This window comes from Mesorhizobium sp. CA4 (genome assembly GCF_020165075.1).
Taxonomy (GTDB): Bacteria; Pseudomonadota; Alphaproteobacteria; order Rhizobiales; family Rhizobiaceae; genus Mesorhizobium.
Map to the genome: position 1 here is coordinate 1 of NZ_JAIUHK010000024.1, position 55,037 is coordinate 55,037.

The 55,037-nt window shown below is 63.2% G+C and carries 61 protein-coding genes, 1 tRNA gene and 2 pseudogenes (1 of these 64 running past the window's edge); 29 read left to right on the plus strand and 35 right to left on the minus strand.

Translation table 11 applies throughout. The features are described from left to right. Positions 1–178 precede the first annotated feature (178 nt). A complete protein-coding gene (locus LB528_RS19420; RefSeq protein WP_224715964.1) occupies positions 179–730 on the plus strand; it encodes an ankyrin repeat domain-containing protein in 552 nt (183 codons plus the stop codon). A 28-nt stretch (positions 731–758) separates the two neighbouring features. Here LB528_RS19420 and LB528_RS19425 read toward each other — a convergent pair whose 3' ends face one another. Both LB528_RS19425 and LB528_RS19430 read right to left on the minus strand, forming a co-directional pair. Then, positions 759–1,286: a gamma carbonic anhydrase family protein gene (locus LB528_RS19425; RefSeq protein WP_224715965.1), complete on the minus strand. Its 528-nt coding sequence runs from the start codon at positions 1,284–1,286 to the stop codon at positions 759–761. 19 nt (positions 1,287–1,305) lie between these two features. Continuing rightward, positions 1,306–1,701 carry a DUF6949 family protein gene (locus LB528_RS19430; protein ID WP_411962215.1) on the minus strand — a complete coding sequence of 132 codons (396 nt, stop codon included), beginning with the start codon at positions 1,699–1,701 and terminating at the stop codon, positions 1,306–1,308. A 59-nt stretch (positions 1,702–1,760) separates the two neighbouring features. Between LB528_RS19430 and LB528_RS19435 the strand changes: the two genes are divergently transcribed. The 3 genes from LB528_RS19435 to LB528_RS19445 all read left to right on the plus strand — a co-directional run bounded on the left by LB528_RS19435 (position 1,761) and on the right by LB528_RS19445 (position 4,642). After that, positions 1,761–2,489, plus strand: coding sequence for a hypothetical protein (locus tag LB528_RS19435; RefSeq protein ID WP_224715966.1), 729 nt, complete (start codon positions 1,761–1,763; stop codon positions 2,487–2,489). A 146-nt stretch (positions 2,490–2,635) separates the two neighbouring features. Further along, on the plus strand, positions 2,636–3,883 hold the full coding sequence (locus LB528_RS19440) for a cytochrome P450 (protein ID WP_224715967.1): 1,248 nt from the start codon (positions 2,636–2,638) through the stop codon (positions 3,881–3,883). Positions 3,884–3,934: 51 nt separating this feature from the next. Then, a complete protein-coding gene (locus tag LB528_RS19445) occupies positions 3,935–4,642 on the plus strand; it encodes a transporter substrate-binding domain-containing protein (protein WP_224715968.1) in 708 nt (235 codons plus the stop codon). A gap of 13 nt (positions 4,643–4,655) precedes the next feature. Here the strand turns inward: LB528_RS19445 and LB528_RS19450 are convergent, their stop codons facing one another. From LB528_RS19450 to LB528_RS19470, 5 genes are all read right to left on the minus strand, one after another. Beyond that, positions 4,656–5,000 (minus strand): cupin domain-containing protein, encoded by a 345-nt coding sequence (locus LB528_RS19450; RefSeq protein ID WP_224715969.1) that lies wholly within the window; start codon positions 4,998–5,000, stop codon positions 4,656–4,658. Between the two features lies 1 nt (position 5,001). Then, positions 5,002–6,282: an O-acetylhomoserine aminocarboxypropyltransferase gene (locus tag LB528_RS19455; protein ID WP_224715970.1), complete on the minus strand. Its 1,281-nt coding sequence runs from the start codon at positions 6,280–6,282 to the stop codon at positions 5,002–5,004. 157 nt (positions 6,283–6,439) lie between these two features. Next, positions 6,440–6,961, minus strand: coding sequence for a CoA-binding protein (locus LB528_RS19460; RefSeq protein ID WP_224715971.1), 522 nt, complete (start codon positions 6,959–6,961; stop codon positions 6,440–6,442). Beyond that, on the minus strand, positions 6,958–7,626 hold the full coding sequence (locus LB528_RS19465) for a GNAT family N-acetyltransferase (RefSeq protein WP_224715972.1): 669 nt from the start codon (positions 7,624–7,626) through the stop codon (positions 6,958–6,960). Before LB528_RS19465 ends, LB528_RS19460 begins: the two co-directional genes overlap by 4 nt. 275 nt (positions 7,627–7,901) lie before the next feature. Beyond that, the gene (locus LB528_RS19470; RefSeq protein ID WP_224715973.1) at positions 7,902–8,723 is read right to left on the minus strand and encodes an enoyl-CoA hydratase; all 822 of its coding nucleotides are present in this window, start codon (positions 8,721–8,723) and stop codon (positions 7,902–7,904) included. Positions 8,724–8,874: 151 nt separating this feature from the next. Between LB528_RS19470 and LB528_RS19475 the strand changes: the two genes are divergently transcribed. The 4 genes from LB528_RS19475 (at position 8,875) to rpsI (ending at position 11,238) form a co-directional block, all read left to right on the plus strand. Next, complete coding sequence (locus tag LB528_RS19475; RefSeq protein ID WP_224715974.1) at positions 8,875–9,339, plus strand: PaaI family thioesterase; 465 nt, start codon at positions 8,875–8,877, stop codon at positions 9,337–9,339. Positions 9,340–9,363: 24 nt separating this feature from the next. Next, complete coding sequence (locus LB528_RS19480) at positions 9,364–10,032, plus strand: LysE family translocator (protein ID WP_224715975.1); 669 nt, start codon at positions 9,364–9,366, stop codon at positions 10,030–10,032. A gap of 271 nt (positions 10,033–10,303) precedes the next feature. Further along, positions 10,304–10,768, plus strand: a complete 465-nt coding sequence (gene rplM / locus LB528_RS19485) for a 50S ribosomal protein L13 (RefSeq protein ID WP_040983169.1) — start codon at positions 10,304–10,306, stop codon at positions 10,766–10,768. Then, the gene (rpsI, locus tag LB528_RS19490; RefSeq protein WP_040999876.1) at positions 10,768–11,238 is read left to right on the plus strand and encodes a 30S ribosomal protein S9; all 471 of its coding nucleotides are present in this window, start codon (positions 10,768–10,770) and stop codon (positions 11,236–11,238) included. The genes rplM and rpsI overlap by 1 nt, the downstream gene beginning before the upstream one ends. Positions 11,239–11,290: 52 nt before the next feature. Here the strand turns inward: rpsI and LB528_RS19495 are convergent, their stop codons facing one another. Then, a complete protein-coding gene (locus LB528_RS19495) occupies positions 11,291–12,199 on the minus strand; it encodes a LysR family transcriptional regulator (protein WP_224715976.1) in 909 nt (302 codons plus the stop codon). Between the two features lie 95 nt (positions 12,200–12,294). On the opposite strand from LB528_RS19495, the gene LB528_RS19500 reads away from it, so the two are divergent. Continuing rightward, positions 12,295–13,167, plus strand: coding sequence for an aldo/keto reductase family oxidoreductase (locus LB528_RS19500; protein WP_224715977.1), 873 nt, complete (start codon positions 12,295–12,297; stop codon positions 13,165–13,167). A gap of 202 nt (positions 13,168–13,369) precedes the next feature. On the opposite strand, the pseudogene LB528_RS19505 reads toward LB528_RS19500, so the two are convergent. Continuing rightward, a pseudogene (locus LB528_RS19505) lies at positions 13,370–14,427 on the minus strand (glycerophosphodiester phosphodiesterase family protein). An 83-nt stretch (positions 14,428–14,510) separates the two neighbouring features. Continuing rightward, on the minus strand, positions 14,511–15,725 hold the full coding sequence (locus LB528_RS19510) for an acyltransferase family protein (RefSeq protein WP_224509309.1): 1,215 nt from the start codon (positions 15,723–15,725) through the stop codon (positions 14,511–14,513). A 124-nt stretch (positions 15,726–15,849) separates the two neighbouring features. Between LB528_RS19510 and speB the strand changes: the two genes are divergently transcribed. After that, positions 15,850–16,857, plus strand: a complete 1,008-nt coding sequence (gene speB, locus LB528_RS19515) for an agmatinase (protein WP_224509307.1) — start codon at positions 15,850–15,852, stop codon at positions 16,855–16,857. A 23-nt stretch (positions 16,858–16,880) separates the two neighbouring features. Then, positions 16,881–17,813: an N-acetyl-gamma-glutamyl-phosphate reductase gene (gene argC / locus LB528_RS19520; protein ID WP_224509304.1), complete on the plus strand. Its 933-nt coding sequence runs from the start codon at positions 16,881–16,883 to the stop codon at positions 17,811–17,813. Positions 17,814–18,000: 187 nt separating this feature from the next. Here argC and LB528_RS19530 read toward each other — a convergent pair whose 3' ends face one another. After that, positions 18,001–19,092, minus strand: coding sequence for a COX15/CtaA family protein (locus LB528_RS19530; protein WP_224509302.1), 1,092 nt, complete (start codon positions 19,090–19,092; stop codon positions 18,001–18,003). A gap of 151 nt (positions 19,093–19,243) precedes the next feature. On the opposite strand from LB528_RS19530, the gene LB528_RS19535 reads away from it, so the two are divergent. Further along, a complete protein-coding gene (locus tag LB528_RS19535) occupies positions 19,244–19,459 on the plus strand; it encodes a DUF2842 domain-containing protein (protein ID WP_224509300.1) in 216 nt (71 codons plus the stop codon). Between the two features lie 53 nt (positions 19,460–19,512). On the opposite strand, the gene LB528_RS19540 is transcribed toward LB528_RS19535, so the two are convergent. Further along, positions 19,513–20,571: a polysaccharide deacetylase family protein gene (locus LB528_RS19540; protein ID WP_318012328.1), complete on the minus strand. Its 1,059-nt coding sequence runs from the start codon at positions 20,569–20,571 to the stop codon at positions 19,513–19,515. Between the two features lie 90 nt (positions 20,572–20,661). Between LB528_RS19540 and LB528_RS19545 the strand changes: the two genes are divergently transcribed. Continuing rightward, a complete protein-coding gene (locus LB528_RS19545; protein WP_224715979.1) occupies positions 20,662–21,891 on the plus strand; it encodes a GNAT family N-acetyltransferase in 1,230 nt (409 codons plus the stop codon). A 58-nt stretch (positions 21,892–21,949) separates the two neighbouring features. Here LB528_RS19545 and LB528_RS19550 read toward each other — a convergent pair whose 3' ends face one another. Then, positions 21,950–24,190 carry a GumC family protein gene (locus LB528_RS19550; RefSeq protein WP_224715980.1) on the minus strand — a complete coding sequence of 747 codons (2,241 nt, stop codon included), beginning with the start codon at positions 24,188–24,190 and terminating at the stop codon, positions 21,950–21,952. A gap of 299 nt (positions 24,191–24,489) precedes the next feature. Here LB528_RS19550 and LB528_RS19555 point away from each other — a divergent pair, with 299 nt between their 5' ends. Then, positions 24,490–24,714: a hypothetical protein gene (locus tag LB528_RS19555; RefSeq protein ID WP_224715981.1), complete on the plus strand. Its 225-nt coding sequence runs from the start codon at positions 24,490–24,492 to the stop codon at positions 24,712–24,714. On the opposite strand, the gene LB528_RS19560 is transcribed toward LB528_RS19555, so the two are convergent. Next, positions 24,663–25,937: an acyltransferase family protein gene (locus tag LB528_RS19560; protein ID WP_224715982.1), complete on the minus strand. Its 1,275-nt coding sequence runs from the start codon at positions 25,935–25,937 to the stop codon at positions 24,663–24,665. The genes LB528_RS19555 and LB528_RS19560 overlap by 52 nt on opposite strands. Before the next feature lie 203 nt (positions 25,938–26,140). Between LB528_RS19560 and LB528_RS19565 the strand changes: the two genes are divergently transcribed. The 6 genes from LB528_RS19565 (at position 26,141) to LB528_RS19590 (ending at position 31,272) form a co-directional block, all read left to right on the plus strand. Further along, a complete protein-coding gene (locus LB528_RS19565) occupies positions 26,141–26,401 on the plus strand; it encodes a hypothetical protein (RefSeq protein ID WP_224509287.1) in 261 nt (86 codons plus the stop codon). A gap of 65 nt (positions 26,402–26,466) precedes the next feature. Next, entirely contained in the window at positions 26,467–27,030 is a 564-nt protein-coding gene (locus tag LB528_RS19570; RefSeq protein WP_224715983.1) for a polysaccharide biosynthesis/export family protein, read from the plus strand. A 10-nt stretch (positions 27,031–27,040) separates the two neighbouring features. Continuing rightward, complete coding sequence (locus LB528_RS19575) at positions 27,041–28,171, plus strand: glycosyltransferase (RefSeq protein WP_224715984.1); 1,131 nt, start codon at positions 27,041–27,043, stop codon at positions 28,169–28,171. 97 nt (positions 28,172–28,268) lie between these two features. Then, positions 28,269–29,804, plus strand: coding sequence for an undecaprenyl-phosphate glucose phosphotransferase (locus LB528_RS19580; protein WP_224715985.1), 1,536 nt, complete (start codon positions 28,269–28,271; stop codon positions 29,802–29,804). A gap of 89 nt (positions 29,805–29,893) precedes the next feature. After that, positions 29,894–31,141 (plus strand): O-antigen ligase family protein, encoded by a 1,248-nt coding sequence (locus tag LB528_RS19585; protein WP_224716027.1) that lies wholly within the window; start codon positions 29,894–29,896, stop codon positions 31,139–31,141. 54 nt (positions 31,142–31,195) lie between these two features. Next, positions 31,196–31,272 (plus strand) — tRNA-Pro (locus LB528_RS19590). 64 nt (positions 31,273–31,336) lie between these two features. Here LB528_RS19590 and LB528_RS19595 read toward each other — a convergent pair. After that, the gene (locus tag LB528_RS19595) at positions 31,337–32,350 is read right to left on the minus strand and encodes a sugar-binding transcriptional regulator (protein WP_224715986.1); all 1,014 of its coding nucleotides are present in this window, start codon (positions 32,348–32,350) and stop codon (positions 31,337–31,339) included. 152 nt (positions 32,351–32,502) lie between these two features. Here LB528_RS19595 and LB528_RS19600 point away from each other — a divergent pair, with 152 nt between their 5' ends. Then, the gene (locus LB528_RS19600) at positions 32,503–33,288 is read left to right on the plus strand and encodes a hypothetical protein (protein ID WP_224715987.1); all 786 of its coding nucleotides are present in this window, start codon (positions 32,503–32,505) and stop codon (positions 33,286–33,288) included. 18 nt (positions 33,289–33,306) lie between these two features. On the opposite strand, the gene ptsP is transcribed toward LB528_RS19600, so the two are convergent. Genes ptsP through LB528_RS19625 form a run of 5 tightly spaced genes read right to left on the minus strand, consistent with a single transcriptional unit; the run spans position 33,307 to position 38,016 of the window. Then, positions 33,307–35,283 carry a phosphoenolpyruvate--protein phosphotransferase gene (ptsP, locus tag LB528_RS19605; protein ID WP_224715988.1) on the minus strand — a complete coding sequence of 659 codons (1,977 nt, stop codon included), beginning with the start codon at positions 35,281–35,283 and terminating at the stop codon, positions 33,307–33,309. 47 nt (positions 35,284–35,330) lie between these two features. Further along, positions 35,331–35,711: a PTS glucitol/sorbitol transporter subunit IIA gene (locus LB528_RS19610; protein ID WP_224715989.1), complete on the minus strand. Its 381-nt coding sequence runs from the start codon at positions 35,709–35,711 to the stop codon at positions 35,331–35,333. A gap of 26 nt (positions 35,712–35,737) precedes the next feature. Further along, positions 35,738–36,742 (minus strand): PTS glucitol/sorbitol transporter subunit IIB, encoded by a 1,005-nt coding sequence (locus LB528_RS19615; RefSeq protein ID WP_224715990.1) that lies wholly within the window; start codon positions 36,740–36,742, stop codon positions 35,738–35,740. 15 nt (positions 36,743–36,757) lie between these two features. Then, a complete protein-coding gene (locus LB528_RS19620) occupies positions 36,758–37,525 on the minus strand; it encodes a PTS glucitol/sorbitol transporter subunit IIC (protein WP_224582194.1) in 768 nt (255 codons plus the stop codon). A gap of 53 nt (positions 37,526–37,578) precedes the next feature. Next, complete coding sequence (locus LB528_RS19625) at positions 37,579–38,016, minus strand: transcriptional regulator GutM (RefSeq protein ID WP_224715991.1); 438 nt, start codon at positions 38,014–38,016, stop codon at positions 37,579–37,581. 189 nt (positions 38,017–38,205) lie between these two features. Between LB528_RS19625 and LB528_RS19630 the strand changes: the two genes are divergently transcribed. Both LB528_RS19630 and LB528_RS19635 read left to right on the plus strand, forming a co-directional pair. Then, positions 38,206–38,847 carry a hypothetical protein gene (locus LB528_RS19630; RefSeq protein WP_224715992.1) on the plus strand — a complete coding sequence of 214 codons (642 nt, stop codon included), beginning with the start codon at positions 38,206–38,208 and terminating at the stop codon, positions 38,845–38,847. Between the two features lie 90 nt (positions 38,848–38,937). After that, on the plus strand, positions 38,938–39,612 hold the full coding sequence (locus LB528_RS19635; protein WP_224715993.1) for an HAD family hydrolase: 675 nt from the start codon (positions 38,938–38,940) through the stop codon (positions 39,610–39,612). An 83-nt stretch (positions 39,613–39,695) separates the two neighbouring features. Here LB528_RS19635 and LB528_RS30600 read toward each other — a convergent pair whose 3' ends face one another. The 8 genes from LB528_RS30600 to LB528_RS30440 all read right to left on the minus strand — a co-directional run bounded on the left by LB528_RS30600 (position 39,696) and on the right by LB528_RS30440 (position 47,368). After that, positions 39,696–40,406, minus strand: coding sequence for a DUF930 domain-containing protein (locus LB528_RS30600; RefSeq protein WP_411962216.1), 711 nt, complete (start codon positions 40,404–40,406; stop codon positions 39,696–39,698). Between the two features lie 592 nt (positions 40,407–40,998). Beyond that, positions 40,999–42,363, minus strand: a complete 1,365-nt coding sequence (locus LB528_RS19645; protein WP_224715995.1) for a pyruvate dehydrogenase complex dihydrolipoamide acetyltransferase — start codon at positions 42,361–42,363, stop codon at positions 40,999–41,001. Between the two features lie 3 nt (positions 42,364–42,366). Next, on the minus strand, positions 42,367–43,365 hold the full coding sequence (locus LB528_RS19650) for an alpha-ketoacid dehydrogenase subunit beta (protein WP_224509247.1): 999 nt from the start codon (positions 43,363–43,365) through the stop codon (positions 42,367–42,369). Continuing rightward, entirely contained in the window at positions 43,365–44,396 is a 1,032-nt protein-coding gene (locus tag LB528_RS19655) for a thiamine pyrophosphate-dependent dehydrogenase E1 component subunit alpha (protein WP_224715996.1), read from the minus strand. Before LB528_RS19655 ends, LB528_RS19650 begins: the two co-directional genes overlap by 1 nt. A gap of 2 nt (positions 44,397–44,398) precedes the next feature. Next, complete coding sequence (locus LB528_RS19660) at positions 44,399–45,727, minus strand: NAD(P)H-dependent oxidoreductase (protein WP_224715997.1); 1,329 nt, start codon at positions 45,725–45,727, stop codon at positions 44,399–44,401. 250 nt (positions 45,728–45,977) lie between these two features. After that, positions 45,978–46,436, minus strand: coding sequence for a YbaK/EbsC family protein (locus LB528_RS19665; protein WP_224715998.1), 459 nt, complete (start codon positions 46,434–46,436; stop codon positions 45,978–45,980). A 204-nt stretch (positions 46,437–46,640) separates the two neighbouring features. After that, complete coding sequence (locus tag LB528_RS19670; protein ID WP_224509233.1) at positions 46,641–46,907, minus strand: helix-turn-helix domain-containing protein; 267 nt, start codon at positions 46,905–46,907, stop codon at positions 46,641–46,643. Positions 46,908–47,077: 170 nt separating this feature from the next. Beyond that, entirely contained in the window at positions 47,078–47,368 is a 291-nt protein-coding gene (locus LB528_RS30440) for a hypothetical protein (protein WP_224716028.1), read from the minus strand. Here LB528_RS30440 and LB528_RS19680 point away from each other — a divergent pair. The 3 genes and pseudogenes from LB528_RS19680 (at position 47,253) to LB528_RS19690 (ending at position 48,487) form a co-directional block, all read left to right on the plus strand. Beyond that, a pseudogene (locus LB528_RS19680) lies at positions 47,253–47,793 on the plus strand (hypothetical protein). The gene LB528_RS30440 and the pseudogene LB528_RS19680 sit on opposite strands and share 116 nt — an antisense overlap. A gap of 224 nt (positions 47,794–48,017) precedes the next feature. Beyond that, positions 48,018–48,218, plus strand: a complete 201-nt coding sequence (locus tag LB528_RS19685) for a hypothetical protein (RefSeq protein WP_224715999.1) — start codon at positions 48,018–48,020, stop codon at positions 48,216–48,218. Positions 48,219–48,334: 116 nt separating this feature from the next. Next, positions 48,335–48,487 carry a hypothetical protein gene (locus tag LB528_RS19690; RefSeq protein WP_224716000.1) on the plus strand — a complete coding sequence of 51 codons (153 nt, stop codon included), beginning with the start codon at positions 48,335–48,337 and terminating at the stop codon, positions 48,485–48,487. Positions 48,488–48,699: 212 nt separating this feature from the next. Here the strand turns inward: LB528_RS19690 and LB528_RS19695 are convergent, their stop codons facing one another. From LB528_RS19695 to LB528_RS19725, 7 genes are all read right to left on the minus strand, one after another. Further along, positions 48,700–49,002, minus strand: coding sequence for a hypothetical protein (locus LB528_RS19695; protein ID WP_224509224.1), 303 nt, complete (start codon positions 49,000–49,002; stop codon positions 48,700–48,702). A 94-nt stretch (positions 49,003–49,096) separates the two neighbouring features. Continuing rightward, entirely contained in the window at positions 49,097–49,636 is a 540-nt protein-coding gene (locus tag LB528_RS19700) for a MerR family transcriptional regulator (protein ID WP_224509221.1), read from the minus strand. 131 nt (positions 49,637–49,767) lie between these two features. Next, positions 49,768–50,091, minus strand: a complete 324-nt coding sequence (locus LB528_RS19705) for an integration host factor subunit alpha (protein ID WP_040983242.1) — start codon at positions 50,089–50,091, stop codon at positions 49,768–49,770. 103 nt (positions 50,092–50,194) lie between these two features. After that, complete coding sequence (locus LB528_RS19710) at positions 50,195–51,166, minus strand: beta-ketoacyl-ACP synthase III (RefSeq protein WP_224509218.1); 972 nt, start codon at positions 51,164–51,166, stop codon at positions 50,195–50,197. A 9-nt stretch (positions 51,167–51,175) separates the two neighbouring features. Beyond that, positions 51,176–52,246 carry a phosphate acyltransferase PlsX gene (gene plsX, locus LB528_RS19715; protein ID WP_224509215.1) on the minus strand — a complete coding sequence of 357 codons (1,071 nt, stop codon included), beginning with the start codon at positions 52,244–52,246 and terminating at the stop codon, positions 51,176–51,178. A gap of 124 nt (positions 52,247–52,370) precedes the next feature. Beyond that, a complete protein-coding gene (locus LB528_RS19720) occupies positions 52,371–52,925 on the minus strand; it encodes a YceD family protein (RefSeq protein WP_224716001.1) in 555 nt (184 codons plus the stop codon). A gap of 11 nt (positions 52,926–52,936) precedes the next feature. After that, positions 52,937–53,479, minus strand: coding sequence for a ubiquinol-cytochrome C chaperone family protein (locus LB528_RS19725; protein ID WP_224716002.1), 543 nt, complete (start codon positions 53,477–53,479; stop codon positions 52,937–52,939). Positions 53,480–53,638: 159 nt separating this feature from the next. On the opposite strand from LB528_RS19725, the gene LB528_RS19730 reads away from it, so the two are divergent. From LB528_RS19730 to LB528_RS19740, 3 genes are all read left to right on the plus strand, one after another. Next, a complete protein-coding gene (locus LB528_RS19730) occupies positions 53,639–54,121 on the plus strand; it encodes an outer membrane protein assembly factor BamE (RefSeq protein ID WP_224510451.1) in 483 nt (160 codons plus the stop codon). A 139-nt stretch (positions 54,122–54,260) separates the two neighbouring features. Further along, entirely contained in the window at positions 54,261–54,806 is a 546-nt protein-coding gene (locus tag LB528_RS19735; protein WP_224509205.1) for a dTDP-4-dehydrorhamnose 3,5-epimerase family protein, read from the plus strand. Between the two features lies 1 nt (position 54,807). Then, positions 54,808–55,037 carry the start of a glycosyltransferase family 2 protein gene (locus tag LB528_RS19740; protein ID WP_224716003.1) on the plus strand. The gene runs 760 nt beyond the window's last position, so 230 of the gene's 990 nt are visible here — the first part of the coding sequence; its start codon is at positions 54,808–54,810; the stop codon falls past the right edge of the window.

Sequence of the window (55,037 nt, forward strand, 5' to 3'; positions counted from 1 at the left end):
GTCCCCAACGACCGGGTTTTAGGAGCCGGCCCCTGTCCCCGGGGTCGGCTCCGCCATTTCGGTCGCCGCCCGCCGGCTGCAACTAATCGGCGCTGCGCTGCCGAAGCGCCATGGTCGGCACGCCTTCCCCGCCGAGGCGGATGGGAGCAGTATGGCTCGTTCGTTGCGGATGAAGCCAATGCTAGAAGTCCCCGAGGATCGCGGCACCCGCCACCTGTTGTTCAAGGCCATAGACGACGCGTTCAAGGCCGGAGACTTCGCGGCCCTGGGTGTTGCGCTCGGCGGCTCGCCGCGCTGGTTCGACGAGAGGATGCCGTTCGAACTCGGGCTTGGCCATCCGCTAGAATACGCGATCTACTGGAGCCCGGCCACGTTCATCGCCGCGCTTCTCGATGCCGGTTCGAACCCGAACTACGAGGATCCTGCCGGCTTTCCTTCGATCATCGCAGCGTTGTCGACGGAACGGCCGGACCGGCTGGACGTCATCCATATCCTGCTCGAGCACGGCGCCGACGCGAACATGCGCGGCGTGAACGATTGGACGCCCCTGCACTATGCGGCGTCCCGGCGTGACGCCGAGGCGATCCGTCTGCTGCTCCTGTCAGGCGCGGACGCTTCGCTGAGGACCCGCATCGACGACTATGAGACGGCCCTGGAAGGCGCCGACCAGGCCGGCTTCGAAGCGGGCGCCCTTCTGTTGCGTGAAGCGATGAACAGCCGCCGCGGATGAAGACAGGCGGAGTTGCCGCCCGCCGCCGTCACACTGTGTTGAGCTTGGCCTTGAAGCGTTTGGTATTGGCCACATAGTGGGCCGCCGAGACGCGCAGCCGCTCGATCGCCGCTTCGTCCAGCGTCCTTATCACCTTGGCGGGCGAGCCGACGATCAGCGAATTGTCCGGAAAAACCTTGTTTTCCGTCACCAGGGCGCCGGCGCCGACCAGCGAGTTGTTGCCGATCCTGGAGCCGTTCAGCACGATGGCGCCCATGCCGATCAGGCTGTTGTCCCCGATCGTGCAGCCATGCAGCAGAGCGCGGTGGCCGATCGTGCAGCCTTTGCCGATGGTCAGCGGAAAGCCGGGATCGGTGTGCATGATCGTGTGTTCCTGCACATTGGTGTCGGCACCGATGATGATCGGTTCACCGTCGCCGCGGACGACGACGCCGAACCAGAAGCCGGCATTGCGGCCGATCTGGATGTTGCCGATCAGCGTGGCGTCGGGCGCGATCCAGTTCGTATCGGCGTCCTCGAACTCGGGCGCCTTCCCATCGATCGCATGTACCGGCATTGTTCGTCTCCGAATCGTCTCAACCAGCGAATTCAAAAGACCCTAAGTTCTCGGTCGCCCAGGATGCAATGGCGATGAGCACGACGCCGAGCGCCAGCGCCCAGGCGATGGCCGTGCAGCCGCAAGACAACAGCGCCATCGTGCCGATGCGCCCTTCGCGCCGGGCAGCCAACGCCTCGTTGGTGAGCATGAACGGCCCGGCGCAGGCCGTTGCCGCGAGCGAACGCAGGATATGGACCGGCGAAACATAGGGTTCGGCAAAGGCCAGGCGCCGGCCGGACAAAAGTTCCATGGCCGATCCGGCCAGCCCGCAAGCCGTGACGCCAACCGCAAACGCGTAAAGAACAGGCACAACGGGATCCATGTTTACCAACCGTTTACCATGAAAACGCACAGTCGTGCCAACGCGCTGCAAGAGCTATGCCGCGCCGGCTGTGCCGCCGAAGGACAGGTGGACGGATCGGGGAAGAGCGAATGAGAGACGCAACGGCTGCCGAGAGCCCGGACTTCGAGGTCGTCGATTCGACCCTGATGAAGCGGGTCTTCTACATCTTCGCGGCGCTGGCGCTGCTTTCGGTGGCGATCAGCGTCGGCGGCAAATGGCTTGGACGGTCAATCGCCATGGCCGGCTATACAGATGATACGACGGTGCGCCAGATCGTCATGGGCAACAATCTCATCAGCGTGCCGACAAACTTCATCCGCTTCGACCAGGCCAGGCGCGACGGCATCGCCTCGCGGCTCGACCTCTATCTGCGCTATCCCGAGATGGACGGCTACAGCTCGGCCGCGCGCGACGACTTCAACCATACGACGACCAGGAAGATCATCTTCCTGTCGTTCGAGCCGCGGATGATGTCGCGCGACATGAGCGGTCGTTTCGCGCCGATCTACAGCGCCCTGATCGAAAAGCCGGGCACGCCCGGCCCGGCCGGCACGACGGTTTACGCCTTCACGGAAAAATCAGGCTATCTCAACGAGGTGCTGGCCGTCGCCGAGCGTCCCGGCAAGGATCCCTTCGTCGCCCGTTGCCTCAGCGGCCCGAACGCGGAGCAATCGCTGGCGCCCTGCGAGCGCGACATCCAGGTCGGCGACGATCTCAGCCTCACCTACCGCTTTCCGCGCGAGCTGCTGGCGAACTGGCCGGCACTCGACGCGGCGATTGCAGCCAAAGTGGCGAGTATTCTGAAGACTGGCCACTGACGCTGGCGGCTAGCCGAATATCCAACTAGATCATTTCGGCGCGCAGCCAGCGCTTCAAGCCGGCAATCTGGCTCAACGGTTCGATTTCACGGGCGCGCCAAGATACGGTCTGGCATCGGGCCGACAAGGCGCGCTAATGGTCAGGCATGACCGATTTGAAGCCTTCCTATCTTGCCTTCGACCCCGCCAGCCGCCGCCTGCGTCTCGACCCGCACGAGCCAGCCTTCGTGCAGAACCCTTATGAGGCCTATGCCTTCCTGCATGGCGCCGCCAACGCCTTATTCTGGGAAGACTATGGCTTCTGGTGCTTTGGCGGTTTCGACGACGTCAATCGGCTGCTGCGCGACCGCCGTTTCGGCCGGCAGAACCCGGCCGGCATTCCCGACAGCCGCGGCGTGGGCGACGACCGCTCACATCTTGTGGTGTTCGACGCGATCGAGGCCAATTCCATGCTGGAGCTCGAGCCGCCGGTGCATACGCGGCTCAGAACGCTGGTCAACCGCGCCTTCGTCTCGCGCCAGGTCGAGCGACTCAGGCCGCGGATCGAGGCATTGGCCAACGAGCTGGTCGACCGCCTCGAGCCAAACGGCGTCGATCTTTTGCCGACTTACGCCTCGCCCTTGCCGATCACCGTCATCGCCGAGATGCTCGGCGTTCCGGTCGAGATGGGGCCGCAACTGCTCGACTGGTCGCATCGGATGGTCGCCATGTACATGCATGGCCGCACGCGCGAGGCCGAGGAGACGGCGAACCGCGCCGCACGCGATTTTTCCGACTTCCTGCGGGGCTATATTGCGGAGCGGCGCAAGAAACCTGGCGACGATCTGCTGTCGCTGCTCATCGAAGCCCAGGACAACGGTCAGAAGCTTTCGGAAGACGAGCTGGTTTCCTCGGCGATCCTGCTTCTCAATGCCGGCCACGAAGCGACCGTGCACCAGACAGGCAATGCGGTGCGCTCGATCCTCGCGCAAGGCGGCGATCCGCGGCGTTTCTTCGAGACGCCTGAGAAAAACGTCGCGGCGGTCGAGGAATGCCTGCGCTACGACCCGCCGCTGCATATGTTTCTGCGCTATGCCTATGAGGAGATGGAGGTTTCGCCGGGCATCCTGGTCAAACCCGGCGAGATGGTGGCGCTGCTGCTCGGCATGGCGAACCACGATCCGCTTGCCTTTGCCGAGCCCGACACTTTCAATCCGGCCCGCACGGACCAGAAGAATGTTTCCTTCGGCGCCGGCATCCATTTCTGCATCGGCGCGCCGCTGGCCAGGCTGGAGTTGCAGGTGTCGCTGAAGACGCTGTTCGATCGGCTTCCGGAGTTGCGCCTGGCGGAGACACCGCGCTTCCGCGACACTTACCATTTTCACGGGCTGGAACGGGTTGCCGTTACCTTTTGACCGGCGAAGGATCCGCCTCGAACAGCTGAAATTATCGTTCGGAACTCAGATATGAAATTCGCTTACCTGCAAGAGCCACCCTTCTGCTTCACCGATGCCGCGGGCAAGCTCGGCGGTTGCGACGCGGTGCTCGCCGAGAAAGTTTGCCAGATGGTTGACCTGGAGAACTTCTCGCCGATCGAGGCGGAATTCGCCGAACTGCTCCCCGGTTTGGTGGACGGCCGTTGGGACATGACGACCGGCCTGTTCATCTCCGAGGAGCGCAGCAAGCTCGTGGACTTCACGCGGCCGATCTGGTCACTGCCGGACGGGTTGATGGTGGCCAAGGGCAATCCGCTGGAGCTGAACGGCTATCGCTCCGTCGCCCAACATCCTTCCGCCGTGCTCGCAGTCATATCGGGTCAGATCCAGCACCAGACCGCGCTGCAGAACGGCGTCCCGCCCCAGCGGATCAGGATATTCGCCACGCAGGCCGAAGCAGCCGAAGCCGTTGCGGCAGGCCATGCCGACGCGTATGCCAGCGTCGCCATGGCGCATCGCGGCTATGTCAACGGACGGACTGGCGTACCGCTTGCCGTCATCGACATCCCGGCCTTTGAAAAGCAGCCTGCGGCAGGCGCTTTCGCCCTCGCCAAGGACAACGACGCGCTGCGCCGGCGCGTCGATCAATGCCTTGGTGATCTGCTCGGAAGTGCCTGGCACCGGGAGATCATGAGCAAATACGGCTTTTCCGACGGCGATGTCGATCGGCTGCTTTGATTGCTGGAAGCATTCAAAGCCGGATCACGTATTCTTTGCGTGTCGTCTCGAGCACTTCCCATGTGCCCTTGAACCCTGGCCTCAGCACGAAACTGTCGCCGGCCCGCACGGTGCGCGCCTCGCCGCCATCCTCGGCGATCACCGAGACGCCGGACAGGATGTGGCAAAACTCCCATTCGTCATAGACGATGCGCCATTTGCCCGGCGTCGCTTCCCAGACGCCGGCATAGAGGCCGCCGTCGCGCTCCTCGACATTCCAGGTGCGGAATTTCGGATCACCCGAAATCACCCGGTCCGGCGGCGGCGCGCCGGCCTCCGGTTCGACCGCATCGACATTGATCGCAAGAAAGGCCGACATATCAGACCTTACCGAGCGCCTGCTCGAGATCGGCAACGATGTCGTTGACGTCCTCGATGCCGACCGAAAGGCGGACGGTGTCAGGTCCGGCGCCGGCCTTGACCTTCTGCTCGTCGGAAAGCTGGCGGTGCGTGGTCGAGGCCGGATGAATGACCAGCGATTTGGTGTCGCCGACATTGGCGAGATGCGAGAAGAGCTCCAGCGCCTCGACGAATTTGATGCCGGCCTCGTAGCCACCCTTGAGGCCGAAGGTGAACACCGCGCCCGCGCCCTGCGGCGAATATTTCTTCTGCAGCGCATTGTTCTTGTCGCCTGGAAGGCCGGGATAGTTCACCCAGGCTACCTTCGGATGGTTCGACAGCCAGCCGGCAACGCTCGCGGCATTGTCGCAATGACGCTGCATCCTGAGCGGCAGCGTTTCCAGGCCGGTCAGGATCAGGAAGGCGTTGAAGGGCGAGATCGCCGGGCCGATGTCGCGCAAACCAAGCACGCGCGCGGCAATCGCGAAGGCGAAGTTGCCGAAAGTCTCGTGCAGGACGAGGCCGCCATATTCAGGGCGCGGCTCCGACAGCATCGGGTATTTGCCGGACTTCGACCAATCGAAGGTGCCGCCGTCGATGATGCCGCCGCCGATCGAATTGCCGTGGCCGCCGATGAACTTGGTCAGCGAATGCACGACGATGTCGGCGCCGTGCTCGATCGGCCGCACCAGATAGGGCGAGGCCAGCGTGTTGTCGACGATTAGCGGCAGGCCATGCTTGCGGGCGATGTCGCCGATCTTCTCGATATCGACGAAGACACCGCCGGGATTGGCAAGGCTCTCGATGAAGATCGCCTTGGTCCTGTCATCGATCTGGCTCTCGAACGTCGAGGGATCGATCGGGTCAGCCCAGCGCACTTCCCAGCCGAAGTTCTTGAAGGCATGGCCGAACTGGTTGATCGATCCGCCATAAAGCTTGTTGGCGGCGATGAAGTTGTCGCCCGGCTGCATCAGATTGTGGAACACGATGACCTGCGCGGCGTGGCCCGAGGCGACAGCAAGTGCCGCGGTGCCGCCTTCGAGCGCCGCGACGCGTTCCTCGAGAACCGCCTGCGTCGGATTCATGATGCGCGTGTAGATGTTGCCGAAGGCCTTCAGCCCGAACAGCGAGGCGGCATGGTCGGCGTCGTCGAAGACATAGGACGTGGTCTGGTAGATCGGCGTGGCGCGGGCGCCGGTCGCCGGATCGGGCTTTGCGCCTGCATGAACGGCTAAAGTGCTGAAACCAGGCGTACGGGTCATCGAAATCCCTCTCCTAACGTTCGAAAATCGCCGGGCATTCTTGGCGAAGCGCGGCCGGGAATGCAAAGAAGAAAATACCGTTCGGGGCGCGATCTGCGACGAACGCCCGGGAAAATCCATTTCGTCCCGGAATAATTTTGCGCGAACTACCGCGTGCTTATTTCTGTCTTACGCCGAAGCTCTGAAATCCCTGGCGCATCACAGGTTTTTTCGACGACAGCACGCCCGAGTTGACGCCGGTCCAGCCGATCTCGCCGGATAGCTTGCCATATTCGATCTTCGGGCAGCGGTTCATCACCACCTTGATGCCGACAGCTTCGGCGCGGGCAGCCGCCTCATCGTTGCGCACGCCAAGCTGCATCCAGACGACCTTGGGCAGCGGGTCGAGCTGCAGCACCTGGTCGACGATGCCGGGCACCGCCGAGGAAGCGCGAAAGATGTCGATCATGTCGACCGGATGCGGCAGATCCGCCAGGCTGGCATAGACCGTCTGTTCGAGGATCTGCTTGCCGGCATGGCCGGGATTGATCGGCAGCACCGAAAAGCCTTTGGCCAAGAGGTATTTCAGCACGAAATAGCTTGGCCGCACATCGTTGGGCGAGGCGCCGACCATGGCGATCGTCTTCACTGAGTTGAGGATGCCGGCAATGTAGGCGTTGTCGTAGCTATCGTGATTCATGCTGCGATGGTCTTCCTGCGGTAATGGTAGCGATAGAGCTCGCGGTTGAAGCCGAGCGAAGCGTAGAGCGCGCGTGCGGGCGTGTTGTCGGCGACCACCTGCAGACAGCCGGCCTGGGCGCCTGCTCGCCCGGCCCAACCGACCAGCCCGCCCACCGTCCTGCGGCCGAGCCCCTGCTGCCTGAATCGGGCGTCGGTTTCAACCGCCTCGACGACAAGCAGCCCGTTGCGGATGACGCCGAAGGCAAAGGCCGCGATTTGGCCATCACGCTCACACGACACGAATGCCCTGTCGCCTGCGATCAAGCTCGTCATATAGCGAAAGATGCGTCGCTCCGCCTCGTCGTAGCCGCCGGTACGGAAGCGCGCCTCGAACCAGTTCTCGGTCGGCGCTGCGGAGACCGTGATGTCGCCATAATTGTTTGCCTGAAGCGCGTCGATCTCGGCATGGAGGTGTATCGTACCGCCTTCCCGGCTGTAATCCCGACGGTCGAGTTCGAGTTCCAGTTCGGCCGCGATGTCGGGTACGCGAAACAGCGGAGCCTGGCCATGGCTGGCGTAGAATGCCTCGGCGGCATCGATTACCCGCCCCGGCGCACCTCGCCTGCCGCGCAGGGGATTAGCGGAATTCGGCCGCCTTATCCGTCCGCCTGAACGGCGAAACATCCATCCGAGAGCGACGGTTTCAAGCGCAGCAGGCCACGCCTCGCGGCAGGCTTCTTCCACTTCCCAACTGAGATCTTCCCGGTTCACGCGCCCACCGCTAATCATCGTCGTCCCGCAACGCCTCCTCCATAAACATGTGTGGATCGCTGCAGAAGTCGCGCATTATGCGAAAATGATAGGTGTCCTGAAAATCGATCGGGGTCGAGGCCGAAGCGGCTGCTTGCGGGCAGCCACGTCGAACCTTCAGCAATAGAAAAGCGCGGCATATGGAAGAACTATTCGTCGGTCCATTCCGGCTTGCGCTTGCCGATGAAGGCGCCGATGCCTTCCTCGGCGTCGCGCGCCAGCATGTTTTCGACCATCACGCGGCCGGTATAGGCATAAGCGTCGGCCAGCCCCATTTCGGCCTGGGCGTAGAAGGCTTCCTTGCCTGTCTTGACGACCAAAGACGATTTGGATGCAATGATTTGCGCGTGTTTGCTGACAACCTGATTCAGATATTCACGCGGCACGATCCGGTTGACCAGCCCGAACTCCTTGGCGGTGGCGGCGTCGATCGTCTCGCCGGTGAGCAGCATTTCCATGGCCTGCTTGCGCGAGACATTGCGCGACAGCGCCACCATCGGCGTCGAGCAGAACAGGCCGATATTCACGCCAGGCGTGCAGAAACTCGCCTCATGCGAGGCAATGGCTAGGTCACAGCTCGCGACCAGCTGCAGGCCGGCAGCGGTGGCAAGCCCGTCAACCTCGGCGATCACCGGTTTCGGGTGGCGCACGATGGACTGCATCAGTGTCGCGCAGGCGGCGAAGGTCTTTTGGAAGAAGGCCTTGCCGCGGTCCGGCTCGGCGCGATGCGCCGTCATTTCCTTGAGATCGTGGCCGGCGCAGAACACTTTTCCCGACGCGGCCAGGATGATGACACGCACGGATTTGTCCGTCCTCACGCGATCGAACTCGGCCTGAAGCGCCGCCATCGTCGCCAGCGACAACGCATTGGCCGGCGGGCTGGCGAGCGTGAGGCGCAGGATGCCCTTGTCCTGGCTGACAAGAACGGGCCCGTCGGCGACGGCGGGCTTGATGGCAACGACTTCAGCCATTTTTAAACCTCTCGATCAGCGCTCGCGGCTTATGGAGCAACAGAACTACCATGCTGCCGGTTGAAGAACAGCCGCGAGGCGTGTTTTCTCCGTCGCACCGTTTGGTCCAGGCATATCGCCCGGAGCTTGCCATTTCATATAGGACATCGCCATGCCCGCCCAAAGCGATCTGAAGCCAACGCTCAACGCGGCGGAAGTCAATGCGCTGATGGCAAGCGTCTATCCGCAACTCAACGACAATTTCATCTCCTATGAGGCGATCGACGTTTTTCCGGGCGGCTGCATGGTGCGGCTCAACGCCGACGAGCGGCATCTGCGCCCCGGCGGCACGGTGTCCGGTCCGGCGCTGTTCACGCTGGCCGACATCGGCGGCTATGTCTGCGTGCTCAGCCATGCCGGGCCGGATGCGCTTTCGGTGACGGTCAACCTTGACATCAATTTCATGCGCAAGGCCGAAGCCGGTCCGATCGACGGCCATTGCCGGATCCTGAAGCTCGGCAAGAGCCTGATGGTGTTCGACATCGATATTGTCGCCGGCCCGGACGGACACACCGTCGCGCACGCCACCGGCACCTATTCGATTCCGAGGAAGCTAATAAGCGATAAGCCGGGCTGACGTCTTGCCGGAACTCCCCAGTCGATGCGTTCGTTCTGCGGCATGCCCGATGTTACAACCTACCTTGCCTTTGTCGGCGCCGTGCTCGCCTATCAGCTTTCTGGTGTGGGTCCCGACATGATGCTGGTGATCAGCCGCGGGGTCGGGCAAGGCTGGCGCCACGCCTTGGCGACCGCAGCGGGCTGCGTGTCAGCCGGAGTCGTCCAGATTCCATTACTGGCAATGGGGCTTGCCTCGCTGATCACATCCTCTCCATCTCTTTACAGTTTCCTTCAGATCGTCGGCGCCATCTATCTGATCGCCATCGGGATCAAATTCCTGTTGGCCCGTCGGCCGGGCAAAGGTGGCGGTGCGTCTACCTTTGCCGAGACGAGCAGTATCCCAGCCGCTTTCCGGCAAGGCATGATCTGCAATCTCACCAATCCGACGACGCTTGCTTTCATGCTGGCGGTGCTGCCGCAATTCGTTCATCCCTGGATCGGTTCGCCTGCGCTGCAGTTCATCATTCTCGGTACGACCATGAAGATGATGGGACTGGTTGTCCTCAGCGCTGTCGCGTTGACCTCCGGCGCGGTTGGCGGCTGGCTGGCGCGCCGAAGCACGTTCCTCGTTTGGCAAGAAAGGCTGGCAGGAGCCTTGATGGTCGCTATCGGCGTCAGGCTTCTCTTTGCCGCGGTGACCGGGCGGCGGTGAACGAAAGAAAACTATTTTGACAAAGAGATATGAGGTAAAATAATACCAGCTGCATTAGTCGTTGAATTCAAATGGCTTTTCGCGATCTTAAGCCACAATCGGCACTTGACGCGCCAAGCGCCCTCGCCTATAAGCCCTCCCGAAGCAGCGGCCCGCAAAGGCCGCCGTTTTGTTATTGGCGGGTGGCTCCGGCTCTTCCGTCAATCCAAGCAACAAAAAACGCCTTCTCCTGTCCCTCCTGGACGGGAAAGGTCAACCTGAGAGCAAAACCATGGCTACCTTTTCGCAGAAGCCTGCGGATGTGGTGAAGAAGTGGGTGCTGATCGACGCCGAAGGTCTCGTCGTCGGTCGCCTGGCCACCGTCATCGCCAACCATCTGCGCGGCAAGCACAAGCCCACCTTCACCCCGCATGTCGATGATGGCGACAACGTCATCGTCATCAATGCCGACAAGGTGGTGTTCACCGGCAAGAAGTACACCGACAAGGTCTATTACTGGCACACCGGTCATCCCGGCGGCATCAAGGAGCGCACCGCGCGCCAGCTGCTCGAGGGCCGTTTCCCCGAGCGCGTCGTCGAGAAGGCCGTCGAGCGCATGATCCCGCGCGGCCCGCTTGGCCGTCGCCAGATGAAGAATCTCCGCGTCTATGCCGGCGCCGAGCATCCGCACACCGCCCAGCAGCCCGTCACGCTCGACGTGGCCAAGCTGAACTCCAAGAACAAGAGGGCCTCGTAATGGCTGAGCTTTCCTCGCTCGCAGAACTCGGCACCGTCGCCGCGCAGCCGGCCGCGCCCGTGCATGTCCAGAAGCTCGACAAGTCGGGCCGCGCCTATGCCACCGGCAAGCGCAAGAACGCCATCGCGCGTGTCTGGGTGAAGCCGGGCTCCGGCAAGATCACCGTCAACGACAAGGAATTCGCGACTTATTTCGCGCGTCCGGTGCTGCAGATGATCCTCAACCAGCCGATCGTCGCGGCCAACCGCGCCGGCCAGTACGATATCGTCGCCACCGTCATCGGCGGCGGCCTCTCCGGCCAGGCCGGTGCGGTGCGTCACGGCATTTCCAAGGCGCTGACCTACTATGAGCCGGGCCTGCGCTCGGTGCTCAAGAAGGGCGGCTTCCTGACCCGCGACAGCCGCGTGGTCGAGCGCAAGAAGTACGGCAAGGCGAAGGCCCGCCGCTCGTTCCAGTTCTCGAAGCGCTAAGCTCTGCGAAGCCCAAGCATGTCGAAAAGGCCGCCTCCGGGCGGCCTTTTTGTCACCAGTGCCCGGCCGGCGTTTTGATGTAGTCAATAAAGGCGCGCAACGGTGCTGGCACAAGGCGCCGGCCAGGGTAATAAAGAAACGGCCCCGAGAAGCTTTGCCACCACGGCTCGAGCACAGGTTCCAGGACGCCACTGTCGAAATACGGGCGTACCCAGTCCTCGAAGAGCCAAAGAATGCCGACGCCGGCGATCGCCGCATCGACGGCGAGATCGACGCCGCCGCCGATGCTGACGACCAACGGCCCCGTGGTATCGACCCGCACCACCTCGCCGTGGCGCTCGAATTCCCAGGGCGTCATGACCCCGCTCGGAAAGCGACCGCGTATGCACGCGTGCTCAAGCAGGTCGCGCGGGTGCTGTGGCCGACCGTGCCGGTCAAGGTAGGACGGCGCGGCGGAGGTGGTGAAGCGCTGCGCGCGCGGCCCGATCGGCACGGCGATCATGTCCTGCTCCAGCCGTTCGTCGTAGCGGATGCCCGCATCGCAGCTCGCCGCCAGCAGGTCGACAAAGTTCTCCTCCGCGATCACCTCCAGCCGGATGGCCGGGTATGCAGCGAGAAATCCCGGAACGATTTTGGGCAGCACCAGCCGCGAAGCGCTTATCGGCACGTTGAGACGCAAGGTTCCGGCGGGCCGGTCGCGAAAGCCGTTCACCACATCGAGCGCGGCCTCCACCTCACCCAGCGCGGGGCCAAGACGCGCCAGCAGGCTGGCGCCTGCCTCCGTCAAAGCAACGCTGCGCGTGGTGCGGTTGAAGAGCCTAACACCGAGTTGGGTTTCCAGACGGCGGACGGCTTCGCTGAGCACTGACGCGCTGCCGGCCGTGGCGCGGGCCGCTTCGCGAAAGCCGCCAGCGCGTGCGACGGCCATAAATGCCTGGAGGTCGTTGAGATCAGCCGCCATTGTTCTAAATTCCGCACAGGTCGTGCTGGTTATACCCGGTTATCAGGACAGCAGCCATCCCTTATCTCCCTCGCTGACAGCGAAGGAGAGCAACAATGTCCAGTGTAGCCAAATCCGGCACTTATAAACTCGGCAACCGCTCGGTGTATCGCCTCGGCTATGGCGCCATGCAGCTTGCGGGCAAAGGCGTGTTCGGTCCACCGAAGGACCATGACGCGGCTATCTCCGTGCTGCGCGAAGCGGTGGCAAATGGGGTCAATCACATCGACACCAGCGATTTCTACGGCCCGCACGTCACCAACAAGCTGATCCGCGAGGCGCTGGCGCCCTATTCCGACGATCTCACCATCGTCACCAAGATCGGCGCACGCCGCGGCAGCGATGCCTCCTGGCTGCCGGCCTACTCGCCCAAGGAGCTCACGCAGGCCGTGCACGACAATCTGAGCAATCTCGGACTCGACGCGATCGAAGTGGTCAATCTGCGCATCATGTTCGATACCCATGGCCCCGCCGAAGGCTCGATCGAAGCGCCGCTGACAGCGCTGGCCGAACTGCAGCGCAAGGGCCTGGTGCGCCATATCGGCTTGAGCAACGTCACTCGCTCGCAGATCGCGGAGGGCCGAAAGATCTGCGACATCATCTGCGTGCAGAACCAGTACAACCTCGCGCACCGGAACGACGACGCGCTGATCGATGAACTGGCGCGCGACGGCATCGCCTATGTGCCGTTCTTCCCGCTCGGCGGGTTCAGCCCGTTGCAGTCGTCGACGCTGTCGGGCGTGGCGGAACGGCTTGGCGCGACGCCGATGCAAGTTGCGCTGGCCTGGCTGTTGCAGCGTTCGCAGAATATCATCTTGATCCCGGGCACGTCGTCGGTCGAGCATCTGCGCGAGAATCTGGCGGCGGCGGAGCTGGAGCTGTCGGGGGATGAGCTTGACGAGTTGGAGGGCGTGGCGAAAGCGGCTTGAGGTCGGCGCCGTCACCCCGCCCGCGCCTGCGGCGCGACCTCCCCATCAAGGGGAGGTAGGGCGCCGAGCCATACGTTCGAAGGTCCGCTTAATCTCATCGACTTCGCAGGCGTCCAGCGAAGAGGAGTTCGCACGACGCTCTACCTCCCCTCGATGGGGAGGTCGGCGCGAAGCGCCGGGCGGGGTGAAGCGCCAACGCCAGCTAATTGATACTCGCCGTATGCGCCGGCTCAGCCTGCTTGATGCCCGTCGCATAAGGCACGCGATAGCCATTGGCCGCCAGCCACTCGATCGCCGCTTTCGGCTCGTCGGTCTGGATGATGGTGGCACCATGATCGACCCAGAAACCCCAAGCTTCGCGTGGCAGGCCGGCGGCGACGGCAAGCTCGTCGCCGCGCCCGCCGGCGAGGAAGCCTCCCGACTTGTTGACGATCGCATAGGTGTCGGCCCAAAGGTGCCAGTCGCCGCGGGCCGCTTCCGCCCGCATTTGGGTGCTGAACAGCGGGCCGCCGGTCGGCGTCAGCGTCTCGGCGCCGTTGCGCCAGGTGATCAATTCCATGCGCGCGGTGCAAACGCCTTGTCGACCTCGCCGGCGAAGGCGGCGTCATGCACGGCGTCGTCGGCGAGGATCGGCATGAACTGGAAGCCGCCGCCGGCCTTGGCAAGTGCTGCGCTCGCGGCATCGACGCGCTGCCGGTTCCAGAGGCTCTCTTTGACGATCACCTGATCGGCCATGCCGAGATCGCGCGCCTCCGCGATCATGCCAGGCAGGTCCGTCACCTCCAGCTTGTTGTCGAGATTGATCAGGATCCTGTCCCTGGTCGTCAGCAGCATCTCGCGCAGCGTCGACACCGTCTCATTGGTGACGGCGCCCGTGCCCTCGATGACCAGCCGGCATTTCTTCAACTCGGCAAGCGTGTAGCTCGCCACTTCGCCCTTGCACGTGGTCGTCCTGTCTAGCCAGCTGTCATGCATGATGACGAACGCGCCGTCTTTCGCGCGCCTCACATCGACTTCGACGATCTCGGCGCCGATGGCGATCGAGCTTTCGACCGCCGCCAGCGAATTCTCGGCGTAGAGCGTCTTGCCGGCCTGCATGCTGCCTGCGCGGTGCGCGGCGATCATCACATGATCGCGCCACTGATTGGCATGCTCGAAGCGGCCGAGGATTTGGCTAGCCCGGCTTTCACCGGCTAAGCTTTGCCCCGCAGCAGTGGCAAGGGCGGCGGAAAAGGCAAGGCTCAGCCAGAGTGTTCGCATCGGGGAATCGCTCCGTTCCGGGTTGGGACCCGGTTAGGCGATGCCCATGACAGGGCAGTGAACGAAGCCGGCTAGTTTTTGGATTAGATCCGCTTCGAAAGGCGCCGGAACCAGGCCAGCGCCGGCATTTCGACGAAGCGCCACGTGAACCAGGACGCGGCGATGACGGCGACCAACATCGCGCCCAAAGCCGCGAAACCTATCCAGGGCGAGCCGGTTCCGAAGCCGGTCGCATGGTCGCCGCGCAGCACCAGGTCGCCGACGATGCCGAGCCCGAGCTTGCGTTCGATCAGGCCGCCGACATTGATCATGCGGGCCTGTACGAAGATGTGGACCATGTAGATCGAATAAGAGAGCGAGCCGAGCAGCAGCATCGGCCGGCTGCGCAAGGCCACGCTGACCCACCCGCCCTCATGCGCAAAAAGATAAAGCGCCAGAGCGAAGACGACTGGCGCGGCAATGCCGGCGTCATTCGTTCCCGCCACCGAAACGAACAGCGCGATCACGACGATCATCGCCAGCTCGGCCAGCGTCCAGGCGAGGCGCCCTGCCCCGCCGCTCAGCGCCTGTCGCGCCTCTGCAATGGAATCGTGCTGAAACCAGGCAAGCAGCGCGCCGAGCGAGAAGCCGTAAAGACAGCGGATGAAGCCGAAATCGAAGGACACGTCCATATGACGCGTCGAGACCGCGAGCAGGAAAAGCGGCGCCGTCACGGCTGCGGCGACGAGCCATGTCCAGGCACGCTGGCCGGCGGTGAACACGACGGCGGCGAAAAGCAGATAGGTGAAGAACTCGGCCGAGATGCTCCAGCTCGGCGCATTCCAGCTCAGATGATCCTCGATCCCCATGCCTTGCAGAAGGAAGAGGTTGGCGACGAGGCTTTTCAAGTCGAAACCAGCGGTGAAGGGCGCGGGACCCGTTCCGTGCAGGGCCGGCAGGACGAGCCGCAGCGCCTCGAAGCCGGCAAATGCAGCAAGCATCAGAACATGCAGCGGGTAGATGCGGCCGAAGCGCACCAGTGCGAACCGGGCAAGGTCGTCCTGCGCGTTCAGCCGGCTGCCATAGGCGCTGGCGATGACGAAGCCGGAGAGCACGAAGAAGAAATCGACGAACAGATAGGAGCCGCCGACAAAGGCGCTTTGCGAAATCATCGAGGTGGTCGGAAAGTGGAACAGCGCCACCAGCAGCGCGCAGATGCCGCGCCAGGAATCCAGCACCAGGAAGCGCTCGCCGGCCATCGTGCCGACTCGGGTCGCCGCGGGCGCGGGCGCAAGGTTAAGCAAGGCCGTCTCAGCCATAATGATACAAATCCTGTGTTGCCGTGGCACTCGCCGTGCGCCGCTTCCTTTCCGCATGCCGTGACTGGCATGTTGCGTGCCGGTTCTGTAGTTGTGGCTGCCCGATGAAAACCGAGGACCCGCAATGGCGAACAAAGAGATCGACCACGCCTTCACCGCCCGTTCGAAAACGGGGGCGGCACTTGAGCCAGCCTATTCCGGTGCGCTGTCGTTCATGCGGCGCAAATACACCAAGGACGTGAAGGGTGCGGACGCTGTCGTGTGGGGAATTCCCTTTGACGCGGCAGTCACCAACCGGCCGGGCGCCCGCTTCGGGCCGCAGGCGATCCGCCGCGCCTCGGCGATCCTCGAGAACGATCCGCAATACCCTTTCTCTCGCGACCTGTTCGAACCGCTCGCGGTGGTCGACTATGGCGATTGCCTGCTTGACAGCGGCAACCATCAGAAGACCCCCGGCGCGATCGAGCGCGAGGCGGCGAAGATCCTGAGATCGGGCGCGTTCCTTCTGACGCTCGGCGGCGATCATTTCGTCACCTGGCCGCTGCTCAAGGCGCATGCCGCGATCCATGGGCCGTTGGCGCTCGTTCAGTTCGACGCGCATCAGGACACCTGGCCGGATGACGGCAAGCGCATCGATCATGGCTCCTTCGTCGCCCGTGCGGTGAAGGAGGGCATCATCGACCCGGATCGCTCGATTCAGATCGGCATCCGCACGCATGCGCCCGACACGTTCGGCATCAAGATCCTCTACGGCCATGAGGTCGAGGAGATGCGGGCGTCGGATATTGCCTACGCGATCGTTGACCGGACTGGCGGCAGAAAGACCTATCTCACCTTTGACATCGACTGCCTCGACCCGGCCTTCGCGCCAGGCACCGGCACGCCGGTTGCCGGCGGTCCATCATCTGCCAAGATGCTCTCGACGCTGCGCCAGCTCGGCCAGGTCGATATCGTCGGCGCCGACGTCGTCGAGGTTGCGCCTGCCTACGACCATGCCGATATTACGGCGATCGCTGGATCGATGATCGCCATGCACTATCTGGGCCTCGTGGCCGAACGAAAGGTGCGGCTCGAGGATCTGAACAACGGCACCCATGCCGTCCTACAAAACGCGCACGGCATACAGGCCTGAGATCGCAAGGAATTTGGCAACCGATGAAACCGAAAATCTTCATTGACGGCGAGCATGGCACGACAGGCCTGCAGATCAGGGCGCTGCTTGCCGATCGCGGCGACCTGGAGATCATCTCCATTCCCGCCGACCGCCGCAAGGAAGCCGCAGCTAGGGCTGAATTCCTCAATGCCGCCGATGTCGCGATCCTTTGCCTGCCGGATGCGGCGGCCAAGGAAAGCGTGTCGCTGATTGCGAACGATACGACCAAGGTCATCGACGCCTCGACCGCGCATCGGGTGGCTGAAGGTTGGGAATATGGCTTCGCTGAAATGGACAAGGACCAGGCGAAGAAGATCGCCAGCGCGAAACGCATCGCGAATCCGGGCTGCTGGCCGCAGGGGCCGATCGCGACGCTGCGGCCACTGGTTGCGGCCGGCCTGCTGCCTGCCGACTTCCCAATCACCGTTAACGGCATTTCCGGTTATTCCGGCGGCGGTCGGCCGATGATCGAGGATTATGTCAGCAAGGGCGAGGACGCGCCCGAGTTCCTGCCCTACGGGCTGACGCTGCAGCACAAGCATGTGCCGGAGCTCCGCACCTATGCAAAGCTGTCGCACGACCCGATCATGCAGCCGGCGGTGGGTAATTTCGCGCAGGGCATGATCACCGTGGTGCCGCTGCAGCTCGGCGGTCTCGACCGCGTTCCGACCGGCGCCGAGCTTCACGCGGCGATTGCCGACCATTATGCGTCGATCGATGGCGGCGTGGTCGAGGTCGCGCCCTACACCCACATAGAGCGCATGCCGGAGATCGATCCGGAGGTCTATAACGGCACCAACCGGATGAAGGTCTATGTGTTCGCCAATGACGAAAGGGCGCAGGCACTGCTGATGGCCGTCTACGACAATCTCGGCAAGGGCGCGTCCGGCGCCGCGGTGCAGAACCTGGACCTGATGCTCGGCATCAAGCACTGAGTAATGCAGGCATTTCCCGAGTGCTGGAAGGTCAGCGCTCCCGAACTCATTCGGACAGCCGCCACGCGCCATTCTTGACCATGCATCGCCTATGGCTGCCTGTCAGCCCCTTGGCATCGCGAGGACAAGAATGCGGTCGACGAGAACCGCGAACTGGCCGTCGCCGATGCCGTTCGAAAGATCGGCCTCAGCTCCTGACGCTCACCTTCGTCGGCAACGGATAAGCGCCTTTGGTGCCGCGCCAGTGCGCGGCGGCGAAGCCGAGCAACACAAGCGCGATCGCCTGATGCATCAACGCCATGTGCAGCGGCACCTGCATCAATAGCGTGCCGATGCCAATCGAGGCCTGGACGACCACCAGCGCGAACAGAAGCGTGGCCCGGCGGGCATGGGTGGTGCCGGGCTGGTGCCGCCACGTCGCGATCATATGCCAGAGCGCCACGACAAAGATCGTATAGGCGCCTAGCCGGTGGACGAACTGCACGGTCTTCGGATTTTCAAAGAAGTTCAGCCAGGCGGGCTTCAGGAGAAGCAGATCGGAGGGGATCACCTTTCCGTCCATAAGCGGCCATGTGTTGTAGGAAAGGCCCGCGTGCAGCCCGGCGACGAGCCCACCGAGATAGATCTGGATCAGCGCCAAAAGCACGATGAAGCCCGCGAGCCGCTGCGTCGACCGGTCGGCGGCGGGCTCGGAGTGCGGCGCCAGCCCGCGCGCGACCACCATGGTGGCGGTGAAGATTAGCGCGGCGAGCGTCAGATGCGTCGCCAGCCTGTATTGGCTGACCGAGATACGGTCGGCCAGGCCCGAAGCCACCATCCACCAGCCGATGGCGCCTTGCAGTCCGCCGAGCAGAAGGATGCCGAGGAGCTTCAGCCCGAGGCCGCGTTCGATGCGGCGCGTCGCCCAGAAGAACAGCAGCGGCAAGGCAAAGACCACGCCGACGCTGCGCGCCAGGACGCGGTGCGCCCACTCCCACCAGAAGATCGACTTGAAGTCCTCGACGCTCATGCCCTTGTTGATCTCGGTATATTGCGGGATCTGCTGATAGCGCTGGAACTCTTCCTGCCATTCGGCGTCGTTGAGCGGTGGGATGACGCCGTGTATCGGCTGCCACTCAGTGATCGACAGCCCGGAGCCGGTGAGACGAGTGGAACCGCCGACCAGCACCAGCGCGAACAGCACGAGCAGTACGACGTAGAGCCAGCCGCGCACCAAAGCGCGGTTGTGGCGGTTGCGGTCGCGTGCAGCATAGGGGGCTGTGGCGGTGATGGCAGCCATTTCGCTTTCCCGGCGGTTGAAACGCGCGATTGGTGGACCAAGGCCGCTCAACTGGCAAGACTGGACAGCGCGGCACGCCGTCGCGCCGGGCCGGGACGGTTGCGCGCTCTCGTCATTCGGCCTAAGCGGGGCGGGTCAACGGAACCGCTACATGCCCATTCGCCTGAAAAAGCTGATCGGAACCATATTGCTGGTGGCGCTGGTCGTCATCTACGCGCTGATCGCCTCCGCCGTCGCGGTCACCAGGCTTGCCGAATACGGGCCTATGTCGCATCTCCTGTTCTTCCTGCTCAGCGGCTTTCTCTGGGTTCTGCCGGCCATGGCCATCATTAAATGGCTGATCATCGAGCCGCGCCCGAAGGGCTGATCCTCACAGGCGTCACGTCATGGTACCGACCAAGGCGCAGAGCGAGGCAGACTTCAGATCGTGACGACCATCTTGCCGGCATTGGCCAGCGGCGTCGTGATGCCGGACAGCATCGTGCGGATATGCGCCACGCTCTGATATCGGCCGTTGACGGAGATGCGGGGCAGCGCGTGCAGGAAACCGGCATGCTCGGCACGCAGTACACCGTGCCGCGTGGTCACCGCCGAGGCATAGGCTGCGTCGCGGGCAAAGCCCACTTCGCGGCAGCTGACGGCGCTGGCATAGCCATAAGGGTAAGCCAGATGACGCGGCTCCTCGCCGAGCTTTTCCTTGAGGATGCGGCGGACATCGCCGATCTCATGGCGCGCATCCGATTCGGACAGCCGCTTCAAGTTCCGATGATTGACGGTGTGCGCGCCGATGGTCACCAGCGGATGGGCGGCCATGGTGCGAAGCTCATCCCAGCTCATCAAGGTGCATGGGCGGCCTGTGCCGAATTCATAGCCGTTCGAACGGGCCAGTTCACGCAGCGTAGGGCCCTGCTCTTCCTCGGGGACTTCCGACGTCAGCCAGGCGTTCAGCCGCGCGACGGCCTGGATTTTTCGGCCTTGTGTCGAGCAATCGATCACGGTCGGCTTGCCCGCCATCGTCAGCGTCAGGCGCGAACTGGTGTCGACGATGTCCTCGATCAGGTCCCACCAGAGATCGACGGCGCCGTCGATCAGGCCGGGGGCGACGTAAATAGTAATCGGCGCGCCGTGCTGTTCCAGGATCGGAAGCGCCTCGGTCATGTTGTCGCGATAGGCGTCGTCCGCGGTGATTGTCGCGAACTGGCCGCCTTTGCCACCCACCTTGATGCGTTCGATCGCTTCATCAAGGGAAACAAAGGCATAACCGCGCCCCTTCATGTCCGCGATCAGCCTGTCGAGGAAGGCGGGAGCGATGTTCAGGTGCCGATTGAAGCTGTTCGGCTTCTCCGGTGTCGCGGTGACACGGTGCAGCATCAGGACAGCGCCGATGCCGCCGACAAACGGCCGCGCCAACGGTGCGAGACCGGAGTAGCGGGCAAGGTTCAACGCCAGTTTCCGCATTGCATCGTCCCCGTCGATCATTCCTTCACCTTTTGGGCCTAGGCTTATTCAAGCACGACATTCGCCTATGCGAACCCCAGGTTGCAACCAATACGTCTTAAGGATTGAGGGATGGTTGACGCCACCGCGTCATTTGACGGCAATCGGGTCGCGGCCAACGAGGCTTCCGCGCGCCCGGTGCGAGCCGACCAGGACCGGTGGACTGCGACCGCAAGCGACGACACCGGCGTTGCCGACTACGTTCAATTCTGCGGCTCGGCGCTGTTCGCGCCGGCGCAAAGCGCATCCTGGGTCAGCAACTGGGCGGCCGCGACCGGCGCCGACATGGTTGTCGCGACGCTGTCCTACGATGGCCGCCCGGCGCTATCTTTGGCGCTGGAAGTTGTGCGACGCGGCCCATTCAAGGTTGCCCGTTTCGCCGGCGGTCGACATGCCAACGGCAATTTCGCCACTGCTGACCCGCGGCTCCTCCCCGCTATCGACAGCCCTGCGATCCGCGCGATGTTCAAGGCAATCGCCCGAACGCGGCCGGATATCGACCTGATCTCACTGGAAAGGCTGCTGCCCGACCTCGATGGCGTCGCTAACCCGCTCGCCGCGCTGCCCGGTTTCCCAAGTCCGAACCTCGCTCTCGCGGTCGATCTCGACGGCGGGTTCGACGCGCTGCTGTCACGCGCGAGCGGCAAGCGCAAGCGCAAGAAGCACCGCTCGCAGACGCGCAAGTTCGAGGCTGTCGGCGCCTTCCGCCGCATTGAGGCCCGCACCCGCGAGGAGGTCGACAGGCTGCTCGATGCCTTCTTCGAGATGAAGGAAGCGCGTTTCGCCAAGATGGGCATCGCCAATGTCTTCGGCGACAGGCAAGTACGCGACTTTTTCCGGGCGCTGTTCGCCGATGCGCTGGCCGAGGAAAAGCCGCCCTTCCTGCTGCACGGCCTGGATGTGGCGGGCAAGCTGCGCTCGGTGACCGGCTCCAGCCGGTCCGGCAAGCGGCTGATCTGCGAGTTCGGCGCCATCGCCGAGGACGATCTATCCTTCACCAGCCCGGGCGAGTTCCTGTTCTTCGACAACATCCAGCAAGCCTGCGAGCTTGGCTTCGATGTGTATGACTTCTCGGTCGGCGACGAGCCTTACAAGCGGCTCTGGTGCGACATCGAGGTCCAGCATTTCGAGGTGCTTGCGCCGCTGACGCTGAAGGGCCGGGCGCTGGCGACAGGGCTGCGGCAAGGCGCGCGGGCGAAGGCCTTCATCAAGATTAACCCGACGATCTGGAAGCTGACCAAGATGCTGCGCCGCAAGGCTGCCGGACAGCCAGCGCCCGCTCCCGCCGAGGACGATAACTGACCGTCGCGCTTTGAAACGGACGGCGCTGCTTCAGCACTGCCGCGCTTTCGCCCTACGCTCAGGCGGCCGACCGCCTGCCCGGCACCGGCGTTCCGGGCGGTTCATGGCCGATCGGCGTCACCAGCATGAGATTCGGGTAGCCGTTCTCAATCAGCTTCACCGCTGCCTGGGTCACCTGGTCGTCGGCTTCCAGCATCGACAGGAAGACTTCGGTTCCGTCGCCGACCAGGCGGCTGATGGCCTGCGCATCGGCCGGGCCGCATTCGACCACGACGAGGTCGTAGGCCGTGGTCAGCGATTGCATGATGATGGGCAGCCGGTCGGCGGCGCGCATCGCGCGGACCGGGTCGGCGGTGCCGACCGGAATGACATGCGCATCCGAATAGAGATCGGGATGGATGACGTCGCTGAACTGCGCTTCGGAAGCGAGCAGATTGGTGATGCCCGGGAACAGGCTCGAATCCAGCATCGGCCGCGACGCCGCGCCCGACGCGGTCAGATCGAGCAGCAACACGCGCAGGCCGGCGTCGGATACTTCGCGCGCCACGAGCACGGCGGACGCGGCCGCCTCGTCGCCTTCCGGCGACACGAAGATCGCACGCGCGGCGCCTGAGGCGATCAGCTTCTCCGCAGCCTTTTCGACATCCATCTCGCCGAGCCTGGATTGCCTTGGTTCAGGCATCGATTCTCTCGGCTTGGAGGCCTCCATGGCGGCTGCGCGATCCTCCGCCGGCTCGCTCTCTGCCGGTCTCGGGAGCTCCGCTTCCGCGATCGAATGTCCTGCCGCGGTGTCCTCGTAAGGCGCAAAAGCCCGATCCTCATCATGTGCCTCGGCGATCATGGGTTCCACCCTGGCCGCAGGCATCGCCACCTGCTCGATATCGGTGAAACGAGCGCCGGCGGCAGGACGCATCGCGCGGCCCGAGAACAACTCGCCAAGCAGCGTGCCGATCGCCATCAACAGCAGCGAAGCGGCGGCGGCGGCCCCAGTGATGGGTCCGATCTTCGGGAAATAGGGCTGGGACGGCACCTGGGCCCGCGCGATCAGATTCGCCGCGACGGGCGAGTATCTGCGATCCTTGCGCGAGGCCACCGCATTGTAACTTGCCATATAGGATTCAAGCTGTTGGCGCTGGACGTTCGCGTCGCGCTGCAAGGCGTCCAACTGCACCTGCTGCTCGCCGGCTCGCGCCGCGGCGGCTTTCAACGTGTTGACGTCCGCGATCAGCTGATCCTCGCGGGCCTTGGCTGTCTGGGCCTGGGCCGACAACCCCCGGATGATCTTTTGGGCCTCATTGCGAATCTGGCCGTCGAGGTCGGCAAGCTGCGACTTCAGCGCGCGAATGCGGGGATGGTTGTCGAGCAAGGTCGTGGAAAGATCGGCAATGTTGGCCCGCAGCTCCACCTGGCGCTCGCGCAGGCGCTGGATCAGCTCCGAGGACAGGACTTCCGGCACGCTGTCCAACGAACCGCCATTCTGCAGCGCCCGGCGCACGCTCTCGGCGCTCGCCTCGGCTGCCGCGCGGCTGGCGCGCACGCGCGACAATTCGCTCGACAGTTCGGCGAGCTGCTGGGTCGGAAGCACCGCATTGTTGCCGCCCATCAGAAGATCGGACTGGGCTCGGAAGGCCGCGACCTTTGCCTCGGCGTCCTTCACTCGGTTCTGCAGGTCGGCGATTTCCGGCGCCAGGAAGTCGGTGGCGGCGGCGTTCGATTCGAGCTTGGCGTCGCTCTTCGAGGCGATATAGGCGTCGGCAATGCCATTCGCGATCGCCGCCGCAAGCTTGGGGTCCTTCGAAGCAAATTCGATGGCGATCGCACGCGTCTTTTCAACGGCATAGACATTGAGCTTGTCGTGCATGGCATTCAGCACGCGCTCTTCCGGCGGAATATCGAAGGGATCGCTTTTCAAGCCGACAAGAACGAGTACGCGCCCGAGCGCCGACATCTTCAGCGTTTCATCGAACTCCGGCAGCTTGTCCAGATTGAGCTTGTTCGCCACCTGCTTGAGGATGTCGGGCGAGGAAATGATCTGGACCTGGGTGGCCACGCCCTGTTCGTCGAGAATCGGCTTCTCGTCGTCATTGGTGCCCGGCGGCCGGGTGTATTCCGATTCGCGCGAGCCAATCTCCAGCTTGGCCGTCGCCTTATAGTAAGGCGTCGCGAGCCAAGCCAAAGCGAAGGCAAGCCCGGTGACCACGAGGGTCACGAGAACAATGCGCAGCCAGTTTCGAGCCAGGCTGGCGAAAAGCTGCCTCAGATCGACATCGACATCTGCGGCCGCGCACTGAACGGACATGCATCCTGCTCCGAACTTTGAATCGAGGATGGACCGTAAACAACTATGGTAACTCACCCGTTAAGATCGGAATGCATGCTTATTGGCGGGCACTCAAAGAAGATTGCTCGAAAGCAATGGAACAATTGGGCTTTTTGCCGATCCGGTTTACAGCGGCAACGTCTCTTTCCCTGCGCCGACGGCCCACCTCTCGGGCATTGTCATGGAGCGTTTCCGGCGGCGAAGTGCCAACCGCGAGCGCGGTCCGCTTGTATGGTTCAGGCTTCTACACGGTCTCCTAGAAAAGGAAGGTGATTCCAATGCAAAAGACTGCTGTTCTTGACCAAACGACGCTTTGTGCCGACGGTTCTATCGATATAAAGTTTCTCAAGGTCATCACCGACGATGGCGGAAATGTGCTTTTTTCTGAGCCTCACCGGACCGCAGTGGATGCTCTTGGTTCTGTCGATGATCAGATTGCCGCAGTGAATATTCACTTGGCGGAATTGGGCTTCCCGCCCGTCCTGGAAAGGCTGCCGCTTTGATTGCTAACTTGGCTGAAATTCAGCGCAGCGATCCGGATGTAGCGGGCCGCCGTGCGCAAATCAGGCGGATCGACTTGCGCAGGCCGAGCAGACGCAGGCGTCAGGTTGATCGCATTCCACTGGCTTTCAAAACGGCGCTTGAATCGAGCTATCCATTTCTCGAAGGCATAGTAGCTCACGCTGGCGGCGGCGATCGTCAGCGTCAGTGCGACCAGCCAAAGCAGCCAATAATCTCCGGCCGAATTCGCGGGGTCTATGGCGTGTCCTTGCATCATCGTCGCTCTTCTCACGGAGCAGACGATGAGCACGTAGTGGAAGACGTAAAGACCGTAGGATATGCGGCCCAGATATCGCATGGGCCAAGTCGAAAGAATGCTGGCCAGCCAAGGCGCACGCAGGCCGGAATCCACCAATCCCGCGAAGGCAACGGCAGCCAGCGGGTAGCTGAAGGCCGATCCGAGTGCCGATTTCCAGGGATCTGTGAGGCACAAAAACAGCGTTGCTGCCACTGCTGAACCGACAAGGGAAAATCCCCAGTGCCAGCGCGGCCTGATGACGTAAAGGGCCATGCCAGCGAGCACGGACTCCGGGCGCAGGAAGGGCGTCACCCACACGACGGGGTGCTTCACGTCGAGGGCGAAGAACAGCATGCGGGCAAGGAAGCAATAGACCAGGACGCCGACGAGCCCCGCCAGAAATGCCCCTTTGCCGAACCGCCGATAAGCCAGGAACACGAACGGTATCAGGAGATAAATCTGGAACTCGAAAGAGAGCGTCCAGAGATGCGACGTGGGGCTGGAGAGGTTGTAGCCGCGAAAGCAAGTGATTGCGTTGTCGAGGAAGAGAGCCAGTCCTGCCAGGCGGAGATAGCCGTTTCCGTCAGGATTTCCGTATATCGCCAGCATAGTGACGGCAAAAGCGATCATCAGCGGATATATGCGCAGGAGACGGCGCACGTAGAAGTTACGGATATTGATCGAGCCTGCTCTCTCATACTCGGCGTCGAGCAGGTGGAAGAACAGGAACGACGATATCAGGAAGAACAGTTCGACGCCGACCCATCCATAATTGTGGGCCGTCGTGAGAAAAAGTGAAGGCGTGAACTGTGGCATGTGATGGAAAAACACCGCCAGGAAAGCAAGAAAACGAAGGCCATCCAAAGGCGCGATATAAAGGTGCCGCGAGGCTGTAGCAGCATCTATTAGCTTTTGCTGAATATTCACTGATGAATGCCACCCGGGGAAGTAGCGATCTTCTTACCCGAAGTAACCCAGCCGAAACAACCATAAAAGAGGTTTATTCATGGACAAAACCGTTCCCTCGGGCGCGGCGATGCTGCTTGCTTTCATCGGCGTCATCGAGGCGCCGCACGGCTTCGACACCTGTTGGCAACAACTAGGCCAAGCTGCCCAAGCCGCTGACCTCGATGACGATCGACGAGGTGATCGCGGCCGGGCCGCGCTGGACCAGGGCGTTCGGCAGCTCGGCCGCCGGCTTCCTGCAGTTCATGCGCGCCACGCTGCAGCGCCTGAAGAAGAAGCTCGGGCTCACCGGCAAGGAACTGCTTGACGGCCCGATGCAGATGGCGCTCGGCTACGACCTGCTGAAGGAGCGCGGCTTCGCGGAGTTCATGAACGCGGTCCCGGACCAGCTCCTTTACCGCCCATTAACCCTAACAGGACGATAACGGTCGCACTTTCCTGGGGTTGTGCCGCGGCTTGCGGCAAGAGCGATGAAGGTTCCTGACCGGTCATGAAAAGCACTGCTTCCCTCTTTCGCGCTTTGCTTGCCCTGTCGCTGCTCTCCGGTTGCTCGAGCTACCGCCCGACACCCGCCGCCTTTCACGAGGTGCTCGACCAGCCCTATCGGCTCGGCGCCGGCGATCGCGTCCGTGTCACGGTGTTCGAGCAGGACGGATTGACCAATACCTACAGCGTCGACCAGTCTGGCTATCTCTCCTTCCCGCTGGTCGGCGCGGTGCCGGCGCGCGGCCACACCGCGCAGCAGTTGGAAAAGGAGATCGCCGACAAGCTGCGCCAAGGCTATCTGCGCGATCCTGATGTTTCGGTCGAAATCGACCGCTACCGGCCGATCTTCGTCATGGGCGAAGTGGGCGCTGCCGGCCAGTATTCCTATGTGCCGGGACTCACGGTGCAAAAGGCGGTCGCCATTGCCGGCGGTTTCACCCCGCGCGCCAATCAAGAGAGCGTCGACATCACCCGCGACATCAACGGCAAGGTGATGACCGGACGGGTGCTGACATCCGATCCGCTCCTGCCCGGCGACACCGTCTACGTCCGCGAACGCCTGTTCTGAAAAATCCGTCGTGACGGTGAATCTCAGGATCGTCCATTGCTTTCGCTCACCTGTCGGCGGAATCTTCCGGCATGTGCGCGACCTGACCGAGGCGCAGGTCGCCGCCGGCCATGCGGTGGGAATCGTCTGCGACTCGACCACCGGCGGCGACTATGAGGAGCGGCTGTTCGAGGCGATGAAGGACAGCCTCGCGCTCGGCATCCATCGCACGCCGATGCAGCGCCATGTCGGGCCGGGCGACCTCGCCTCGGCCTGGCGCACCTATCGAATCATCAAGGAATTGCGGCCGGACGTGCTGCACGGGCACGGCGCCAAGGGTGGCGCCTATGCCCGGCTGTTCGGCTCACTGTTGCGGGTATCAAGGTTCCGCGTTGCCCGCCTCTATTCGCCGCATGGTGGCTCTCTCCACTATGACGAAACGACGGCGACGGGGAAGGTGTTCTTCGGTCTGGAGCGCTTCATGGCGCGCTTCACCGACTGCCTGCTGTTCGTTTCCGATTATGAGCGCAGCACCTATCGCCGCAAAGTCGGCGAGCCGCCCATACCCAACACGCTTGTCTATAACGGCCTGAGCGCCGCCGAATTCGAACCTGTGGCGACGGAGGCGAATGCCGCCGATTTTCTATACATCGGCATGATGCGCGATCTGAAAGGTCCGGATATCTTCATCGATGCTCTGGCTTTGGCCGGCGGCGCATTAGGCCGTTCGTTGAGCGCCGTAATGGTCGGCGGCGGCGACGACCTGCCGCGCTACCATGCGCAAGTGGAGCGACTCGGCCTGAAGAGCCACGTCCGATTCCTGCCGCCCATGCCGGCGAGACAAGCTTTCGCTCTGGCCGAGCTGGTCGTGGTGCCATCCCGCGCGGAGGCGATGCCCTATATCGTGCTCGAGGCTTTGGCCGCCGGCATGCCGATGATCGCGACCGCAGTCGGCGGCATTCCGGAAATCTTTGGCGAAAACTCCCCTGCCCTGATCCGCCCCGACGCATCCCAGCTCGCTGCCAAAATGGGGACGGCGCTCAGCGACTTCGACGGCTATCGAAAACTGATGCCGCAAGCCGATGAGCTGAAGGCCCGATTCGGCGCGGACGTCATGGCCGCCGAGATCGAGAAGGCCTATTTCGCCGCGCTGAACAAGTAGGCCGCGGGGCCGCAACAACTCCAAAACCACCGGTTGTTTCAAGGGTTTCTTAGCTCTCTTTTGCTATGCACTTCCGCGAAGCTCGCGGACAGTTCCCATGAATGAGATCGACCCCGCGCACCGCTTTTCCATGGATGCGGTGCGCAACTACGAGGCTCCCACCGATGGCGACAAGCCTGGCGGCATCAACGATGTGGCGCGCCAGGTCGCTTCGCAATACCGGCGCGATACCATGTCGCCGATCATGGTCAGCGGCGTGCTGCGCATGCTCGAGTTCGCGGTGCTCTTCCTGTCGGGGCTCGGCGCCTATTTCTATTATGTCGGCTTCTTCAACTATCTGGCGTGGCAATATCCACTGGCTATCGCGGCGACGTCGTTCCTGGCCGTGGTGCTGCTCGACGTCACCGACAGCTATCAGATCGCGGCGCTGATGCGCCCCGTCGCCAATTTCGGCCGCGTGCTGCTCGTCTGGGCCGGGAGCTTCGCGCTGATGGCGCTCACCGCCTTCGCCATCAAGGCGTCGGAAGACTATTCGCGCCTGCTGTTCGGCACGTGGTTCCTGGCCGGCTTCGTGCTGATCTTCGGCCTGAGGCTCGTGATGTCCAGCCTCATCCGGCGCTGGGCGCGCGACGGCCGCATGGAGCGCCGCGCCCTAATCGTCGGCGGCGGCAAGGCGGCCGAGCAGTTGATCCGCTCGGTCGAGAAGCAACCTTACAACGACATCCGCATTTGCGGCATCTTCGACGACCGCAACGACAAGCGCTCGCCGCCGATCGTCGCCGGCTATCCGAAGCTGGGCACGATCTCGGAGCTCATCGAATTCGCCCGCATCGCGCGCATCGACATGCTGATCGTGTCGCTGCCGCTGACTGCTGAATCGCGTGTGTTGCAACTTCTGAAGAAGCTCTGGGTGCTGCCGGTCGACATCCGGCTCTCTGCGCATTCGAACGCGCTGCAGTTCAGGCCCCGCGCCTATTCCTATATCGGCTCGGTGCCGATGCTCGACATCTTCGACAAGCCGATCAACGACTGGGATTCGGTCGCCAAGCGCGCCTTCGACATTGTCTTCTCGCTCGTCGGCATTATCCTCTTTTCGCCGGTGATGCTCGCCACCGCGATCGCCATCAAGCTCGACAGCAAGGGTCCCGTGCTGTTCAAGCAGAAGCGGCACGGCTTCAACAACGAGATCATCGAAGTCTACAAGTTCCGCTCGATGTTTACCGACCGGTCCGATCCGACCGCCAAGCAGACGGTGACCAGGAACGATCCGCGCGTCACCCGCGTCGGCCGCTTCATCCGCAAGACCTCGATCGACGAGCTGCCGCAGTTCTTCAACTCGCTCTTCGGTTCGCTGTCGCTGGTCGGGCCGCGCCCGCATGCAATCGCCGCGCAATCGCACAACCTGCTCTACAACGAAGTGGTCGACGGCTATTTCGCCCGCCACAAGGTGAAGCCCGGCGTCACCGGCTGGGCGCAGATCAACGGCTGGCGCGGCGAGATGGACACCAACGAAAAGATCCGCATGCGCACCGAATATGACCTCTATTACATCGAGAACTGGTCGATGCTGTTCGACCTGCGCATCCTGTTCCTGACGCCGATCCGCCTGCTCAACACGGAAAACGCCTATTGAGCGCCATCGCCCATGAGTTGCAACCGCAGGCTGTCAACCAGTTGCAGCCGCGGGCAGTCAACAAGTTGCAGCCGCAGGCGGTCAATCCCTTGCCGCCTTCGGTGGTCAACGCGAAGTTGATCTCGCTGATCGCGTCGGCGGCGATCGGCATCGGCATCCTGCTCTCCGGCTTCGTCATCAGCGAGCCCGCGCCTTACGAGATCTACATGGCCGGGCTGATCGCGGTCTGGGCGCTGTTCGGGCTTCGGATCTCGCGCGCGATGGTGCCCTTGCTGGTGCTTCTGGTGGTGATGAACATCGGCGGCATGATTGCCATGACGCAGATGGCGGACCTCGCCAACACGCCGCTCTATCTCGCCGTCTCGCTGTTTCTCGCCTTCAGCGCGGTGTTCTTCGCTTCGGTGACCTCGGTACAACCCAGCCTCTACCGGCTGATTTTCATCGCCTATGTCGTGTCGGCGGTGGCGACGTCGCTGCTCGGCATCGCCGGTTATTTCCATGCCTTTCCGGGCGCGGAAATGTTCACCAAATACGACCGCGCCGCCGGCGCCTTCCAGGACCCGAACGTGTTCGGCCCATTCCTGGTGCTGCCCGGCACCTACCTGCTCTACCTGCTCCTGACCGGCCCGGTGTCGCGCATGCCGCTTCTGGCTGTGCCGCTGCTCGTCATCAGCGCCGGCATCTTCTTCTGCTTCTCGCGCGGCGCCTGGGGCATGTTCGCCGTGTCGGCGGTGCTGCTCACCGCGTGCCTCTTCCTGCAGAGCGCCAGCGGCAAGTTCCGGCTGCGCGTAGTTGTGATGACGATCGCGGCCATGGCGCTGCTGGTCATCGCCTTCATCGTCATCCTGCAGTTGCCCGGCGTGTCGGACATGTTCACGCAGCGCGCACAACTCGAGCAGAGCTATGACTCGGCGCGGCTTGGCCGCTTCGCCCGCTATTCGATCGGTTTCCAGCTGGCGATGGAGCACCCGTTCGGCATCGGCCCGCTGGTCTTCGGCACGATCTATGGCGAGGACACGCACGACATCTGGCTGAAGGCGCTGATGGACTATGGCTGGCTCGGCTTCGTCTCCTTCCTGACGCTGACGCTATGGACGATCGGGACCGGCTTCCGCATCCTTCTGCGCGACCGGCCGTGGCAGCCCTATCTGCTTTGCGCCTATGTCACCTATCTCGGCAATATCGGGCTCGGCACCTTCATCGACATCGACCACTGGCGCCACCTTTACCTGCTGCTCGGCCTGATCTGGGGCGCGATCGCGCTGGAGTACCGGCAACAGCGGGAATTGCGGTTGGCAAGACCTGAATCCCTCCTTGCAATTTCACCTGCGCGATAGGCACCGAATTCGGTTGACCCGCACCGCCTTATCACGATACATCGCCACCCGGTCCGGAGTGTAGCGCAGCCCGGTAGCGCACTTGACTGGGGGTCAAGGGGTCGTCGGTTCGAATCCGGCCACTCCGACCATTTTTCCTTGAAATCCCCCGCGAAGGCGGCACGAACCGCGCGTGGTGCGTTTATGCCCGCCGCTCTAAGCCTCGTGTGCCGCGAGCATGCGCCGCGCGCTTTCCTCGTCGGTGATCAGGATCGTCGGCGCAATCAGGTTCATGGCGCCGAGCAGCGCCTCGGTCTTCTCCGCGCCGCCGGAGGTGAGGATGCGGATCGGCGCCTTGCGCAGGCGGTCGACATCCACCGACATCACGTGGCTGTTGACGGGATGGTCGACCAGATCGCCGTTGCGGTCGTAGAAATGGAACAGGAGGTCGCCGACGGCGCCGCGCGCAAGCAGCGCCTCGCGGTCCGCTTCCTTGAGGAAGCCGCCGCGCGAGAAGGTGGTGGCCGAAGCAATGCCGCCAACGCTCAGCAGCACGGCGTCGAGCGCGTCGGCCATCTCGAAGATCTCCTGCAGGCCGCAGCGTTCGACCAGCGCGATCTTTGTCTCGACGCTGTCGACGACGGCCGGCGTCGGCATCAGATAGCCGTCGCCCTGGAAGATCTGGGCAAAGCGCCAGGCGAATTCTGCCGGATTGACCCGCCGCGCGACGCCGACGCCGCCAAGCAGCGAGATCACGCTGAAATCGGTGAGCGATTTGGCGCTGATGAAGGGCAAGGTGTTGAACAGCGTCACGCCCCAACCGACGCCGACCCGCATGCCGGATTTCATCGCGTCGGACAGGAACATGCCGGTCCTGGCGGCGATCGCCGGGATCGGATCGGCATTGGGATCGGTGAGCGGCGCCACCAGCGCCTGCTGTAGTCCGAAGGTCTGTTCGAGCGTGCGCTCCAGCCGTACAATCTCCAAAAGCTCGCTCTCGATGGTGATCTTCACCTCGTTGCGTGCCCTCGCCTCTGCCAGCATGCGCACGATGGTGACGCGGCCAACGCCGAGCACATCGGCAATCTCGTTTTGCGTCATCTGTTCGACGAAATACATCCAGGCGGCGCGGATCCTGAGGCGATCGGTCCGGCTTTCGCTGACGACCTGCTCGGATGCCTCGGCCGCCGCCCTGCCGTTTTCTGGTTCGCCCTGCCGTCGCCTGCCCAAGTTCCCCTCCAACTCCGGCGATGGCACCGCCTCGCCGATTCTGCATGCTGGTTAAATAGCGTCTATTGATCTACCAATCGAGACGAACAATCTAGAGAGGGCGACTGGCGCCCCAAGCCGTGAGCGGCTTCAGTATTTCGAGGCGATTGGCGATGCTGCGACAAATCTCCGAGGATGTCCGCGCCAACCTGAAGGACCGGCTTCGGGAACTGCGCGACGCGATCCGCCAAAGCCGCCACGACAGCGCCGGCGAAGCCCCGCGCGACATCACCGCCAATTTGCCACCCTTTCCGGGCCGCAGCCTGCTCGGCCATGCCGCGAGCGCCGTCGACGAGGCGCTGACGATCGCCGAATCCTTCGTTCCGCATTCCCGGCCGCTCAAGGTCGACGGCACGACCGTGAAAAGCCTGCGGGCCTATTTCCCGCACGGCGGCGAAGACCGGCAGATCAGCGGCGAGCGTCAGTTCAGGCGTGACATGTATTATCTGACCCGCGCGGTTCTCGCCGGGTACGGCATCGACAATCCCCGCGTTCACGAGGCGAGTTTTTCGGCAGTGCATGTCGCGATGCGCAAGCGCCACGCGGATCTTCTGGCTGGCGCGACCGCGGAAACGGCCTCCACCGACCAGGTCGCGGCGGCCTGCGCGGCTCTCCTCGTCGAATGCCTCAACCACCGTCCGGTTCAGCCTGGCGAGACCGGGACAGGCCCGGCGATAGCCGGCGACCGGTCTCTCGACATCAGGTGCCTCGCGCCCGTGGTGCTTGCCTGCGGACTGGCGACCAAGGCGGACGGCGGCACGCCCGAGCCCGACATTCTCGAGATCGCGGTACTGGCGGCCCAAGTGCGGGAGGATCGCATCCGGCAGGCTTGCGTCCAGGCCAATGCCGTCCAGGAACTGACACCGGTTCTCGCCACCCTGCTCGCGCATCTGACGTAACCGCCCGCAAGGGATCCGCTATTGCTCGGCCGCCGTGGCCGCAATCGTCTTCTTGGCGCGCTGGATCGAGGCCGGGCTCATGCTGAGCTCGGTCAGGCCCATCCCGATGAAGATCGGGATCAGGTCTGGACGGCCGGCGGCCTCGCCGCACATGCCCACCATGATGCCGGCGGCGACACCGGCCTTCGCCGTCAGCTCGATCGCCGACATCACCGCCGGATTGGTGACGTCGTTGAGCTTTGCGACCGTCGGATTGAGACGGTCCGCGGCCATGATGTACTGGGTCAGGTCGTTGGTGCCGATCGAAAAGAACGCCACCTCCTTCGCCAACGCGGGCGCGATCAGCACGGCGGCGGGTGTCTCGATCATGACGCCGAGGTCGAAGCCCGCATGCGGCACGCCTTCGGTCTTCAATTCCGCCGCGCATTCCTCCACCAGCGCGCGCGTGCGCGTCACCTCGGCAATCTCCGAAACCATCGGCAGCATGACCTTGATGTTACCGTGGACGGCGGCGCGCAACAGCGCCCGCAGCTGCTTCTTGAAGATATCGGGCCGGTCCAGGCACATGCGGATGCCGCGCCAGCCAAGGAAGGGGTTTTCCTCGTCGGGAAACTCGATGCCCGCGATCGGCTTGTCGCCGCCGATGTCGAGCGTGCGAACGATGACCGGATGCGGCGCGAAGGCCCTGGCCAGCGCGCTGTAGGTTTCGGCCTGCATCTCTTCCGACGGCAGATGCATGTGGCGCATGAAGAGCAACTCGGTGCGGAACAGGCCGACGCCCATGGCGCCGGCTTCCTGCGCCGCCTCGATCTCCTCCAGCGAGCCGATGTTGGCCGCGACCTCGATCACCGTGCCGTCGGCGCGGGTCGGGGTCACGTTCTTGAACACTTTTAGCCCGGCGCGCTCCTGCGCCGCTGCCTCGACACGCCGGGCAAAGTCTGCACGCGCGGCCTCGTCCGGATCGACGATCACATGCCCGGCACTGCCGTCGATCGCCACCTCCCTGGCGGTGCGCAGTTCGTTGATCTTGTCGCCGAGACCCAGCACGGCCGGGATGCCGTGCGAGCGGGCGATGATGGCGATATGCGATGTGGCGCCGCCATGGCCGCAGACCACGCCGCCGATGCGCTTCAGCGGCGCGCGCGCCAGATCCCAGGCGCCAATGTCGTCGGCAATGAGGATCGCGCCTTGCGGTATGGTTTCCAGGCTGACTTCGTCCTGGCCGAGCAGCGCCAGGCAGACCTGCCGGCCGACGGCATGGACGTCGTCGGCCCGGGCGTTGAGATAATGGTCGTCAACCGCGCTGAAATCGGCAGCGATGGTGGCCGCGGCCGCGATGACCGCCGAGACTGCATCCTCACCGCCTTGGATCAGCCTTTCGACCTCGCCGGTCAAGCTGTCGTCGGCGGCGATGTCGCGCAATGCCGCGACGATGCCACGGTCGCCGGCGGAGAGATTGTTCTCGGCAAGTGTGCGGTCCATGCGAGCCTGGACGCTGGCGACGGCGCCGCGGAAGCGCTTGAGCTCGCCTTCGATCTCATCGGCCTGCAGGCGTCTGTCCGGTCCCTCGATTTCCGGCGGGAAATGGGCAAAGGCCGGCCCGATCGCCACGCCCTCGCTTGCGGCGACGCCCTGGAGCTCGGGTGTCCTATCCGTGGGTGCGGCAGCCGGTGTTGCCTTCCGGGCAGGCGCGGCTGCTTCCGAGCCCTCATCACCCGCCTCGTTCTCATCGTCGAGGCCGGCGCGGGGGTTCTCAAGATAGCCGATCAGCGCCTCGATTGCCTCGATCGCGTCGGCGCCGTTGGCGCGCACGGTGACTTCCTGGTTCTCCTTGACAGCCAGGAGCATCAGCTTGACCGAGCTCTTGGCGCTGACTGCCTTGCCGTCCTTGACGATCTCGACATCGGATTCGAAACCCTTGGCAAGTTTGACGAACCGCGTGGCGGGACGGGCGTGCAAACCTTCGTGCACTCTGACGATGGTCGAGCGTTCCATGGCAATACTCTAGGTTTGGGCGCCGTCGACAGACAGCGCGGATATTATCAGGCGGCGATGGTGATGACAGCGCCTGGCGTCAGCGCCGCCACGAGCGCCCCGGTATCGACCTCGGATGCGCAAACCTCGCCCGGCCGTTCGGCCTCGGATGCTCCGTTGAAGGAGATCACGACATGACCCATTTCGCGGACCTTGCTCCAGGCCGTGGAGCCGACCGCCGTTATCGTCGCCGAAACCGGTCCGAGCGTGATCGAGGCGCCTGTCGCCGGCGCATCGTCGCTCGGGCCTTCTTCCGTCCTATGCAGCACGGAAACTTCGGCCAGTTCGGGAGGCGAGCCATCCGCGAAAAGGATGACCACGCCGCCCTCGGCGAGGTCCGCCACTTCGGGTCCTATTGCTGTGACCCGTGTCTTAAGAAGAACCGACATATGGCGAACCTCGTTGTTACGCGTTTTTAGAACACGATCAGGGAGACGATCCATGCGATCAGCACGGAGACCGGCCCCATGATCTGGCGGCTGATGAGCACCGCCGGCACGCCGATTTCGATCGTCTTCGGCTTGGCCTCACCGAGCGCCAGACCGACGGGAACGAAGTCGCAACCCACCTGCGTGTTGTAGGCAAACAGCGCCGGCAGAGCCATTGCGGGAGAGATGGTGCCGTTGGCGATCTGCGGGCCGATGATGGCGACGCCGATGACCTGTGCGATGACCGCGCCCGGCCCCAGGATGGGCGACAGGAACGGCAGGCCGCAGATGGCCGAGATGACCAGCAGGCCGACAATGTTGTTGGCCAGCGGACCCATCGGCTGCGCCAGCACGTCGCCGATGCCGGTATAGAGGATCAGGCCGATCAGCATGGTCACGAAGGCCATGAAGGGCAGCACATTGCGGACGACCTGATCGATGGTGCGGCGGCCGGAATTGAAGAAAATGCCGACCACACGGCCCATGACGCGGCCGATCGAGCTGATCAGGCCGATAAGCCCGCCTTCGCTCGGCAGCGGCTCGGCCGCCCTGGCAGTGGTGTTGTTGCTTGAACTCATCGATGCTGCTCCCCCCGCAGTGGTGACCGGTTCGGATCCGTCCGCCATTGTGACGTTGGCCGGCTTCACGCCCGAAACGTAGATGTCTTCCGTGATGAACTGGGCGAGCGGGCCCGCCTGGCCGACCGGCGTCAGGTTGACGGTCGGGATACGCTTGCGCGGATAGACGCCGCAGCGCGCGGTGCCGCCGCAGTCGACGACGACGACCGCCATCTCGCTTTCGATCGGCGGCGCCTTGAAGCCGTCGACCGCCTCGGCGCCGGTCATGTCGGCGATCAGCTGCGCCACCGGATGAATGCCGCCGCCGGTTACCGACACGACCTTGTTGCGCTGTTCGGTCGGCTCGATGACCAGGGGCCCGCCCCAACCGGTGGAGCCCCTCGAGATCTTTACTGCCTTGTACGTCTTGGCCATGGTGTCCTCCCGCCCTTAGAGCTCGACGCCCTGGCGGCGTGCCATGATGGCCGTGATGCGCTCGGTCAGGATGCCCTTGAGCAGGATGACGACGAGACCGACGATGGCGTACCAGATCGCCACCTTGACGTGGTAGCCATTGGCGATGACGCCCCGCTTCTCGAGGTCGAGCAGCGCGACCAGCATGCCGCCCCAGACGAAATATTCGCCGGGGTTGATGTGCGGGAACAGGCCGAGCGGCGGATGCACGTAGGACACTGCCGCGTCGTAGAAGGCAGGCTTGTGCTTTTCTTCCAGGAAGGAGCCGAAGGTGTAGGCCATCGGGTTGGTGAGGAAGAACACCGACAGGACCGGCAGCACCGTATAGCGGGTCAGGGCGATGCGGCCGGCGCCGCGCGCCAGGCCGTGGACGCGCTCTTCGCCGACCAGTTCGGTGACGGCGTAAAAGGCGGTCATCAGCACGACCAGGGTCGGGATGATGCCGGTGACGAAGCCGGCGAACACTTCGCCGCCCTTCTGGAAGATGCCGATGAAATATTTGCCGATCGCGGTCAGCCAGCCGAGCTGCTCTTCCTGCTGCACGTTCTTCAGCTGTTCCTTGAGCTGATCGGCGGTGACCGGCGCATTGTCGGTCGTCGCCTGCGCCAGGACCACGAGATGATCGGTGGCATGCTCGACGCCGAGCTTGCCGTGCCAGGCAGCATCCGAGACCATGGTGCCTGCGACATGCAGGTTATGTACCGCCAGGTCGGCATGCTGCGCCAATAGTGCAATTACAGACATTTCTCCTCCTTATGACCCCTGCCGGTCATTCCCAGCCGGCTGCCGGAGTCCGTTTAAGCCCTTGCTACGTTCAAGCCGGACAGGCCCGGCTTCTTCCCCGGCTCCGACCTCGCGCGGTCGATCTGCTCGATCGCCCGTTTCACGGCCTCGGCCACACCGGGTTCCCCCTCCCCCATGATCGCAGGGTTGGACCGGAGTCGATCGAGGGGGATGCCCTCGAATTCTTCATGTCGCTTGAACTTGGTCAGCACCGAGCGGCCGCTCATGACCATCATGCGGCGCACGATGAGGTCCGGCGTCACGACAATCAGCGCAATCGTGCCCTTGGCCAGCCGTCCGCGGAAATTACCAGCGCCGACGAAGCCGTCCTTGAACTCTCCGCTAACACCTTTGAAGACGTCCGAATAATGCCGCATCTGCAGCCAGACACCGAGCGATTGCAGCGCCCAGACAACAAACAGCAGAAGCAGCGCCCACTGCCAGATCGCCATTTCGGTTTCCTCCCGATTCTCTTCCTCCGGCACATATTGGACGGAGGCGAGATGACCCGAAAGTGAGAACATTTGTTTCCTTGAATGTCAACATGTATTATATTAGCCGCAGTAACGCTCCACAGGCGGCTGACCGATTTCGGCATCGGCAGCGCCTGTGCTAGCCTGTCGTCAAACGGGATTAGAGACATGGATCTGCCTTTCAGGCACGAACTCGCGCTTATGCCGGACCTTCGTCACCGGCTGCGGCAGCTGCGCTGGTTCCGCGCCACCTTCCGCAGCAGCGCAAAGGTGGTGTCGGAAACCTTCGGCGTTCGCCTCGAGATCGATGAGGCCAAGCTGACGCGCGCCTTTCTCGACTGGATCGAAGTCATGGAAGCGCAGAAGCGATTCGCGGCGATAGACCGCGCCGACTTCATCGTCTTCGCCGCCGGGCTGGTTCTGCGCGAGCTGATCCGGCAGGCGCCGGCGCGGGAGGTCTCAGGACTCACCGAAATGATCGAGACCGAAGCCAATGCCGGCACGGCGGAAATCGTGCGCTTCTGGCCGGAGGGTTTTCTCTATACCAACTATTGCGTGTCGGCGATCCTGGCCGTGCACGAACAGGAGTTCGGCACGGCGCCCAGCATCGACAAATGCGCCGACGACCTGCGCACATGGTGGTCCTACCGCGAGAACGCAACGGAAATGCCCGCCTACGCCGTGGCCTTCCTCGACCGGTTCCTCGGCGCCGAGCCCAACTGGATCACGCCGGACCGCGCGCAGTCGCGCCAGGCCATGCAGCGCGCGCTTGGATCCTCGCCGGTCAGCGAGGCGCTGCGCCAGCTTTGATGCGTTGGGGACCTAACCGCCTCACTATTGTACATCTGACTTTTTACCGATAGCGATGTGCAACATTGTTATCGAAGCCGGGAGAGGCGCGTGGCGCGATCCAGACTGATGATTTTCGATTGTGACGGCGTTCTCGTCGACAGCGAGCCGCTCGCCGCCAAAGCCTATGAGCGCGTCTACGAAAAACACGGCATGCCCGGCGTCCATGGCGGCATCATCGCGCAATGCATCGGCATGAAGCAGTCCGACATCATCGTCAAAATCAAGGAACTGACGGGACATCAGTTCCCGCCCACCGCCGATGGTGAAATCTGGGCCGAGACCAAGCTGCTCTTTTCCGAGGAGTTGAAGCCGACACCGGGGATCGTGCCATTTCTGAGCGCGCTTGCCGAAAACCGCTGCGTCGCCTCGTCATCCTCGGTCGAGCGCATCAACCACAGCCTGTCGGTGACCGGACTGTCACGCTTCTTCGACGAGGCGATCTTTTCCTCTTCCATGGTGAAGAACGGTAAGCCGGCGCCTGACATCTTCCTCTACGCCGCCGAGAAGATGGGTGCGAAACCGGCCGAGTGCATTGTGGTCGAGGATTCGCCGTTCGGCGTCCAGGGGGCGGTGGCGGCCGGCATGATCGCGATCGGCTATACCGGCGGCGGGCATACCTATCCCGAGCACGGCGCGCGGCTGAAGGCTGCCGGTGCCGATTTCGTCTGCGCCGACTGGCACGAAGTCAGCCGGCAGCTGGCGGGGCTTGGCGTCCCGGCCTGAGCTAACTGTTGTTGGAGCATGATCTTCTCCGAAAACCGGTTCCCGCGTTTTGCATTCGCTGGCCTTCGGTTCGGGATCATGCTCTAGCGGAGACTGGGGAAGCGACGCCGGGTCCAGTCACCGGGCGGGACCAATCCCCCCACGCGGAAGTTGAAGGACAGGACCCTCGTCGCATCGGCGTCGACCTCGCAGCGGAAGCTCAGATCGTACCATTGGGTTGTGGTGCTGAAGGCGGCCTGTGGAGGATTAAGAACATTGCCCTGCTTCAGGGGAATGGTCGGCAGCCATTTCGGCGAGTAGTCGGCACTTTGCAATTCCTGGTTCAGGACGTTGGCGCAAAGATTGGCAATGCGCTGATCGCGCGGCACGTTCTCCATTGAGCTTGTGGCCAGCGCGTTGCCGGTTGCACCCGGCGAGTAGAGCTTTCTCACGCCCGGCAGGCCGGAATAGATCGGCGATCCCGCGACCTCGCTGTCGGCGAGGCTTGACCTTCCCGGGGCTCCGCTTGGCGCTCTCAAAGCTCTTGCGGATTTGAACTTCATCGTCTTGGAAGGCTTAGGCTTTGCCTTTTCGGCCGGCGCAGGCTTGTCGCCGGCATCGGCCGTCAATGGCTTTGGCGCTTCGGCAGCTTGCTTTTCGGCGGGTTGCGGAGCAGCTTCCTGCTTTTCCGGCTGCTGTTTATCGGTGTCCTCGGTCGCCTGCTTCTCCTCGGTTTGCGCGGGTTTTTCCTCCGGCGTGGCGGTTGCCGGCTTCTCTTGAGCCTTATTGGTGTCCGCCTGCTGCGCTGGCGTCACAGGCGGAGCGGGCTGGCTGGGCGCGGGCTGCGATGCGACAGGCGGCTTCGCGGGTTCATCCTTGGCCGGCGACGGCGCGTTGGCTGGCGCGCTGCCGCCGTCGAGGGATTTCTGCGGGCCGGCATCCTTCTCGCCATATTGGAAAACGCGCTTCAGAACCGGGATGTCCTGCGGTTTCGGCGGCTGCGGCGGCGGAGGCTTTTGCACAGCCTGCTCAGGCGGCTTTTCAACCTTCTTTTCAGGCGTCGGCTGCGGCGGCTTTGGAGCGGGCTTCGGCTTGGGTTGATCGGGCGGCGGCACGATCGCGACGTTGACCGGCTGTTCCTGCTGGTCCGGCAGTTGGTCGGGCCTCGGCAAGCCGAAGAACAAGAACGCCGCGATCAAGGCATGCAGGAATAGCGATGCGGCCAGGGCCCACCGCCAATTCCGAAACCATTCCCGCACCTTGCAGTTCATTGCGCCCGATGTGGAACGAAATGACGGCGGCTTCAAGCGCCAGCCGGGATTTGCGCTAGCTGCCGGCCTGACAAGTCGGTGATCGGAGGGCCGGTGGTGTAAGAGCAAGCCGGATCAAGGCCCTGCAGGGAATGGCTTACACCAGCATGCCCATCGGGTTTTCGATCAAGCGCTTGAAGGCGCCGAGCAGTTCCGCGCCGAGCGCGCCGTCGACGGCGCGGTGATCGGTCGACAAGGTCACCGACATCACGGTGGCTATTCTGATCTCGCCCTTCTTCACCACCGCCCGCTCCTCGCCGGCGCCGACCGCCAAAATCGTCGCATGCGGCGGGTTGATGACGGCGGCAAAATCCTTGATGCCGAACATGCCCAGATTGGACACCGCCGTCGTGCCGCCCTGATATTCTTCCGGCTTCAGCTTGCGGCTCCTGGCGCGGCTTGCCAGGTCTTTCATCTCGTTGGAGATGACCGACAGCGTCTTTTCATCCGCATGCCGAATGATCGGCGTGATCAGGCCGCCGGGGATCGAGACGGCGACGCCGACATCGGCGTGCTTGTGCTTGACCATGGCGTTCTCTGTCCAGGAGGCATTGGCATCCGGCACCGCCATCAGCGCCATGGCCATGGCCTTGATCACCATGTCGTTGACCGAGAGCTTGTAGGCTGGAACCTCGCCCTTCTCGGTCTTCCTCATCGGTGCCGCGGCATTGAGCTGCGTGCGCAACGCAAGCAGCGCATCGAGCTCGCAGTCCAGCGTCAAATAGAAATGCGGGATGGTGGACTTCGCCTCGACCAGGCGGCGCGCGATGGTCTTGCGCATATTGTCGTGCGGCACGAGCTCGTAGGAGCCTTCGGCGAACAGCTTCAGCACCTGGTCGTCCGACATCGGCTTGGGTGCAGGCGCCGGAGCGGACGGGATTTCGACCGGAATCTCGGCGGCTGGCTGACCAGGGGTGGCCGCGCCTTTCGAGGCGACTGCGGCTTCGACGTCGGCGCGCACGACGCGGCCGCGCGGACCGCTGCCTTGTATTTCGGCTATCCTAAGACCGGCTTCGCGAGCCAAGCGGCGCGCCAGCGGCGTTGCGCGCTCGCCCTGCGATTGGCCCCTCGTGGGGGAGATGCCCGGCAGGGCAGAGGGGGGCGCGAAGGAACGAGACGTTGGCGGGACAGCGCCCCCATCTGTTGGCTTGGCCGACATCTTCCCCACAGGCGGGGAGAGTGGCGCCCTGTTCTGCGGCGTCGTTCCTGATTCATAGACTTCGTCGTCTGCATAGATCCATGCCACCGGTTCACCGACCGGAATGTCGACGCGCTCCTTGCCGGTGACGTTGCGCAGCGTGCCGCTGGCCGGCGCGTCGATCTCCATCGCCGCTTTGTCGGTCTCGATCTCGAAGAGCACGTCGCCTTTCTTGACGCGAGCGCCTTCCTCGGCGAACCAGCGCGATATCTGCCCGGTCGCCATGTCCATGTCGACCTTGGGAAGAATGACTTCGGTCGGCATCGCTCAGCGAACCCCTTTCACGAGGTCGCGCGCGGCGGTGATGATGTCGGGAACCTGCGGCACCGTCGCCTTCTCCAGATCCGGATTGTAGGGGATCGGCGTCTCGGCGCCGCCAAGACGCACGATTGGCGCATCGAGATAGTCGAACGCCTCGCTTTCGGCGACCATGGCGCTCACTTCCGCGCCGATGCCGAGCGTCTTCACCGCTTCGTAGACGCAGAGCAACCGCGATGTCTTCTTCACGCTGTCGATGACGGTCTGCCTGTCAATCGGGCGGATCGTGCGCAGGTCGACCACCTCGATGTCGATGCCCTCGCCTTCCAGCGCAGCGGCGGCGTCGAGCGCCTTCTGCACCATGATCGATGTGGCGACGATGGTGAGGTCGCGGCCTTCGCGGCGGATTTCGGCCTTGCCGATTGGTACGGTGTAGTGGCCCTCGGGCACATGGCCCTTCATCTTGTAGAGCAGCTTGTGCTCGAAGATCATGACCGGGTCCGGATCGGCGACCGCGGCAAGCAGCATGCCCTTGGCATCGTGCGGCGTCGCGGGCTGAATGACCTTGAGGCCAGGCACATGGCCGAGCCAGGCCTCTAAGCTCTGGCTGTGCTGCGCGGCGGCACCCGTGCCGGAGCCGGCGGGAAAACGCATCACCACCGGCACCGAAACCTCGCCGCCGAGCATGAAGCGCATCTTGGCCGCCTGGTTGACGATCTGCTCCATGCCAAGCGTGGCGAAATCCGAGAACTGGAATTCGAAGATCGGCCGCATGCCGGTGACGGCCGCGCCCACCGCGACGCCAGCGCCGCCCAGTTCGGAGATGGGCGTGTCGATCACCCGATCGGTGCCGTAGCGTTCGACCAGATCGCCGGTCACCTGGAAGGCGCCGCCATAGACGCCGATGTCCTCGCCCATCAGGAAGACGCGCTCGTCCATATCCATGGCGATTGCCATGGCTTCCTGGATCGCCTGGGCGTAGCTCAGTTCACGTAGCGCGGCGTCCATCACGCTTGCTCCGTGTAAACATAGTTCTGAAGGGTGGCGATCTCCGGCGCCGGGCTCGCCTTGGCGAATTCGATGCCGTCGGCGATCTCCTTGGCGACCGCGTCGCGGATCGCCTGGATGCCCTGGTCGTCGATGAAGCCGAAATCGCGGAGTTCCGTTTCGAAGAGCGTGATCGGATCGCGGTTCGCCATCCAATCCTCGATCTCTTCCTTGGTGCGGTAACGGTTGCGGTCGCTCTTGGAATGGCCGCGATGACGGTAGGTCTTGGATTCGATCAGCGTCGGCCCCTCGCCCGCGCGCGCGCGCTCGACCGCCTTGAAGGACGCCTCGGCGACCTCGGAGAAGATGTTGCCGTTGACGATGATGCCCGGCATCGAATAGGCGGCCGCGCGCTCTGCGATGTTCTTCACCGCGGTCGAGCGCGCCGTCGAGGTCGACATGCCGTAGCCGTTGTTCTCGCACACGAAGATCACCGGCAGCTTCCAGATCGCCGCCATGTTCAGCGCCTCGTGGAAAGCGCCTTCATTGTTGGCGCCATCGCCAAAGAAGGAGATCACGACCTTGCCGGTCTTCATCATCTTGGACGAGAGCGCGGCACCCACTGCGATCGGAATGCCACCGGCAACGATGCCGTTGGCGCCGAGATTGCCCTTGGCGACATCGGCGATATGCATGGAGCCGCCGCGGCCCTTGCAATAGCCCGTGGTCTTGCCGAAAAACTCCGCGAACATCCGGCTGACCTCGGCGCCCTTGGCGATGCAATGGCCATGGCCGCGATGCGTCGAGGTGATCTGATCATCCGCGGCGAGCGGCATGCAGATGCCCATGGCGCTGGCTTCCTGGCCGATGGACAGGTGCATCGTGCCGTGGATGAGGCCGCGCGTGTAGCACTCTTCCGCGCCCTCTTCGAAGCGGCGGATCAGGTACATCTTGTGAAGCACCTCCCTGAGCTGCTCCGGACTGTACTGGCGATAGACGAAAGGCAGGTTGGCCCGGCTATCCACGACAGCGGCTTTGCTGGCTCCGGCCATGATCAGGCCTCCACGGCGCCGTAAACGAGCTTGTCCTGGCGGGCACGCAGCTCGGCGATCTTCGAGCCCGGCGCGGGCGCCGCGTTGGCATAGGTGATGAGCTCGCCCTTCTTGATGGGCGCAGTCACAGAGCCGCCCTGCAGCAGGCCGCAAGGGACAGCGCGTGCCGCATGAGCTTCCGGCGCCGTCATGATCCAGGCGCGGTAGCAATATTCGCCGATGGCATCGAGCTTGTCGCCGGGCTTCAGATCCTTCTTGGCGACGGCGCAGACCTCGGCCACGGGCTTGGCCAGCGGCACCATGTCGGCCTTACCGTAGAGCACGACACGGGCGCAGGTCAGCGGCACTTCGAGCGAGGTCAGGTGATAGGGGCGATGGAAGGTGAAATACGGGCCCTTGCCCATCTTCAGGTCTTCCATGCGTTCCGAAATGCGCGGATGCGACATGTCGGCGACGACGAAGACGCCCGGCGCCACGCCCTTGCCGATCGAATAGTCGACGACGCCGACCTTCGACAGCACGCCGCCATCCTTCTCGGGCACCAGCACCTTCGACAATTCGCCCAGCGTCGCGGACGGGCCGTGCATGCCCGGCTTGTCGGGGACCAGCCCGGTCGCGTTGGCGATCGCCGCCATCTCGACCATGGTCTTCGAACCATCGACGAATTCGACCAGCATGCGCACATTCATATGCCGGCGCTTCGCCTCCTCCTCATAGTCCGGAGGCGTGGCATCGATGTTGAGCGGGTTGTTCTTGCCCTTGCCGGCGGCAACGATCGGATGGCCCATGGCGGAGACGAACTCGATCAGCTCCATGCAGGAAGACGGCTCGTCGCCGGCGCCCAGCGAATAGGTCACGCCGAGGCGGTCGGCTTCGCTCTTGAGATATGCGCCGATGGTGACGTCGGCCTCGACATTCATCATCACCAGGTGCTTGCCGTGCTCCATGGCACGCAGGCCGATCTCGGCGCCGACCGCCGGAACGCCGGTCGCGTCGATGACGACGTCGATGAGGTCGTTGCCGATAATCAGGCTGGAATCGCTGGTGACGGCGATCTTGCCCGCCTCCATGGCCGACGTCATCGCCGAGGCATTGGAGACCTCGCGCGCATGGCCGGTTTCCTGGAAAGCGATATCGACGGCCTTGCTGGCCGCGGGAAGGTTCAATTCGGAGATGGCACCGATCTCGATGCCGGACATATGGGCGACGCGGGTGACGATGTCGGTGCCCATTTCCCCGGAGCCGATCAGGCCGATGCGGATAGGCTTGCCGGACTTGGCTCGTTCCTCGAGATCGCGGGCAAGGCCCGTCAACGAAATATTGGACGCCATACCGTGTATTCCTCCCAATTGCATGCTGTTCGGTTGCTTGACCGGTATTGAACATATGTATTTCTGTCAAGACTAATGTCCAGCAATTGGTCATTAGTCGACGCTTTTGGAATGAGCGGGTTGCATGACGAAACGCCTCGAGAGCGACCGCCCTGTGCCGAGCCAAACGCGAGTGCTCGCGGCCGGCTGCCGGTCAAAGCCGCGCGGCAGTCGTTTGCGGACCGCTAAAAAGATATCTAGGCGGGAAATGTTACTGGCAAACGTCGACCCATACGGCGCCGACCAGATCGGCCATGCGCTGCGGCGTGATGCGCACCGCGGCATTGGTGGCGCCGGCGGCGGGAACGACTTCGTCGAAAGACTTGAGCGACAGGTCGCAATAGATCGGCAGCGGCGCCGGCAGGCCGAACGGGCAGACGCCGCCCGGCGGATGGCCGGTGACGGCCAGCACCTCCTCGCCGCCGAGCATGCGCGGCTTGCCGCCCATCCTGTCCTTGAATTTGCGATTGTCGAGCCGGGCGACGCCGCTGGTCACGACCAGCATCGTCTCCTCACCGATGCGCAGGCAGATCGTCTTGGCGATCTGCGCCGGCGTCACACCATGCGCCTCCGCCGCCAGCGCGACAGTCGCCGAGCTTGCCTCGGTGACGATGACTTCCAAGTCCGGTGCGTGCTCGGCAAAGAAGGCGCGAACCGATTCCAAGCTCATGTGAATTCCTCGTCAGGCCTGTCCAGTGTCTCTTTGTTTTTACGCAATTCCGGACGGAAAACCGCTCACACTTTTCCCGGATTGCTCGATCAGCAGCGGTGGCGAAGCCGATGTTGGCAAGAGCCAGCGCCTGCGCTGTGCAGGCACTAAACAGCCCGCCGGGCGAAATCCCGGCGGGCTCTTCGATGGGCGCTTTTCGCGTCTCTATTGCTGGGTGGGCCGGTTCTCTTCGGCCGGCACTCTAATCAATTCCTCTTCCGGCATCTGCAGCGCCGAAGCGATGCGCCGGAGCTTGGCGGGGTCGGCGTCCTTGCCGTCCTCAATATCGATGATCTCGCCCACGGCGAGGCCGCAGGTCAAAGAGAGTTCCTCGATCGTATATCCCCTCGTTTCGCGAGCGGCTTTCAACGGGTTGAGGCCGGACGCGGCAATAATGTTATTCGAAACAGCGTTTCGTGCGGTGTTGGGCATGGCAACTCCTTGGGATGAAACAGGGTCTGATGAAATGGTGTTGCCTGAGACGGGCGCGAGAATGCTCGTTAACAAATGATTTGCCAAGAGCACCGATGCGGCGTCACGCCATCGTGAAGCGGCGTTTAGGCCGTGCCTCAGGCTTTGCACAATGTAAGGTCGCGCGGCGTTCAATCAAGTTCTTTTGAAAGGTCCGAGACCGGATTTGCCGGCAATTGTCGACGTCCCGATTCGTTCGCTTTTCCGTCACCGGCAGCCGACAGACGGCGCCGGAAGTTCTCGGAAGGACCCGATGCCATGAATTTGAAATCATTCGCAATTGTGCTTGGCACAATCTCAAGCGTCATCGGCGCGACGCAAGCATGGGCGGCGGATGCCGCACGGATTCGAGGCACTGTCGTCAGCCTTGTCGGATCGACGCTGACGGTGAAGGACCGTGACGACAAGACCGATGCGATCACGCTTGCCGGTCGCCAAGGCATCGGCAGCCGATATCAAGCAGGGTGATTTTCTCGGCATCGCCTCGATATCCAAGGCCGACGGCGGCATCGGCGCGCTGGAAGTCGTGATCTTTCCCACCGCTCTGAAGGGTACGGGTGAAGGCGACCGCGACTGGGATTTGCAGCCCAACAGCCGCATGACCAACGGCACGGTCGCCGACGTCACCGAGATCGAGGGCCGCACGGTCACGCTCACCTATGACAACGGCCAGAAGAAACAGATCGCGATCCCGCAGACCGCACCGATCGTGACATTCGCCAGCGCCACGCCGGCGGATCTCACGCCGGGCGTCGCAGTGTTCGTCAACGCCGAGCGCGGTGGCGACGGCAAGCTCGTCGCCAATCGCGTCGTGGTCGGAAATCACGGTGTCGCGCCGCCTATGTGAGGCCAAGCGGCCGCACCCTCGGATTTCGAAAAGATCGCGCAATCTTCACCCGTCAGGCCGGGCGCGGCGCATGAGGGCCTCTCAGAAATAATCCAGAAACAAAAATCTACATTTGGGAAAAATTGTCGAAAAAAACCAGGAGGATAGTCTTTTTCGCGAGGCATAGGGTCACCGATTTGCTCCGGTGGATCTCGGAACGCCCGCTTAAATAAGGAAACGAAGTCATGAAGAAGTCCCTCCTCTCCGCGCTCGGGCTGGCTCTGGCTCTGGCGTTCACCATGCCGATCCTCGGCGCCACCAGCGCCGACGCGGCTCCGATGAAGAAGCACCATCATTATCGTCATCACCACAGGCATCATCACAGGCATCATCACCGCCATCACCGCCATCATCACCACACGAAGATGGCTCCGAAGAAGTACTGATCGTTCCCTTTTGCCGATAGGAAGGCAGGCCTTCGCCACCAGAGCGGACCGGCCTTCCCATCGGATCTTCTGCTTAAGCATCCGGTGATGTCGAACCGCGCTCCGGAATGTAGCTGATGACGCCTGCGCTGATCTGCTGGCCGGACATGGCCTGGTTCCGGCGGTGGGCTCGTGTCGTCCTGACGCTTCGTCACCCGGCTCTCGTTACCCGCTTCGCCCTGAAGCTCGGCCATCTGCCAAATCCCGCCGCTCCGACGCGCTATAGCTAGTTGATGTTGTGGTGGAAGATCGTCGACCGCCATCCGCGGTTCGTGACGCTGACGGACGAGCTGGCGGCCGAGTTAGCCGCTTCTAGGCTATGGCGCGGAAGTCGACCCGAAGAGCCGGCTCAAGCTTGCGAACTGATCGCCTGTAGCCACGTGGCATGGAAATGGCGGCTGTCGAGACGGCCGCCATTTCTGTTTCAAATCCCGCCGATCGATCAGCGCCGGCTGATCAAAAGGCCGGCAAGCAGCCCGGCCACGACGAGGCCAACGGCGGCAGCCGTCGCCGGATGGTCGCGCGCCGTACGCTCGATCGCCCTGCCCCTGCGCCTTATTGCCGGCAACGCCTCTTGGAGGCGTTCGGCAAGTTGCGAATAATAGTCGGACGCCGCCTCGCGGCTATCCTCGTAATAGGCGTCTCCGCGCCTGGCCAAAACTTTCTTGAGATCGTGCAATTGCCGCGAAAGCGCCGCGACCTGCTTGTCGATATCAACGTCGGAGAGGTCCGAGAACGATGCCATGCCTGTTGTCCTTCTCTTCGAGAAGGCCTAACGCACGGACGGCGAGCCAGTTCCTGCGGGCCGACCGCGCGGCGTCAAGTCGATGACGACCCGTTCAACGAACCTGGTCGAGCAGGCGCTTGCATTCCAGAAGATCGAACAGCGCCTCCTGCAGCAAGGCGCGATTGTCACGCGACAATTTCGAAGAGTCGGGTTGAACCGGACCTTCGTCGTCGCTCTTGCCGAGGCCGAAGAAACGGCGGCTGGGCTTCACCTTCGGCTGGCCGACCAGCGCGTCGTCGTCGCCGCGCGGCTGCGCGGCCGCAGTCAGCGGCACCTGCTCGGCCTGGCGGCGCTGGGCGATCGCCTCCACGGCGGCCATGTCGCCACTGCCGATCGCGACCAGAAAATGGTTGCCGTTCTCGCGCAACAGCTTCTGCACGCCTTTGATCGTATAGCCCTGATCGTAGAGCATATGCCTAATGCCCTTGATCAGCTCGACGTCTTGCGGCCGGTAGTAGCGCCGGCCGCCACCGCGCTTCATCGGCTTGATCTGGGTGAAGCGCGTCTCCCAGAAACGCAGCACGTGCTGCGGCAGATCGAGGTCTTCCGCGACTTCGCTGATGGTGCGGAAAGCATCGGGGCTCTTGTCCATGGGCCAATCCTCCACACTGGACCACGATCCGGGCATGATGCCGAATCGCGCCTTATTTCAGCGATTTATGGAACGATATTCAAGCCCGGCTTCAAAACCGCCGGCAGTTTTCAACCGTATTCGCCAGCAAATTATTTGCCGCCCTTACCCTTGCTGTTCTGGTGCGAACGCAGGATCCGGTTCTTGAGCACATTCGACGATTTGAACGTCATCACCCGGCGCGGCAGGATGGGTACTTCCTCGCCCGTCTTGGGGTTGCGGCCGATACGCTCGTTCTTGGAACGGACGTGGAAGGTGGCGAAGGAAGACAGCTTCACCGTCTCGCCGCGGACGATGGCTTCGCAGATCTCATCCAGGACGGCCTCGACGAGCTCCGCCGATTCAGTTCGCGACAAGCCGACCTTCCGGTAAACGGCCTCAGCTAGGTCGGCACGCGTAAGTGTCTTTCCCCCCATGCGACCGTCCCATCTGCTCGCAAAACGTAAATCGATACAGGCAAAGGCAGAGCCTAAGTAATTGATCCGGCAAGGTCAAGAACCGAACCGGCGAGTTCGGCACTTACCAGCGGAGCAGTACCGCGCCCCAGGTGAAGCCTCCACCCATCGCCTCGAGAAGCACGAGGTCGCCCTTCTTGATGCGGCCGTCGGCGACGGCCACCGAGAGTGCGAGCGGCACCGAGGCAGCCGAGGTGTTACCGTGCAAATCGACGGTGACCACCACTTTCTCTTCGGCAATCCCGAGCTTCTTGGCGGAAGCGTCAATAATCCGTTTATTGGCCTGATGCGGCACGAACCAGTCGAGGTCCTCGGCCGTTATGCCGGCCTCGCCAAAGGTCGCCTCGATGACATCGGTGATCATGCCGACGGCATGCTTGAACACTTCACGGCCTTCCATCCTGAGATGACCGACGGTTCCCGTGGTCGAAGGGCCGCCGTCGACGAAGAGCTTGTCCTTGTGCACGCCGTCCGAGCGCAGACTCGCCGCCAAAACGCCGCGATCGGTGATCGCGCCGGCGCCGTCTTCCGCTTCGAGTACCAGCGCGCCGGCGCCATCGCCGAACAGCACGCAGGTCGAGCGGTCGCTCCAGTCGAGGATGCGCGAAAATGTTTCCGAGCCGATCACCAGGACGCGTTTGGCCAGGCCGCCACGGATATAAAGATCGGCGGTGGCAACGGCGTAGACGAAGCCCGAGCACACGGCCTGCATGTCGAAGGCAAAGCCGTGATGCATGCCGAGCCGGTTCTGGATTTCGACAGCCGTCGCCGGGAACGTGTTGTTGGGCGTCGAGGTCGCCAGGATGATGAGGTCGATGTCGGCGGGCGTCATGCCGGCGCTGTCGAGCGCGGCGCGCGCCGCCGCCTCTCCGAGCGAGGCTGTCGTCTCGTCGTCGGCCGCGACGTGGCGCTGGCGAATGCCGGTGCGCTGGACGATCCACTCGTCGGAGGTCTCAACCATGCCTTCGAAGTCGGCATTCTTCATGATGCGGCGGGGCAGCGCGGCACCGTTGCCGCGCACGACTGATCTGATCAAGGCTCTTTCCTATTCCTCGGCGTCGGCGACGACGCCGGATTTCCTGTTTGCCTGCGCAGTCGGGTTGCGCGCATGGAACAGATCGAGGTCGGCCTCGATCCGGTCAAGCAGATTGTTGCGCACCATATCGTAGCCGAGCTCGATGGCAGCCGCGAAGCCATCCGAATCGGCGCCGCCATGGCTCTTCACCACGATACCGTTCAATCCCAAGAAGACGCCGCCATTGGAGCGACCGACATCCATCTTTTCGCGCAGCCTGTCGAAGGCGCCTTTGGCAAAGACATAGCCGATCTTGGCCATGAGCGTGCGGCTCATGGCGGCGCGCAGATAACCGGCGATCTGCCTTGCGGTGCCCTCGGCCGTCTTGAGCGCGATGTTGCCGGCAAAGCCTTCGGTGACCACCACGTCGACCGTGCCCTTGCCGATGTCGTCGCCCTCGACGAAGCCACGATAATTCATCGAGGCCATGTTGGCCTCGCGCAGCATGCGGCCGGCTTCCTTGACTTCTTCCTGGCCCTTGATCTCCTCGACGCCGACATTAAGCAGGCCGACGCTCGGGCGTTCGATGCCGAACACCGAGCGCGCCATGCCGGTGCCCAGAATGGCGAAATCGATAAGCTGATGCGCATCGGCGCCGATGGTGGCGCCGACATCGAGCACGACGCTTTCGCCGCGCGTCGTGGGCCAGAGCGCCGCGATCGCAGGGCGGTCGATGGTGGCCATGGTGCGCAGGCAGAATTTCGACATCGCCATCAGCGCGCCGGTGTTGCCGGCCGAGATGCAGGCCTGCGCGCCGCCGTTCTTGACCGCCTCGACGGCCTTCCACATCGACGACTTCCAGCGGCCGTGGCGCAAGGCTTGGCTCGGCTTGTCGTCCATGCGCACGGCGACCTCGCAATGGACGAACTCGCTCACCTCGCCCAGTTTCGGAAACTTGGCGAGCTCGGGTCGCACCACGTCTTCGCGGCCGTAGATGACGAAGCGGATGTCAGGACGGCGGATGGCGACGGTCATCAGAGCCGGGATGATCACGCTCGGTCCGTGATCGCCGCCCATGGCATCGATGGAAATCCTGATCACGTAGTATTTTTCTCACGGTTTGCCTGGCTTGCATCGGACGCCTGCCAAGGTAAGGGGGCTCGCGAAGGTTCGGCGAAAATAGCGGTTTTGCGCCTGCGCACAACCAACTTTTCCAAAAGCCGGGTCACTCTGAGGATTTTCCAAGCAGCGAACGCAGCTTTTTCTGGAATTCGCTTTCCTCAGCCTGGTCGCCACCGGCGACGTCCAGCGAGGCTCCAGACTTGCGCGGATAAGGGTCGATCGCCAAGCCGAAAAACTGTTCGGCCAGCGCGCCGACGTCGATGGTGTCGCCGGAAAATGTCTCCGGACTGTCCGGTCCGTCGGCGTCGAGGATGATCTCGCCTCCGACTTCGAAACCCTCGCGCCCAAGTTTCGACTGCTCGGGCAGAAACAGCGCCTCGACAGGCTCGTCGATATGCGCGGTCACCGGATCCAGGGTGACGATGCAGGCTTGCGTGATGTCGGCCTCGACGCGACCGGTGACCTTGACGCCATTGCGCTTCCAGGAGGCCACGAGCAATTCGGCGCGATAGCTTTCAACCAAAAGCAGGTCGTATTCGGCGGCAAGCGCTTCACGCTGGCGCTCATCGGCCTCGACTAGGACAGGCAGGCCCCTTTGCGGCAGCCGCGCGACATTGGCGACAAACGATACCGGGCTGCGCAATTCGGCGTCTTTCATCACGGCCTCCTTCACGCGACGCCGGCGGCCGGGAACGCGGCAATGCCGGCTGTGATCGATTCGGTCGGCTGCGCGGCAAGCTTCTGCGAGGCCTCGCACACATAGTCCGCCAGCAGCGGCGCCTGCGGCCAGGAACCGGCGTCCGGCCTGACGTTGCGAGCGAGCGCCGCCGCAAGGGCCACCCGATCGTCCTGCCTGAGCGCGTCGTCATAAGCGGCCGTGCGGCCGTAAAACATCTTTGCCAGCTTCTTCATGCGTTTGGGCACGCCGACATCGCTGATGCCGAGTTCGCGCAGCGAATGCTCGACATCGAGGAAGAATTCGTCAATCAGTACTTGCGCGACCTCGGCGGCCACACCTTGCTCGCCATGCAGCCGATGCTGGATGAGATACATATGCAGCGACAGCATTTCGAAGCGGCCGAGCGGCGTATCCGGCACATTCCAGTCGGAATAAAGAACGGTTTGCCGCGCCGCCGCCACGATTTGTGCGTAGAGCGCGTCGGTGATAGCGCGGTTGGCATTGCGTTCGCGGCCAAAAAGGCGCTGGAACATTGAGGGCGGTCTCCCGGGGACCTGTTGTTTAATTTGGCCTTGTTGCATCGGCATCGAAGCTGGTTTACCGGTTTTGCGGCCCAGCGCAAGTTGCGGGGATGTGATGGAGAATTGTTGTTGGGTGCGCTGAAATTCAAGTCGTTCTTTGCGCCCGCCCCGATGGGCGTGGCCTCGCTGCTGGTCGTGGTATCAGCGCTTTCCGCCTGCAATTCGTCCAAGATGTTCGGCGATCTCCATCCAAGCGAGACGCTGACGAAAGGCTACGTCATCGACCAGCAGGCGATCGATTCGGTGCCGGTCGGGTCGAGCCGCGAGCAGGTGCTTTTGGCGCTGGGCACGCCGTCGACGACGGCGACCTTCGATAACGAGGCCTTTTACTACATTTCGCAAACGCGCAAGCGCTACGTCGCCTTCGACAATCCCCACATCGTCGACCAGCATGTGCTGGCGGTCTATTTCGGCGCCGACGGCCGTGTCACCCAGATCGCCAATTACGGTCTCAAGGACGGCAAGGTCTTCGACTTCATCTCGAGGACCACGCCGACCGGCGGCAAGGACCAGAACTTCCTCAGCCAGATCATCAACGGCGCTAGCAAGCTGGCGCCCGGCATCCCCGGCGGCGGTGGCGGCGGCACGCCCTGAGTTCGTTCGCCCGGCAACCTGACTGAACGAAAGACCCTCGATCGACGGTCTTTCGTTGCCTGCCGGCGACCGGCCGACTGCGCTTGCCTATGCCCGCATAGCCACGTATGACGCTTTGGCGATTTCCGGGGGGCTGGATATGAGCAACGACGATCGTACTATAACGCAGGGCTGGATGGCGACCGGCACGCCTGACCAACAGACGGTGACGCCGGACTGGCTCGCCATCGATGCGCCGCCGATCGAGGGCGTCACATTCAAGGAAATCAGGTCCGTCGCGACTTCCAACGGCTACCTGACCGAGATCTTTCGCGAGGAATGGGCTCTCGATCAGTCGCCGGTCGGGCAAGTTTTCCAACGCACGCTGTATCCGGGCGCGGTGACGGGCTGGCACGCACATGCGGTGACCCTCGATCGCCTGTTCTGCTGCGCCGGCAGCGTGCGAATATCGCTTTTCGACGGACGCAAGGCCTCGCCCAGTTTTGGCACGGTCTGGCATAAGATCGTCGGCGCCCTGCGACCGGCAATCGTCACCATTCCGCCTGGCGTCTGGCACGGTGTGGTCGCGCTCGGACCGGAGACGGCGTTGCTGCTCAACCTCGTCGACAAGGCTTACGCCTATGACGCTCCCGACCATTGGCGCCTGCCGCCGGACACAGAGCAGATCCCCTACAAGCTGGTGTAGCGTGGAACCGGCCGGCCCCCTCACGCCAACCGGAAGGCTCGAGCCGCTGGTCTCGGTCGTGATAGCGACGCACAATCGTCCGGCGGTGCTGCATCAAGCCCTGAAGAGCCTCATTGGCCAGACTCTGCAGGACTGGGAAGCCATCGTCATTGGCGACGCGTGCCGGCCGGACACCGCGACCACAGTCGCTGCTTTCGGCGATGCCCGCATATCCTATATCGATCTTTCCGT

Bases quoted from the DNA above. Each gene is read 5' to 3' on its own strand.
- LB528_RS19420 (WP_224715964.1), top strand. From the start codon at position 179: ATGCTAGAAGTCCCCGAGGATCGCGGCACCCGCCACCTGTTGTTCAAG.
- LB528_RS19425 (WP_224715965.1), bottom strand. From the start codon at position 1,286: ATGCCGGTACATGCGATCGATGGGAAGGCGCCCGAGTTCGAGGACGCC.
- LB528_RS19435 (WP_224715966.1), top strand. From the start codon at position 1,761: ATGAGAGACGCAACGGCTGCCGAGAGCCCGGACTTCGAGGTCGTCGAT.
- LB528_RS19440 (WP_224715967.1), top strand. From the start codon at position 2,636: ATGACCGATTTGAAGCCTTCCTATCTTGCCTTCGACCCCGCCAGCCGC.
- LB528_RS19445 (WP_224715968.1), top strand. From the start codon at position 3,935: ATGAAATTCGCTTACCTGCAAGAGCCACCCTTCTGCTTCACCGATGCC.
- LB528_RS19450 (WP_224715969.1), bottom strand. From the start codon at position 5,000: ATGTCGGCCTTTCTTGCGATCAATGTCGATGCGGTCGAACCGGAGGCC.
- LB528_RS19455 (WP_224715970.1), bottom strand. From the start codon at position 6,282: ATGACCCGTACGCCTGGTTTCAGCACTTTAGCCGTTCATGCAGGCGCA.
- LB528_RS19460 (WP_224715971.1), bottom strand. From the start codon at position 6,961: ATGAATCACGATAGCTACGACAACGCCTACATTGCCGGCATCCTCAAC.
- LB528_RS19465 (WP_224715972.1), bottom strand. From the start codon at position 7,626: ATGTTTCGCCGTTCAGGCGGACGGATAAGGCGGCCGAATTCCGCTAAT.
- LB528_RS19470 (WP_224715973.1), bottom strand. From the start codon at position 8,723: ATGGCTGAAGTCGTTGCCATCAAGCCCGCCGTCGCCGACGGGCCCGTT.
- LB528_RS19475 (WP_224715974.1), top strand. From the start codon at position 8,875: ATGCCCGCCCAAAGCGATCTGAAGCCAACGCTCAACGCGGCGGAAGTC.
- LB528_RS19480 (WP_224715975.1), top strand. From the start codon at position 9,364: ATGCGTTCGTTCTGCGGCATGCCCGATGTTACAACCTACCTTGCCTTT.
- rplM (WP_040983169.1), top strand. From the start codon at position 10,304: ATGGCTACCTTTTCGCAGAAGCCTGCGGATGTGGTGAAGAAGTGGGTG.
- rpsI (WP_040999876.1), top strand. From the start codon at position 10,768: ATGGCTGAGCTTTCCTCGCTCGCAGAACTCGGCACCGTCGCCGCGCAG.
- LB528_RS19495 (WP_224715976.1), bottom strand. From the start codon at position 12,199: ATGGCGGCTGATCTCAACGACCTCCAGGCATTTATGGCCGTCGCACGC.
- LB528_RS19500 (WP_224715977.1), top strand. From the start codon at position 12,295: ATGTCCAGTGTAGCCAAATCCGGCACTTATAAACTCGGCAACCGCTCG.
- LB528_RS19510 (WP_224509309.1), bottom strand. From the start codon at position 15,725: ATGGCTGAGACGGCCTTGCTTAACCTTGCGCCCGCGCCCGCGGCGACC.
- speB (WP_224509307.1), top strand. From the start codon at position 15,850: ATGGCGAACAAAGAGATCGACCACGCCTTCACCGCCCGTTCGAAAACG.
- argC (WP_224509304.1), top strand. From the start codon at position 16,881: ATGAAACCGAAAATCTTCATTGACGGCGAGCATGGCACGACAGGCCTG.
- LB528_RS19530 (WP_224509302.1), bottom strand. From the start codon at position 19,092: ATGGCTGCCATCACCGCCACAGCCCCCTATGCTGCACGCGACCGCAAC.
- LB528_RS19535 (WP_224509300.1), top strand. From the start codon at position 19,244: ATGCCCATTCGCCTGAAAAAGCTGATCGGAACCATATTGCTGGTGGCG.
- LB528_RS19540 (WP_318012328.1), bottom strand. From the start codon at position 20,571: ATGATCGACGGGGACGATGCAATGCGGAAACTGGCGTTGAACCTTGCC.
- LB528_RS19545 (WP_224715979.1), top strand. From the start codon at position 20,662: ATGGTTGACGCCACCGCGTCATTTGACGGCAATCGGGTCGCGGCCAAC.
- LB528_RS19550 (WP_224715980.1), bottom strand. From the start codon at position 24,190: ATGTCCGTTCAGTGCGCGGCCGCAGATGTCGATGTCGATCTGAGGCAG.
- LB528_RS19555 (WP_224715981.1), top strand. From the start codon at position 24,490: ATGCAAAAGACTGCTGTTCTTGACCAAACGACGCTTTGTGCCGACGGT.
- LB528_RS19565 (WP_224509287.1), top strand. From the start codon at position 26,141: ATGACGATCGACGAGGTGATCGCGGCCGGGCCGCGCTGGACCAGGGCG.
- LB528_RS19570 (WP_224715983.1), top strand. From the start codon at position 26,467: ATGAAAAGCACTGCTTCCCTCTTTCGCGCTTTGCTTGCCCTGTCGCTG.
- LB528_RS19580 (WP_224715985.1), top strand. From the start codon at position 28,269: ATGAATGAGATCGACCCCGCGCACCGCTTTTCCATGGATGCGGTGCGC.
- LB528_RS19600 (WP_224715987.1), top strand. From the start codon at position 32,503: ATGCTGCGACAAATCTCCGAGGATGTCCGCGCCAACCTGAAGGACCGG.
- ptsP (WP_224715988.1), bottom strand. From the start codon at position 35,283: ATGGAACGCTCGACCATCGTCAGAGTGCACGAAGGTTTGCACGCCCGT.
- LB528_RS19610 (WP_224715989.1), bottom strand. From the start codon at position 35,711: ATGTCGGTTCTTCTTAAGACACGGGTCACAGCAATAGGACCCGAAGTG.
- LB528_RS19615 (WP_224715990.1), bottom strand. From the start codon at position 36,742: ATGGCCAAGACGTACAAGGCAGTAAAGATCTCGAGGGGCTCCACCGGT.
- LB528_RS19620 (WP_224582194.1), bottom strand. From the start codon at position 37,525: ATGTCTGTAATTGCACTATTGGCGCAGCATGCCGACCTGGCGGTACAT.
- LB528_RS19625 (WP_224715991.1), bottom strand. From the start codon at position 38,016: ATGGCGATCTGGCAGTGGGCGCTGCTTCTGCTGTTTGTTGTCTGGGCG.
- LB528_RS19630 (WP_224715992.1), top strand. From the start codon at position 38,206: ATGGATCTGCCTTTCAGGCACGAACTCGCGCTTATGCCGGACCTTCGT.
- LB528_RS19645 (WP_224715995.1), bottom strand. From the start codon at position 42,363: ATGCCGACCGAAGTCATTCTTCCCAAGGTCGACATGGACATGGCGACC.
- LB528_RS19650 (WP_224509247.1), bottom strand. From the start codon at position 43,365: ATGGACGCCGCGCTACGTGAACTGAGCTACGCCCAGGCGATCCAGGAA.
- LB528_RS19655 (WP_224715996.1), bottom strand. From the start codon at position 44,396: ATGGCCGGAGCCAGCAAAGCCGCTGTCGTGGATAGCCGGGCCAACCTG.
- LB528_RS19660 (WP_224715997.1), bottom strand. From the start codon at position 45,727: ATGGCGTCCAATATTTCGTTGACGGGCCTTGCCCGCGATCTCGAGGAA.
- LB528_RS19665 (WP_224715998.1), bottom strand. From the start codon at position 46,436: ATGAGCTTGGAATCGGTTCGCGCCTTCTTTGCCGAGCACGCACCGGAC.
- LB528_RS19670 (WP_224509233.1), bottom strand. From the start codon at position 46,907: ATGCCCAACACCGCACGAAACGCTGTTTCGAATAACATTATTGCCGCG.
- LB528_RS19685 (WP_224715999.1), top strand. From the start codon at position 48,018: ATGAAGAAGTCCCTCCTCTCCGCGCTCGGGCTGGCTCTGGCTCTGGCG.
- LB528_RS19690 (WP_224716000.1), top strand. From the start codon at position 48,335: ATGACGCCTGCGCTGATCTGCTGGCCGGACATGGCCTGGTTCCGGCGG.
- LB528_RS19695 (WP_224509224.1), bottom strand. From the start codon at position 49,002: ATGGCATCGTTCTCGGACCTCTCCGACGTTGATATCGACAAGCAGGTC.
- LB528_RS19700 (WP_224509221.1), bottom strand. From the start codon at position 49,636: ATGGACAAGAGCCCCGATGCTTTCCGCACCATCAGCGAAGTCGCGGAA.
- LB528_RS19705 (WP_040983242.1), bottom strand. From the start codon at position 50,091: ATGGGGGGAAAGACACTTACGCGTGCCGACCTAGCTGAGGCCGTTTAC.
- LB528_RS19720 (WP_224716001.1), bottom strand. From the start codon at position 52,925: ATGAAAGACGCCGAATTGCGCAGCCCGGTATCGTTTGTCGCCAATGTC.
- LB528_RS19725 (WP_224716002.1), bottom strand. From the start codon at position 53,479: ATGTTCCAGCGCCTTTTTGGCCGCGAACGCAATGCCAACCGCGCTATC.
- LB528_RS19730 (WP_224510451.1), top strand. From the start codon at position 53,639: ATGGGCGTGGCCTCGCTGCTGGTCGTGGTATCAGCGCTTTCCGCCTGC.
- LB528_RS19735 (WP_224509205.1), top strand. From the start codon at position 54,261: ATGAGCAACGACGATCGTACTATAACGCAGGGCTGGATGGCGACCGGC.